This window comes from Pedobacter psychrodurus (assembly GCF_032678585.1).
Classification (GTDB): Bacteria; Bacteroidota; Bacteroidia; order Sphingobacteriales; family Sphingobacteriaceae; genus Pedobacter; species Pedobacter psychrodurus_A.
In genome coordinates, this window is the sequence record NZ_JAVTSN010000013.1 from 1 (window position 1) to 57671 (window position 57671).

Genomic DNA, 57671 nt, shown 5'->3' on the forward strand with positions numbered 1-57671 from the left:
AAAAGATAAAACACCCCAGGAGCGGACTAAGGCACGGACAGAATTGGCAAAACCGATATGGGATAGCTTTGGAAAGTGGCTTGAGGGAAATGCTGGTCAGTTAAGTGAAAAAAGTGCTATTTACAAAGCTTTTGCTTACACCATGAAACGCTTTAAACGTCTTTCAGTTTATATGGAAGATGAAATGCTCAATATTGACAATAATCCCCTGGAGTCCAGTATCAGACCCATCGCATTAGGGAGGCGCAACTTTCTCTTCAGCGGATCTCATGACGGGGCACAAAGGAGCGCCATGCTATATTCGTTTATGGGAAGCTGTAAGTTGCATGGCATTAATCCTATGATCTGGCTGGAGGATGTGCTAATAAAGTTGTCCAATAACCCGACCCAGCCAATTCAGAAGTATTTACCACATAATTGGAAAAAATCTCAAATAGTGGAAACTGAAAATCAAACAGAGCTTGCTGTAAACATAGCTTAAACGACAAATATCGTAGTACTATAAATCCTAGATGTGCCGTATTGTTAGCTTACGATATAATGCGGAAAAAGTCAATAACCTTTTTGTGGAGGAGTTAAAAAAGTATACTATAGATCCGCTGTTGCATGAGGCGTATGGAATGATTTTGAAACAGGTTTATCAAGCTTTTTCAAGTGAAGATAATAGTGAATTATCCAATGTAAAAAAACAGTTGGAGGAGTTTAATAATAGAATTTCTAAGGCCAGGGACAAAATGCTCAATGATGTAATTCTTGATTTTGAGTACAGGAAAATCAAATCAGACTGTGAAAGAAATATCCTTATGCTTGAAAATAGACTCATCGATTTATCCAGAGGAAAAGAGAATATTGGCGAATTAATCGGAAAAGCGACTGGGTTGCTCAAAAACCTTCATGAAACATATATAGAGGCGGATTCTGAAGGAAAGAGGCGGTTAATTAGTTCGATCTATCCCCAAAAACTCACTTTTGACGGAACACAACATCGAACTGTTCGAATGAATGAGGCGGTACGCGCTCTAGGTACTTTAAAGGCCGTTTTTGAGGGCAAAAAAAAGGGGCAAACCAAACAAAAATTTGATTTGCCCACTATGGTAGGGTCAATCCGCGGAAGTTCGACCTTATTTGAGCATTGTGAAAGTATTGAGAATTTTGAAAAAGTATTAAAAAATAAAATCGAAGGGCAATATCGAAAAAAAAAACTTACATAATGTTTTTCCTAATGGAGCTGTTATCTGACCCCCCTGAACTAATTAATTTTAAAGAAAACTGATATTCAAATTTAAACAAGTATTAATGCATCCAATGGAAACCTAATAAGGCGCCAGCATTTCTAAATTTGTTTTTATCTATAAGATATCTGGAGGTATTTTTTATATTATATTTTTCTCAAATAAATATTTTAAAAATAGGGAACTCGTATGTGCAGCGAATCTTTTTGCAGTGTCATCCTTCGCGCTCATGTTGTCCATAACCGATTTGAAAATTATGGGTATAGTTTTACCGTTGTTAGCAAACTCACATGCCCTAGCAACACCATAACTTTCCATTTCAACGGCTGAAGTATTGCGATCTACAATTTTTATGTTATCCTCAAAGTATCCTCTTTTGTTGATAACCATAGAGCTGCAAGCCATTGGGGCTAGTATAATGTCTATTGATTTTGAAAATGAGCTTAGCTCATTATTGATCAATGCTTTTATTTCCTCTTTTTTACGCCTAATACCATCCTTCACTAAACTATGGATTTCGATTATACTATCATGTTGGACATCAAATTTTTCTACCGATATCCCAATTTGCCTTCCATTTGCATCATACAATTTATCATATTCGACTAATTTTCCCTCTGCGTCGTAAAGATCAACTGGCTTTTTATCGCCCTTTTCATCTTTCAACAAAATGTCCGACACCTTTCCTTTTTGAAACGTAAAAATTGTTTCAGCGACAACAATAGTTCCAAATGACAGGTCGCTTTTTCCTCCGCATACACCCGACATAAGCAAATATTTAGGCTTGAAAAACTCCAGCATCTGCGTAGCTATTATGGCGGAATCTACCATCCCGGTCGCTGATGGAATGGCCACAACGACTTTTTTAGATGGATTGCTTTTGAGATGACCTATGTGATATTCTTTTTTATCAGTTCTAATGATGTCTTTTTCGTCAAATTCGAATACCTTTTGGACTTCTTCAAACTCATCTTCATACAATGCGGTAATAATTCCGTAATCAATTTGTGGATAGTGCTGGCTCGGCCTGTCAATATGTACAGATTCAAGTTTTTTTCCACTTGAATCAAGATTAAGAAGTTCTGCCTTAGTTATCGTTTTAATTTCATCCAGCTTAATTTCTTTAATGAGCTCATTATATAATATAACTTTCTTAGAAATTTTGTATATATCATGAAGGCTTTTCATAATAGTTCCGCTTTCCCCCGAGGAAAGATAAATGGCTTCCGAAATATTATACTTTTCTATAATTCCTGAGTTTTTAAAGTCGAAGAATGTACTGAAGTCTGAGTATTTAACATGGCAGCAAACTACAATATTTACATCATCATCCAATGATTTTAATATCTTTTCAAACTCTTCCTCTGTATTAAATTGGATAACATTTTTGTAAAGCTTTCCATTTCCGAATTGTCTTTGTGTTTCTGGTAGATTATAGTTTAATGGATCGTCCCATATTAAAATCGTTACCTTGCTAATTTCCATGATTATATTTTCTTAAGTCGGATTTCCTGCACGAAGTGCAAGGATTTAGTTTTTTGATTGTTTTTATATTTGATTCTTTCCCCTGGAAACTCTTTGACACTATATAGAAGCACGAGGCCATTGCCTCCACCATGTTTAATATCGTTGTTGATTCTATTAGAAAAATTTAAAAATAAGTATTCGGGTGTTTCTGTGTAGGTTATATTTATTTTACTGGACTTATCTCTATGCCTTAAATTAATTATGATTTCGTTTAATACAATGTTTATCAAGATGAAAGGAGGCACATCGACATTGGTTTCTTTGACATTATTGTAGACAAACTCTACCTCATCAATTAAGTCCCTTGATATAAAAAGTTCGTTTATAACTTTCATAATATCGGAGGTGGATATTCTATTAAATGTCTGGAACATTTCAGATTCTGTCTCAAGAAACTTTCTCTTGAAACGCTCTAGTAGAAAGTTGATCGTTTTAAAGTCTGAATCCTGATTAGCGTAATTAATCAATTCGTTAAGTTGACCATGTATTTTTCTTAGCGAATGCCCCGTCTCACCCTCTATTTGATCTAACCTATCCATGTAAAACCCAGGGAATGTTTTTGCAAAAGAAAGTATCGGCGCAATAAAATTAGACAGCTTTAACCAGGTTTCAACAAAGTCATCCTTTACGGACTTATCAAAAGAATTACTTAGAACCTCAATGTCAACCATCATGATGTCATATTGCACTGTAATGGAGAATTTATGCATTATCGCATCTGTAAGTTTTCTGTAATTTTCATTGATAACTGCCAAAGAGGAACTATATCCAGTTGCAGCGGGCAGGGTCGAAAGGAATGAGCGAAAGATTTTGACCTCTTTTTCAAATTGTTCAGGAAATAACTTTTCCTGCAGTGAGATGTCAAGAAGATGAAGTATATCTCCAGTACTTTCATAAACAGGGCTGTTTTTAGTAACCGGAAAATAGGCAAGTAACTTATATAGAATATAATTGATACCGAAATCAACGTCAGAAATGAATGCTATGATTTGGCTAAACTTTTCGGTAACATTTAATTTTTCAATTAGCTGTTCACCTTTGAAGACAATGAAAAATAAGTGTAATATATCCTTTTTATCCCATTCATAAGTTAAATCTTTCTGAATATTAATTTTCTTCCCGTCCCTTTTAGGGTTGCCAAATATTAATGCATCAATAAACTCCTCGATTTTATCAACGATATCAGGCATGATCTGTTTCACCTTTGTGTATAGATATGGCTCATAAAGAAAAACACAGCACAATAACTCAATTTCTTTGTTTCTCTCTTCTTTTGAGCTACTCTCGTACTTCCTAATTATTTCATCAAAAAAAGAAAAACTTTCCTTGTAAAAACGATAGCCTATCACCTTGCCAATTTCTTCGCGAGCCTTTATAATTTCCTTCTTAGCAATTCGTCCCGGATTTTTCCTGATTTTGGGCAGGTATTTATAGTTCTTGAAAGAACTCTTATCCTGAGCGGTTATTGCTTTTGAAATTGTTTTTGCAATCGTCCTGATAGATTCCGGAGTATTCTGTAAATCAATCATCTCCTCAAGCCATTTTAATTCCAGAGAGGTTGGGTTGTCATCGATATAATATGTAGGTATATGCCAGTGACTTCCAAAATAAATAGATATTTTAACCCTTCTATCTGATTTTAACCTAACATGGGTCATACGGGAGAAAAATTCCCGTTTTTGATCATTGACCCTTCCAATAAGGCATAAAAGTACAATTTCCTTTATGTTGAATAAAGTCAACTCATCTACCATTTGGATAAGGGAGTCTCCTGAACAGCTACCGTCATCAAGGATTAATACGGTTTTATTTTCAGTTAAAGTACTGAAATGGTCAGTTGTATGTGGAAATCGCCAACCTTCCGGAGTGTTAAACCTCTCCAGTTCAAATACCTCAATGGAGTGATCCATCAATACTTGGTTTTTAAACATTTCAAGGTTGAGGCTGTTCATACCCGATTTCTTTGGGTAAAATACTTTCAGGTCCTTCGAGTTAATCTCGATTTTGTCAAAAAGCTTTTTAAATAGCTCAGGCTTTGCGCTTTCAATTATTGATTTAGTATCGAAAAAATATGGATGTATTACATTGTTAAATTTATAGTAGCCAATTTTAATCTGGTCATCAGTGATGTACCTTAAGAATTGTTCATTACTCATTAAAACCCTGTCGCTACTTGTATCGCGGATGCTGAGGGTCACCGGAAGGTTTGTAAAAGGATTAATTCTTGTTACCTTTTTCGAATGTAAGTAAGGTTGAATTTCTTTATGAGAGCGTCGATATTTTTGGATCCGCTTCGTATAAAGAGAAATGATCTTCATGCTTTTATCTGAGAGTATATCGCCTGTATTTTCAAAATCTTTATCAATTGTATCCACAATTACGGCGACACCCTTTAGTACAGCTCTCTTTTTTACCAATTCCTTTCGTACTTTATTTGTCAGAAAACCTGTAGCTATCGCATCGCAGACCAAAATAAACTCTTGACCGTCAGCTATAGTCTCAAAATTTTCATCATATGCGAAAGCATGATAATTGTCAAAAAATAAAACCCTTTGTTCGTTTATAAGTTTTTGGTTGATGAGTGACTGTAGTATTTTATGGCTGCTTGAGGTAATGCCGATATAATAAAATCCTTCCAAATCAATAAATTCCTGCGCCATTCTGCGAAATAGAATTTCTGAAATGAGATTGCAATCATTTTCCTTATTTAAAAGATTTATTAAATCAATAAATTCAAATTGATAGTAGTTGCCATTGCAAAGATATATGGAATCTTTGGTGGACTTCTCGAGGCATAAATTGTCCTCTAACAATTCTTTTACCGCATCTTGCTCTGATATTTCGTATTCATTACTAAAATAACTAATAAGCTCGTTTCGGTTAGGGAATATTGATTTTAGATTTCCAAACTTATCAAAGTAATTTAGGTGGCCAACAACATTATCCGGCTCGCTAAAATCCACATGGGCTAAACTAAAGTCCTCAAATAACAAATCATTAAGTTTTAGCCTGTCGGATTCCTCATATACTCCAAGCCATTGCAATTCCAGATTATCTTCATCGGGCTGGTAATAAATAAATGGCAAAGGATGTATAATATATTTTTTTATAACGCCTGACAGAGTCAATACCTCATTATTGATTTCTTCAAAGATTTCTCTGCTTGGTGGATTAATTACTATTACGTTGTTGTTCAGATTAATATCGTAATCAGTCAATAAATAAAAGATCACTTTCCTAGCTATTCTTTTATCAGTCTCGTACCCTTTGAAACTAAAATAAATAGTTCTGCTAACCCCATCATTAGCCATCTTCTTCATTAAAACTGACAAAAGTGTTTTATAAAGATCTTTTTTCGAACTTCTGATCCTGTTGATTATATGATAAATATGGAGATATGATTTTTTCTTTGCAGTATAGGAGTCAAATATTATCTCTGGCTTGATAACTGATATGTCCGGCTTCTTGGAAAGCGGTATAGCCGGTAAATAGATGCTGATGAGGGTGCCCGGGAAAAAAAGATTGCTCTTTCCAAAATGAGAGAACGCTGTTTCGAAGCTTTGGCCATTTGTAAAATCATAAAATATTTTTCCGTAATTACTCCTTGCAACTAATAATCCTTCATACCTGTGGACTATACTCAAAATATCGAATAGGCCTCTGGGAATAAGGCTGTTAATCTTATTCGTTTTAGTAGTTATAGGCTGTCTGGATGAATCGTGTTTGAAAGCATATTTAAGAACTGCAGACGATTTTTCAGTAGTAAATTGTTGATTTTCCCGTAATTCAAATTCGGATTTTAATGTTTCAACTATTCCATCTCCAAAATCAAGAAATGAATATTGAATATACGATAGGTTCTTAAACTCATTTTTAGTTTCATCGAAAAAGAAGTTTTTGAATTCCGGTATTGATTCATCCCTGAAGTTACTTTCAAGGATGTTTTGTATTTTTTGATGGGAATTTCTCTTAGGGTTTACCTTGGCTTTTAACGATAGACTCATAAAAGCCCAGTTGTCCCGAGCATTCAAAAAAGATGTGGTAAAATGATCTAGAAAATTTTCATAAAGCTCTTTACTTACAATTGCGCTTAGGGTATCATTTACAAATGGATGTTCGCAATTATGTTGGTAGATAATTTCGCTCGTTGCAGATGTAAGCTTGTAAAGTGATTTTAGTACATCTTCAATGTCTCTGTCACCATAGTTTTTAATTTTTTCTAAACTGATGAAAGGAGTGATGCCATACCGGTTGTAGATTTTGTCTGTAGGATTATTAATTTTGTGAATATTTTTCAATCGATCGATTGTTCCTCCGTCAAAGCCAAATATTTTGTAAAGTTTTTCTTGTGGCACGACATCCCAAATATGCCAGACATCCCAAATTTCCACCAACTGCTCAACAATTCTCTTGTCTATTTCCGTGATAGGAATTCCTTTTTTAAAGAAATGGATTTCAAGATTTATTGCTTTTTCGCTGAGGTACTTTATTAACGCCGTGAAAACCAACAGTTCTTGGTTTGAGATCCATTGAAGCTCTGTTAGGTCAAAAATATAAGAATCTGAATTTTTGTTTAGAACATCTTTATAAATTTTATCAATAAAAAAATCTAGGTCTTTCTCGGTGAATTTTTTGTCAAATTTATGGTGCATTAAGAGAGTTAGTTAGCCTCCTAATATAGCAATCTTTTAGAAATCTGTTACCTCATATTGGTAACATGTTTTTTTACGTAAATTGATCCTTGGCTTTTTACAATATAATTGTTGTATAGTGTGGTCTTAATTGCCATTAATGACAGATTAATCCTGAGAAAGAAAGAAAAGTGAATTCGGATGGCGTGCTGGAGATCAAAACAACCAATGAGCAAGTCAAATGGTTAAGATGCCATCTCAATGGGTTTTGGGTCGCTCGATGTTGGTTATGGGTTAGGCGCAATGCCAATTGCCTTTAACGGCTCGTATCTCTTAGCTCAGCAGAACTTTAGCCCTAATTTCAGTTGATTTTATTTCGATGCTGGAAGGAAGTTATTGTTTATTACTTATTTTCTAATGTACATCTATTTCAATACTTTAGTAATCTAAATATGTCCGCTCACAATGAACACAACCCAAAAGGGCGATCTGCTGGAGAATGAAGCCGCCATTTTAATAAGTAAACTGCTTAAAAGTGGGGATTTCTTCCTGCCAGGTAAACACAGTAAGCTCTACACGAAAAAAAAATATTTTTCCCAAACCCGGCAGGCGGATATCATCTTTGATATCTCCATCGAAACCACTATGCCTGGCGCTGATGATTATTCGCTTTTAACTTTAATCGAATGCAAGAATTATAGCAAAAAAGTTGGCGTAGAGCAGGTTGAAGCCTTTGAGTCTAAGGTAAGAAGTATTGGTGAACATAATACCAAAGCAATTTTTATATCCAATATGCCTCTACAGCCAGCAGCCTTGCAGACCGTTACCGCTAAACGCATAGGACTTATGCTGCTCAAACCAGGTCTGAGCTTTGAATGGATAAGATACCGGCGCAAGGGAATATTTGCGAATGAAGAAAATCTTGCCCAAAGTCTTTTTTGTGATGTCGCTGAACAGGACGTGCCCTTTTGTGCCATGTTAAAGGGAAACATCTTTTATACCCTTCCCGAGCTGCTCATTGAGGCCGGGGTAATGGACCGATACCACCATAGTGACCGCTTCATCGATGTCCCCTTTATTCAGGAAACCCGAATCACCGCTATCATCGACAGGTTATATAAGTATGAGATTACCAATGGCATGATGGTGGACTTTGATAAATTATGTAGTTTTTTAAGCGGATGGTATGGATTCAGTTTTGATTTTGATACACTCTTTTTAGACGGTAGCTTGGGAAAGATCCTTTTCGATCAAAAGACCATCCAGATTTCATCCGAATTGAAAGGGAATGTTTTTAAATGGCGCTTCACACTAGCCCACGAGATCGGCCACTTGATACTCCACCAAAAAATTCTTGAAGGGGTGCCGGTACAGTCAGAATCAGAGCAAACCGTTTCTGTTGGTGAAGAGTTCACTGTCGGACAGAATAAGAGGATAGAGTTCCAGGCCAATCTTTTTGCAGGGCGATTGCTCATGCCTGATGTGTTCTTGGAAAGAATCATCCTTAAATATTTCTTTGCCAACCAAATCCATCGGGCATATCTCCTGCAAGATCGACAGCCGGTCAATCAAAAACTCGTCGCAGGACTCATCAATCAGGTTAGCGAAACCTTTGGTGTATCGTTTGGCGTGGCGCGAATCCGCCTTTTACAAATGGATGTGATCAGGACAACATCGGATATCTCCATCCGTGGAATAGTAAAAAGAAATAATTTTTAATCCATTATAATCGCTTTGCTTTCAACTCATGAATAATTACATGAAGAAATGCTCCCTCTCGCTATTGTTCCTATCGCTGCTGCTGTTTTTTCGATTACCTGCTTCAAACTTACTGGCATTATCGTTACATCTAGTGCAGAGTTCCTCAAATTTTTTCACAACCCGCAATGCCTATTTCAATTGCTCAACAAGGCATCGATAGTTTTTGACTTTTTTAGGTTATTAATTCTTTTGCTGGCATCTAAAATTATGGATGTTAAATTGCATAACCTAAATGCTTGCACCTTAGCTAGTTTTAATCAAAAAAGATACGAGTAAAATAGTGACAGCCTTACAATAGTATTAATTTAAATTGAGCTTGACCACTAGGGTCATTCCAATTTTACCAACACTTTTTTCAATCATTTAATGCTCGCCTTTTCCAAATCCCAACCGATAAATAGGTATGGGGTATTTTAGATCAGTAAAGTTTTGCTATCTTTCGTACTGATGACCAAAAGTTAACTTTAAGATATGGCGTACGATGACCTGCCCCAAGTAGATCCGCCCTCGGAGCATGATGATGAGGCAAAAAACCGATTTACTGCTGTCTTCAGCCAAAAGTCAGGGTTTATACCCAGAGAACAATCTCCAGACAAAGGGAATGATTATCTGGTTGAACTTATAGAAGAGCGCTCGGCTAAAAACAATCATTTCTGCGTGCAGCTAAAAAGTGTTGAAAGCCCTTCAATAATAAAGGAGGGAACGATCATTTCTTTCCAATGGTTAACCTCGAGATTGGGTTATGTGATGAGAAATGTTCCTATTTACGGCATTCTCGTTATTTACGATGTATCTTCAGAAAAACTATACTATGAATACATAGATAAAATTTATGAAAAGCTCCTCGAGAGGGAAACGGATAAATGAAAGGAAAAAATCCATGTTAATGTGCATGTCCCAATAGCCAATATATTAGATAGAAAAGCGGCAACTGATATTCATTCTAATTATTTAAAGCGTTTTACAAACCTGGGTAAAATGGCTTCAGAACATGGTGTAAACTATGATTTGCCTGCGGTCAAAATGGGCTTGGTGAGTGAATTTAACTTGAACAATACTGCTGATATAGTCAATATATTGGAAAGGTTAGGACTAAATGTCATAGAAGTAAATGATATTCCGCTTATACATGACCTTATTACCAAGCTGCCAAACAGTGAGATAGTGAAACACAAATCACTTTGTATTTTAGCAGGTATCGCATTTAACGAGGTAGGAAAAATAGCTGATTCAGCGTTTTATGTACAAAGGGTACAAAAACGCTTCGAGTTAAATGCCAGTGAGCAACATACCTTAAAATTCATTAAACTTAAAAATGATTATAGCTTGGGTGTTGTTGGGCATGCAGAGTTTATTTCAGAATCAAGGGATTTGCTCAGTCAGACTGACGACAAATTTAATCAAATCACGTTAAGGCTTAATATCTTAAACTTCGAGCTGATGCAGATTAAGCCCTTTATGGATGTTCCTGAAAAGTTGGCTTCCGAGATTGGTAATCTTGCTGAGCTAATTCAGAAGTTGGAAGAAAACTCAAAAAAATACCACTTAAAGCTTTGGAACCTCGAAAACCTTGCTTTATTCATGAGCACAGTTAGGGTGAATAGCTTTAATGAAATGACCATCCTGGAACGATTTGGAAGAAGTTTGACTTTACCTGAACGCCTTGTTATGGCGCAGCGGTTAGCTGCGATGCAAAGCCTGTTTACCAAAGAGCTGCATTCGGTGGATGAATTTGCTAAATCCAATGATAACAAACTGCTACAGGCCTATGCAATTCTTGCTCATGCCAGGCATAAGCTTAGTTTCGAAATTGATCTAATATCCTTTTCAAAAGATCCGGGAGATCTTGAGGAGAGAGAAAAGTTGCTGGCATTTGATATGAATCTTACCCAGCATGGTGTTGCCGTATTTATTGATAATAATTTGCTTAGTTCAGCATACACACTCATGTGTTTGGCTTCCGAAATTCATGTTATCACTACAGAGTGGTTTGGCTTAAAAAGTCCTATCTTGACAGATCATCTGAAGGAAGGCTTAAGGTATCTGGAAGGAGAGCTTGAATTATCTCCATTCATTTCAAGAGCTGAGAGGCTTATAAAGAAAAAACTAGCGGAATGTGATGTAAAGGAAGACCTTTATGGGTGTCACGGGATGAGAGCCCTTTCCAAACTCGATCGACAGCAGATGGAAAATGTAATCAGAATAGTATTGTTTTCGGGAAAATTTCCAAACGGAAAGAAGGAGCACATGTTAAATGAAATGGAAAGTTTCAAGCTGTTTTACCAAAGGTGCACCGATCCTGATATTTATCCGTTGGTTAGTCAGCTTCCCATTAATCTTATCTACGCTGTTGAATCAAGATACCAATTGCGCAATATGAGAACGGGTATTCAATCTCTAAACAGCAACGACATGGACGCTCTTTTGAATACATGGCGTTTCTGATGCCTAGCTGTCAACTTCAATCTATTGTAATTGCTAAAGATCCTCGTTAAGTAGTAATTATCGAAAGTTTCATCATTCATTAGATAGTAAATGAAGCAATTCCACCAAAAAGATAAATGTTTACTTTTTGCCTTGATATCAATTTAGTAAACTGAAACGTTACACTGCCTGCTGTAGCTGGGCCTTTAGAATGTCTTAAGCTTTTCATTTCGCTGCGGAATTCATTGGTTGGTGGCACCGAAATCTCTAGTCAGGTCACCTAATTAATACTTGTAGATCCATAAAGAGTGAAAAAGGAAATTTTTAGCCCGAATAGATACGAATTGGATGCATATGCTGAAAACAATGATCACAATGTTCTCGATAAGCGCGGGTTCTTTTTTGGTCTTCCACGCTAAGCTAACTATTGCAAATAATCTGTATTTTTGTTTGAATAGCTAAAAAGATGAGAGAAAGGATACTGGTTGAAAACTTCGGCCCAATAAAACATATTGATCTTGAGATCAAACAAATCAATATTTTTATTGGAAAAACTTCTAGCGGGAAAAGTACGGTCGCCAAACTCTTGGCCATATTCCAAAGTAGCGCGTTACAATATCTGGCTAACTGGAACCCCAAAGCTAGTGAAGAACCCAATAATTCCCTTAAAGAATTCAGGAAAATGCTGAATTTCTATAATATTGATTTCAAAGTCAACTCTAATACCTACATCAGGTATGAGCGTGGTGAATTATATTGTGAGTTTAGGGCGAATATATTTGAAAGTACCTTTAGCCCATATTCAATTATTCCCGTAATTAACCCGGTATACATTCCAGCTGAGCGTTCTTTTTTTTCGGCACTTTCCCAATCAATCTTTAGCTTAATAACCAATGATATCGCCTTGCCAAAAGCCTTAACTGAATTTGGAAGTAAATTTGAAATTGCCAGGCGCGACAGCAAATCCCTCTCAGTTAATTTTCTAGACATTACCTACAGATTTATAGATGGAAATGATGTAATAGAAATGAACAATGGTGAATCAATCAAACTTAGCCAGGCATCCAGCGGTATTCAATCTACCATACCATTGATGCAAGTCTTAGAGTCGTATACAGAAGACACCGATAATGTAAACAAAGAATCCGGTTATGATCTGTTTGTGATTGAAGAACCCGAGATCAACCTTTATCCCTCTGCTCAGAAGTCTTTACTGGAATATATTATACAGCGAATTGCACGCTCGAAAGATAGGCTTATTATTACCACCCACAGTCCTTATATTTTGACATCGCTGGACAATCTCGTTCAGGCCAATAATGTTGCCAAAGAGTTGAAAAACTCAACCGAATTGTCCACTATTGTAAATGAAGAATTGTGGACCGATTTCAATGAGGTCACCTGCAATTTTTTTGAAAGCGGTTCCGCCCGGTCTACTCTGGATGAAGAGTTGCGCTCATTAGGCCCCTCTAACATCGATAACGTATCGGAGGAGCTAGGCACGACGTTCGAGCAATTACTCAATATGAGATACGAAAGGAAATAGATGAGCTGCGAATCAATAAAACAAGCCCTTGATCCGTTAGGGGTCCATGATAATTGCTTTAGCAATTCCACTGTGGCAGAGGAAAACAAGCGGAAATTTGTGATTCACAAGCCAGCTAATATTCCCATCTGTAAAGTTCAAGTGGACGGCTGCTTGATCACTACACAACTTATTAGAAAATGTGATTATCTCTTTGAGGTTGCTACCGATCCGAAAGAATACTTATTGGTGGAACTAAAAGGCAGCGATCTCAATGGCGCAGTTGAACAATTAATCTCTACCTACGAACAACTGGCGCCAAAACTAAATGCCCAAGCAGAACAATTCAAGGCATTTGTCGTGTCCAGTGTCGTGCCGAAATCGAACAATGCATTTAGATCCCATCAGCAGCGCTTGATGAAAAATAAGAAAATACACCTCCAACGGGCAAGTATCCAGCACCATCTAACCTATAAATAAATCTGACAAACCAGACTATCAATATTAAGCGTTGGGGAGTTTCTGAAAAAAAACGGCAATTTTCAATTGGAAAATTGCCGTTTTTTCAAAATTTGAAGTTGTGATTTATTCAATGCACCAGTTTAGCTCGTGACCAAAGCCGCCTCGGGTGCAACCAGTTCTGCCAGCTTCGCTGCAATCTCGACCATCGTCTCCTCCGCGGTGCTCAAACCGCTTCTAGAGCCTAGTAATGGACTCACTTCACGGAGCGCCTCATAATCAGTATTGTGCACAATAGGCACTAGTAAATCCCTGGCTAGTAGTGCAGAAAGCTCCTTGTCCGCTATACCCTCGTTAGCAAGCCTTTTCAATAAGGCGGGGGTAACCAGCACGATCCCAACCCTTGACTTTACTAATCCCTTATCAATCTCACGGAGCAAAGGCGAACCTAACAGTACGTCCTTTTCACTAAACCATACCGAGACTCCTTTTGACTCCAATAAGTCATGCAACTCCTTCGCGGCGCCCTGACGGTCGTCCCAGGCATGACAAAGAAACACATCCCTTAAATCGGGCAAAGCCGACCGCCTTTCGATATTTTCTCTTACAGGTATGAGTGATCGAACCTCGGCAGGCGTGTAATATACAGGAGAGCTCGCCTTGGACCATCGCGGTTTCGTGTTTTTCCCACCTGTGCCACCGCTACTGCGCCCCGAGGAGGGAGATGAATACGAAGAATAGCTCGGCGAATAAGATGAAAAAGCACTATAACTGCTGTAGCGTCCCCTTCCGCCGCAGGCTGGGCAGGCATCCGCACCACTAGAAGTACGGTGCCCATGTACTGGTGCTGTGCATCTTGCCATTACTTATGCTCCTTTCTAACGCCCTTGAAAGGCGTTCCATCTTGTTTAACATCCATGAAACGTCCAGTTTCACTATCTCTCTTTACCCACTGCTCCGTAGTGGGATTTAAGGTTTGTGAGCGGTCTCTTACCGCTCCATGCCGGCGACTGTCGCCGGACTTTCCATTTGTAGCCATCCGTTTATTTTTTTTTCTTGGTGCTTTTAAACCACCATTTACACGCTATTACCTGCATAAGCCGAACTATAGCATGCTCGCTGAAAATCAGCAAATGTTTATTAAAACGCATTTTTTTTATACAGAACCGCAGGTGCGAGAAACCTTCAGTGACACCGGGAAGAGAAGTATTTTACGGTTTCCCGTAATATTTTTTTGATTAAGAAATAAATTGCTTTATTTCGCGTTCAAATTATAGATTCACTTCGTTCTATCTTCCAGGTTCAAACGATAAAATTTCAGGCGCTAGGTGTTGACCGCACCTAGCGCTTAGTTTTCGATCGTTTTCATTTGTTATCTTAACACATCATACTTTTACTAAATATATTATAAAATTTACTATTTTGGTTAGTTGGTCTTTTTGCTATTTACAGACAATTGACCAAATTTAAATACTACAATCATCCCCCCCTCAATGCGCCCGCACTGTTTTTGTTGGTGAGACGGTGACTGATTAGTTTTATAAAGCCCACTTTTATTAATTTATTCCTTAACTATTTGACTACAAATTTTCTGAGTCGTGTGTAATCTACGTACCTACCTCTTGTGCTGCCAAAGACCAATCACGCTCTTTTGGTTAGAGTTGTTTTGCTTAAAATGTGAGTCAGGCTTCCCTTATATCTTTATGAAAAGCATGTGCATAATAGTTCCACTGGGAAATAGATGCCAACTATTTCTATCAAGGAAAAGTTAGCATTTTATGCTTTGGGAAAATGAACTGTGTTAATTGCGTAAAATTAATTGGAGCAATCCATTTCCCTCCGTCCATTGGTTGTCAGTGGGATCCTAGTCCCGGCTGTTGATTCTTCTATCTCTCTCTCTTTTTATTTCATTAATAAATTCGAAATATTCCTTATTGTTAACAGTAGCTTGGTTAAATTCTTCCATTGTAAAAACATTAATTTTGAAAAGTTTTGCTAAAGACCTCACCATGGTTTCATCATCGTTTACCACTATGGTAGTCGAATGACTTATGCACATATGAATCATTTCTAAAAATGAATTCCCAAGTGCACGGTAAGTTCGCCTGTGCTCCAAGACAAATTCGAATCCTATATCACTGGTTTCTTTAATGCTTACTAGCCCTTTATCATGTAAACTCCGTACTTGGGCGATAACCTGTCCATTATGCCGCTTCAATTTAGCGTTACACACCAATATCGGGACTTCAATATTGGAAAGTATACTGACCTTTTGGAGAAGGAGCAAGTCATTTGTGTCATAAAATGTAAACATATCAATCTCCTTATTTTAGTATAAACTGAACCTATTGTAGCCAAATCTCCTATCTATCTCCTCCATGGTTATATTCAACATTTCCGATACCTTTTCTTTTGAAATTCTTTTCTCCATATAGCCTCTAGATATCAGCCGAGTGAAACGCTGCGGTTCCTCACGGCCTTTAATGTAATTGCCGAAATCGAGACCCTGACTTAACCATTCTTCATAAAGCTTGCTCCATGCCTTGCATGTTTCGTCTGTAATTAATCCATTACTATTAGCACTATAGATAATGCCTTGTATGGAAATTCCGTACATTTCCTTAAGAATTTTTAATTCTTCCAAAGAAATCGTGGTCCTGTTTTTTCCTATAAAGTCTATCAGTGCTTCGCCTGGAAGCAAAAGCGCAGATGCAAATCTATTGCATAGCCTTTCTTCTAATTCCTTAGTGACTCCCTCGCCAAATTTCAAAATCAGATGGGCACTTTCATGAACGATAGTGAATCGTTTCCGAGTAATCTCCCTTATATGATCATGATTGATATTAAGGAGGATAAAAGGGATTTCTCTAACACCACTTTTCATGAAACCACATAATCCAGGAGATTCAGTTTTACGGTCAAAACTGATAATTTTTATTCCTTTGCTCTCCAATAACACAGATATATCATCGATTGGGCCATCATAAAGTTTCCACTTTTTTCTAACTCTTGATGCAGCTTTTTCAACATCCTTATAATTATTTATGATTAAGTCTACTACTGGATTCTCAAATACAATTTGTTCATCCATAATACTTTCCAGCTCAAGGTAGTTTTCTGAATAATCTACAACAAGATTGTAGATTTCTTTGCGCTCGACATCCGAATCTTCGAGTTTTTCTCCAAGTCTGAAGTCGGCCAGCTCTAAACTAGTTTCTTCGATATGAAACAAACTCCATACATCAACACTTAATGCGTTAGCTACTGAAATCAATGCTTTATTGCTTGGCCTAATGGTTCCTTCCTCATATTGCTGAATAGCCGCTTTTGAAAGATTGGAAAGATCCGCTAGTTGTTGTAATGAAAACTTGCGGTTAAGTCTATATTGTTTTATTTTTTCGCCAATTGTCATATGCATAATTCGTATAGTCAAATATATAAAATTAAAATTCACTATACGACCATAAGTTTTCCACAATTAATGTGGATAATGCATTTATATTAAAACTTAGATGTGGTGTCTTGTCGACTTTTTCAGCTAGATATGATTCTAATTTAAATGCTCGCATCTTTCAATTAAAATCCGTAATTTCATTTTTGTAATAAACTGGATTATAAACTCTTAATTTTTTAAAATGGCAAAATGGGCTGACTATCTCATATCTGGGATTTGGCAAACGACAACAAATAATTCAACTTACATTTCTTATGTGTTCCTACATTTAGATACAGAAAAAAATTTTCAAGGTGGGGTTAAAACTAGCAAAGCTGATGTAATAAAATTAATTAAAGCAGGTAAAACGGTAAAAACCATAGTATGGAATTACACTACTGGTAAATGGAATCTTGGTGCGGATGTAAGTTATATTACGGTAAGCGGTACTGAATATTTAAGAAGTCATCAGGACAGGACTGTCAATGATAATCTAGACAATATGATTCCAATGAATCATTTTATTTAGCTGCTATGTGTAGAGAACTAAAGTATTAACCACTTCTGTATTAGATAACTGGCCTTAATTAAAAGTTAGTTCTTTTTCCATTTTTAAGAATTTCAATCCATGTTAATGTTTAACAACTAGAGCAATATTCCGACACCCTGTAAGCCTACTTATTCTGCAGGTCATTATTTTGAAAGGAAAAATAGTATTAATCAATCCGCTGGATGGATAAACCAGGGTCGAACTCATCTTAAATAAAATTGTTTTAAGGTTTTGCTTGCCTGTCTAGTGCACAAACCAAATTATTTGACCCCTTTGCAGCAATTTTTAATTATTTATAAGTGTCTTTAAAATAGTGTGTTAGAGTATATTTGTCATTGGCGAGACGGAGTCAATTTACTTCAGCTTATCCAATCCTGCAGCATCCCAGATCAATCGCAGGAGTTTTTTAATAGTATGGCGGAAAATGTCATTCTCTTTTGGATCATTGATATCGATTCCACAGACCTACTTTTATTTGTTTCAGCATGTCAAACATTATAACAAATGCCACCAAGTATGATGGCAAAACATGCACTTAGGGAAATATCCGAATCTTTTGTATTCTTATTGGTGCTCGAGAAAGAGGGAGGCTTTTCTCTTCTGCTGTTCTGACACTTCGCGCATCGTAACGTTTGATACTGAGACTTGCCAAGGGATGAATTTTTGCATCTCCAGATTGCTAGAGAAATGATCAAACTGGCTTTGGTAAATCTCAGTAATGAAATTACATAGATCAGCGACCGTTAGCATCTCCCTTCTTCCATTTTTCAAACACTGGTGCTCAGAAGTCTGTGCTATGGATATATTCTCTAACCAGGTTATTAAAGTCAACGAAATAATTGTAAATATTCTTTGGATCTAAATTAGCTGTTTCTGCTAACCGAAAGTCCTGTATGCCCCTCTATTCTCATAATATCTCCAACTGCCTGAAGTATGGCTGTTATGGTCTCCTCGGAGTTTCTTTTCTTAAATATATTCTTTCTCTTCATCTATTAGCAGCAAGCTTAATATTTGCTTCTTTTACTGGAAGCGGGTGCCCATTTTTAGTTCTTTAGCGATATCTTCAAAGGCATTGAGTACCTTATCCAAATGTAATCTCGTATGGGTAGCCATTACGCTCATGCGGATCCTAGAATCTTTTTTAGATACCGCTGGATACATAATTGGATAGCATACTTGCAGAAATATGCAGTTTTAGCTTACCATTCCTAACTTTCACAGACAAATATTCTTGGGATTTGATCGTTAAATATAAGTACTTAAATCTTGAGCGTTATGAAATCTGCTTATCTATATGTTCGTGTTAGCACCGATGAACAAAAAAGAAAAGGTTATTCATTGCCTGAACAGGAGGATCGGTTGATCAAGTACTGTGAGTCTAACAAATTGGAGATACGGGGAGTTTACCGAGAAGACTTTTCCGCAAAAACATTCAATAGACCAGAATGGAAAAAATTGCTGTCTATATTGAAAAAAGACAAAACTAAGGGAGAAAAGAATGTTCTTTGCATTAAGTGGGACAGGTTCAGCCGTAATACGCAACTTGCCTACGAAATGATAGAGATATTAAGGAAGTGTAATACAAAAGTAATGGCAATCGACCAACCTGTCGATCTTGAAGTCCCAGAAAGTACTGTTATGCTTGCTGTTTATTTATCGGTGCCTGAGGCTGAGAATGCAAGAAGAGCATTGAATACCTCCAACGGTATGCGCAGAGCTAAGGTAATGGGAAGATACCCTTGCAGGGCTCCAATAGGTTTTGTTAACCTTACAACAATTGAGGGTAAGAAATACATTGCACCCCAATATCCTGAAGCAGCAATCATAAAATGGATATTTCGTGAGTTAGCAAAAAATAAATACAGAATGTCGGTTGTTAGGAGAATGGCAATTGATAAAGGATTTTTCTGCACATCTTCCTATTTCTCCACCGTGGTGCGTAATCCAGTTTATTGTGGCTTAATCAAGGTTGTCCAGAATGATGGTGAAATCGAAATGATTAAAGGCAATCATGAGGCCTTGGTTTCTGTGTCCACATTTTATGAAGTGCAGGATATTATTAACACAAAGAGAAAAGTTTTGCCAAGGAAGGATGATTTGAAGAAAGCATTTTTTCTTACAGGGCTGCTAATCTGTCCCCGCTGTGGCCGAAAACTCTGCGGAAGCTTTTCTCGAGGTTCTCGAAGCCTTTATCCTTATTATCATTGTCGGGGGAGATGTAAAACTAGAATTAGTTCGGTAGTATTAAACTTGAGCTATGAAAAGCAAATAGAACAGTTAGTTTTATCTAAAGATGCAAGTGAGCTTTTTGTTAGAATTATGGATGATTCAGATTTGGAAAATACTAAAGGTGAGTTCCTTAATGAAAGAGCAGAAATTAGGAGACAGATTTTAAGAAAAGACATCGCAATGTCTAAAGCTCGAAATCTTTTTGTGGAAGGGAAATTGACATTTCAGGATTTCCGTGAGCTAAGAAAAGAATACTTGGCAAGGAAGATTTGTTTAAAGAATGAACTAGAACAAAATGCCAAAAAATTGGAGCACATAGATCAACAAGCAAAGCTTAATTATGGAAGTGTAATTGAAATTTTTAAGATTTATAAAACATTGGACACAGCAGACAAGAAACACTTTGTCAAATTTTTTCCACCGGTAAATATCGATTATTCAAGAGGCGACCTCACTATCAAGCTGCCATATGGACTGTCAAAAATACTCAGATTCAAATCTTAAATCGCTAATAATATGAATTTTATCGAAAGAAAAATATCTGTCAATAAAGCTATTTCACTTTTGGCAAAGAATAATGTAAAAGTTAACGAAAAGGAAGCCGACATTATATTGGATTTCCTTTACCTAATAGCTAAGAATAATCTCAGAGAGCCAAAACCAGAAAATCCTTTAAACCTTAAGAGGAAGTCGAACAAGCCAAAATCCACTTAGAGGTATTTGAGATGCAGCTTTTTAGACCACTTTGGATAAAAGTTTAGGGAGTTTTTTTATGATTGTCGAACACCACTTGGCCAAGTTGTAAAGATTTGGGCCACAGAATTTTATTGGCATAAAAAAAGGAAACAACAAAAACATGTTGCTTCCTTAAGTAGGTCAATCCGCGGAAGTTCGAACTTTTATGAGCATTGCGAAGCGATAGTTGATTTTGAGAATTTGTTAAACAATAAGGTGGAAAGGCAGTATCGTAAAAAGAAATTATTATAAGTTTTACCAAGGAATTTATCATTTTGAAATCTATTCCAATAGCCTCTTCAATGAATTGTTTCGCCCATTTTTGTATTATCAAGAAACGACCGTTTTTTGATAATTGGAAGAAGAGAAATAATGATCGCAATATTTCTCTTGCTCTGCCGTGTATTAGAACCCCTAGCTGAACTATCATAGATAGCTTAAACCTTGGTCTTGCAGCTTTGAATTGGTGCTTGCTCTAAAAAACTGTTAAATAGCAAATTAAATTGTTCAGAGAAATCCAAAAGGCGTACCAGTTAATGCAATAACGTGATCGTAAATTTGAGGTATTCCCTTTTATAAGTCCAGCAACTTCTAAGGCTTTAAGATGCTTTGCAACTGAAGATTCTTCAATTGGCAGATCGTTTATTACTCCTTCAGTACAACTTTCTTTCCTTGCAAGCCGGATCATTATAGCCATCCGGGCTGGGTGTGCCAAGACCCGCATGAACTTTGCAAGCTGCTTTTCTATTGGCGCATAGTCTCTGGTGTTGACCTCCATTTGGTTAGTGTTATTTGGCTAGTCGCAATGCATCTGCAAATTCACTTTGCAACAAACTATTTTCAATAGCTCTTGCTGAGGCTTCTACGTCATATTCAAACCTTATAAACTCTACCTGTATGCTGTTTTTATCTGATAGGGAGCTGTCTGCAGCAATGGTAAGTATCACATAGCAGCCCCTGGGATCTCCGTCTTTAGGCTTTCCTACCGACCCGAGGTTAACTACGTGCTTAAACTTATTATCATTATCCTCTAAAATACGATGGTAAGGCTTGTGAGAATGACCAACAAAGAGCATGTCTGCACCTGCTTCCTGCATCATATCTAAAACATACTTTTCATCCGTATCTATTAAAATATATTCATCTATACTTCTGGTGCTGCCGTGGGCAAAAACAAGATTGAGTGTTTCGGATTGTAGTTTGTATTCCAATTTAATGTGCGCAGGCAGTGTCTTCAGGTAATCTCTATTATCCTGGCTGATTAAATGATACGCATAATTCTTCCCTGGCTCCTGGAGACTATTCGGGGTTGTAATTAATTTTTCAACCTTCTGGTCATGATTACCTTTCAAAGTTCCGATTCCACGCTTACGGATCTCCTGGATAATTTCGTTTGGATAGATGTGGTATCCCACCAGATCACCGAGACAATAAACGGCATCGGGTTTTTGGTCATCCATATCGTCTAACATTGATTTAAATGCAGGTAGATTGGCATGAATATCTGAAAATAGTGCTATTCTCATACCTTATCCTCTACGCAACATGTCTGCATATTCATTCGGAAGAGGACTATCCTCTACGGCTTTAGCTGCCTTTTCTATATCATACTCAAAGCGAATAAATTCGACTTTAACACTGTCCTTATTGTTTACTGTACTATCAGGGTTGATGGTTAAAATAACATAACCACCCCTTGGGTCGCTGTCTTTTGGTTTACCTACTGAGCCAATATTAATGGCATGCCTGAAATGATCCGCACCTTCATTCCCTGAGTTTAAAATTCTATGATAAGGCTTGTGGGTATGGCCAAAACACATAATATCTGCATCTGCCTGTTCCATGATCCGAAGCATGCTTTTTTCATCACGGTCTTCAAAAAGGTATTCATTGACCTTACGGGGGCTACCATGTACAAACAGAATATTGCGTTTATCGTGGTTCAACTGGTATTCTAGTCTAATGTGAGCAGGAAGGGTTCTTAGATAAGCACGCTGTTCGTCCCTTACCACTTCGTTTGTGTAGGAGATAGAAACCTTACCTAATGCTTTTTCTTCTTCTGTTTTATAGGCACAACCGCAATCATCACTAGACCTGCCAATGCCCCAGTCATAATTTCCTGCGATAGTTGGTATGCCTCGTTTGCGAATTTCATCTATTACTTCGTTTGGCCAGATGTTATATCCAACTAAATCTCCAAGGCAATAAATTGCATCAGTGTTTCTGGTTTCAACGTGTTTAAAAAAGGCTTCCAGGGCAGGAAGATTAGCATGGATATCTGAAAAAAGTGCAATTCTCATTAATGTATGGTGTTTAATTTTTTTGACGGATAGTATTTCTTGCGGAAGTAAAAAGCAAGGTTGACCAGGGCAATCAGTGCCGGGACTTCAACCAAAGGGCCAATAACGCCCGCAAATGCTTGTCCCGAATTGATTCCAAAAACACCAATAGCAACTGCTATGGCCAGTTCGAAATTATTTCCTGTGGCCGTAAAAGCAATTGATGTACTTCTTGAATAGTCTGCACCGAAGTAACGGCCAGCAAAAAAGCTGATCACAAACATGATAGAAAAATAAATAACAAGGGGTATAGCAATTCTCACTACATCCATTGGAATTTGTACAATCAGTTCGCCCTTCAGGCTAAACATAATTACGATAGTAAAAAGTAGCGCTATCAAAGTAATTGGGGAAATCAGCGGGATAAACTTGTTTTGAAACCAGTCTTCACCTTTCAGTTTAATAAGGCCGTACCGACTGATTATACCCATTGCAAAGGGAAGCCCCAGGTAGATTCCTACGCTTTTAGCAATCTCGGAAATGGTGATGTTTACTTCAAGGCTCTCCAGACCAAAAAAAGGTGGCAAAACGGTAATAAAGATATAAGCAAACACACTGTAGAGCAATACCTGAAAAATGCTGTTCAGTGCAATCAAGCCTGCTGCATATTCCCTGTTACCCTCTGCAAGCTCGTTCCAGACCACCACCATAGCAATACACCTTGCCAGGCCAATAAGGATCAGCCCAACCATATATTCCGGATAATCTCTTAAAAAAGTGATTGCTAAAAAAAACATTAGAAGTGGACCAATTACCCAATTCAGAACCAGGGATACGCTTAAGACTTTAGTGTCTTTAAAAACTTCTCCCATCTTTTCATATTTCACCTTAGCAAGTGGCGGATACATCATTAAGATCAGTCCGATAGCTAATGGGATGTTTGTGGTTCCACTGGAAAACGAGTTTATAAATCCGGAGGAAGATGGTAGAAAATAGCCGGTAGCTACACCGATACCCATCGCTAGAAAAATCCATAGTGTAAGGTACCGGTCTAAAAAGCTTAATTTTCTTCTTTCGGCAGCAGGTGCACAGTTGTTTGCAGACATAGTTTATGATTGATTATTTAGCAGCAACCGCCACCTGGTGTACACGCTGATCCTGAAGCAGCAAGATTCTGAAATTGTACTTTTTGTTTTACTTCAGGAACACCACATAGTTCCGGAGCAAGGCACGCTGTTGTCTTAGCAATAAGCAGGAAGTTTTTACCATCGTAACCAAGGTCGTATTTACCAATAGTTTGAGCCTGGTATTCTACCTCAATTTCCAGATCTTCCATCGCCAATACTTCTTCAGAAAGAGATATGATGTTTAGCAACTTGCCTGCTTTCAAACGATGCTCAAAATCGTTGGCATCCCAAAGTTGGAAGTTGGCTACTTTTTCATGACGTACCGTACCGCCACAATCAATAAAATCTTTAGTAACAACACCAACTTCGGTCACATGGAAATGTTCAGGAACTGGTGTACCGTTTTCTAATTGAAAGTTTACGCTTTCAGCCTGCGCCAAGTGGGCTTTTATTTCTGATAGTTTCATAATTAAAGATTTAAGTATTTTTATATTGCAATTAAACGATTGATTTGATTAAAAAAAGCTAGCAGCAGCTAGCTTCTAGCTTATATGATCCAAGGAAGGCACCGATTTGGGCTTCCAGTAATTTCCATGTTTCAGGGTTTATGCAATAGCAAACGCTAACCCCTTCGATGGTACCCTGGATAATCCCGACAGACTTTAATTCCCTTAAATGCTGGGAGATTGTAGCTTGGGCAAGACCCAGCTCCTCTACAAGATCTCCACAAATACAAGTATTGAAAACTAGTATTCTTTGCAGAATAGCAATACGTGCAGGGTGAGCCATTGCTTTTAATAGCTGAGCAAGCTGGTTCTGCTCGGAGGTAAACATTTCGGTTTTTGTAAGTCCCATATAATATTGCAATATTACGATTTATTAATGAAACAACAAATTTATCAGAATATTAATTTTAATTCTTCTGATCTCTCTTTTTGCTGCTAAGGTTTAAAATCAAATAACCTAATAGTCCTGATATTACGGAGCCGACAAGAATTGAAAACTTTGCTTCCTGAACAAGCAGCGGGTCAGCGAAGGATAAGATTGATATAAATATGGACATGGTAAACCCGATACCTGCAAGTAGGCCAACACCAAGGATATGAACCCATTTTGCATTTTCAGGTAGCTCACTTAGCTTAAGCTTTACGCTGAGCCATGATATAAATAATATACCCAAAGGTTTACCAATAACCAGACCTAGCACAATGCCCATTCCCAGACCTGTAAAAAGCCCTTCTACCATGCCGTTTTCAAAACGGATGTTGGTGTTGGCCAGTGCAAATATTGGAATGATCAGAAAATTAACGGGTTTAGTAAGTGCATGCTCTAGTTTTTCCAGTGGAGACTCTTTATGATCTGCTGTTGTGGGTAGTGTAAGCGCTATCAAAACTCCTGCAATAGTTGCATGAATGCCTGAGTGATGAACAAAGTACCAGATAAAAATACCTGGAATTAGGTAAAAGGCAAGGTTCTTTAACCCGAAGCGATTAAAGAGGAACAGTAGTATCAATATAGCCCCGGAATAAACCATATTCATATAGTGGAGATCCGAAGAGTAAAATACCGCGATTACTAATATTGCAAGCAGATCATCAACAATAGCCAGGGCAGCTAGAAAGATCTTTAGGGAAAGTGGAACCTTTACTCAGGAGCGATAGAATGGCTAGTGCAAAAGCAATGTCTGTAGCCATTGGTATACCCCATCCGCTAGCAGTTGGCGTATCACGGTTAAATATGGTATAGATTATTGCCGGCACAATGGCACCACCAATCGCACATATAATCGGAAGTATTGCCTTTTTAGGTGAGGAAAGTTCACCTTCCACAATTTCCCTTTTAATTTCAAGTCCCACCAAAAGAAAGAAAATGGCCATCAGGCCATCATTGATCCATAGCGCAACAGAATACTTTAAATGTAAACTGGTGGTTTCATATCCAATTTGATTCGCTAAAAAGTTATCAAAGCCTTCACCCAGTGGCGAGTTTGCTATTATTAAAGACAAAATTAAACAGGAAAATAAGATAATCCCACTTGATGTTGTAGAGTTGAAAAAGTCTTTAAAAACCTTTTTGTTGATCGACATTGGCATATTTTTCAAATATAACATTTTCATTTTTACGGTCTAAATCTGCCTCCTGTTAATTCAGACACCAGAGCAAAACCATAGGTAATGACAGATTTTAAAAATATTTTTCTATTTTTGCATCAATCGAAATGAGAAAAGTTAAACAAGTTTCATATAACCCTGTGACAAAGCCCTGAATTCTTTCAGTGACTCTTTTCTCCCTTAGCATAATCCCTTGCTAGGGCAATGCCCCTTATTTTATAATTTTTGACCTTTAATTTTATTGGTATGTTCTTACGTACACGTTTTTTTGACTTATCTCAAAAAGTCAACTACAAAACCGAAATTTTGGCTGGCATCACTGTGGCCATGACCATGATGCCTGAATCGCTCTCCTTCGCTATCCTTGCGGGTTTCCCCCCCTTGGTCGGTCTTTATGCAGCTTTTATTATGGGGCTTGTAACCTCAGTTCTGGGCGGTCGTCCAGGTCTGATCTCAGGCGGTGCAGGAGCAGTCGTAGTTGTGCTGATTGCTTTGATGCAGGCGCATGGAATTGAATATGTATTCGCCGCTGTAGCCCTCGCCGGCGCCTTTCAGATCCTGGTAGGTCTTTTCAAGCTTGGGAAATTTATCAGACTTGTTCCCCAACCGGTAATGTATGGCTTTGTTAATGGACTGGCAGTTATTATATTCATGGCCCAGATTGAACAGTTCAAAACCATCATCAATGGAAAAGAGGCCTGGTTGACCGGTAGCCCACTTTTAATCATGGCCGGGTTGGTTGCGCTTACCATTGCTATCGTACTATTCTTTCCAAAGATAACAAAGGCGGTACCACCATCCCTGGTTGCTATTATTGTTGTTTTTCTTGTCGTCCTCGGGTTCGGTATCGATACTAAAACAGTAAGCGATATTGCCTCTGTCAGCGGAGGGTTTCCACCATTTCACATTCCTCAGATTCCATTGACATTTGAAACCTTTCAAATTATATTGCCCTATGCCGCGATCATGGCAGGAGTTGGGCTTACCGAGGGGCTGTTAACACTTAACCTAGTAGACGAAATTACTGCAACCAGGGGGAATGGTAACCGTGAATCAATAGCTCAGGGTATTGCCAATATTCTGAATGGCTTTTTCTATGGTATGGGAGGATGTCCAATGATTGCTCAGACTTTGGTAAATCTTTCAGCAGGGGCGAGAGCCCGCCTGTCGGGCATAGTGGCAGCACTCACTATTTTGCTTATCATTCTGTTTGGCGCACCGATAATTGGTTTAGTTCCAATGGCTGCCCTTACAGGCGTGATGATCATGGTGGCCGTAGGAACCTTTGAGTGGATCAGTTTACGGATCATCAATAAAATGCCAAAACAAGATATATTTATTGGCATACTGGTGGCTGCGATCACCATTTGGCTTCATAACCTCGCCCTTGCAGTTTTAATTGGTGTAATTATATCGGCACTTGTTTTTGCCTGGGAGAGTGCAAAAAGGATTCGTGCAAGAAAATTCGTGGATGGAAGTGGCACCAAGCACTACGAAATTTATGGGCCATTGTTTTTTGGTTCAGTTACAGCGTTCACTGAAAAGTTCGATGTTAATGAAGACCCATCTGAAGTAATTGTTGATTTTAAGGACAGTCGAGTGTCGGATATGTCTGCTATTGAAGCATTAAACAAGTTAACAGAACGATACCATCTCGCGGGTAAAAAACTTCATTTAAAACATTTAAGCGAAGATTGTAGGCTACTACTTAAAAACGCTGAAAGTGTTATTGATGTTAATATATATGAAGATCCGACATATCGTGTCGCTATTGACAAATCTTAAGTATAAATTAGAAATTTGGATGGAGCTTTTTATATAGCTCCTCCAGTATTTCCGTTATCATTATTCCCTCGTTTTTTGAAAGATGACTGCTAGTCCTATCACTATTCCACCGTTTTTTGATAGAAATTGAGATGAGTATTTGATAAACAGTTATAGAACTATTGTGTCTTTTCTAGCAGGCCAGCGATGAAGTAAAGTCTACAGTTGTTTCCTTTCAACCATCAAGAAAAAGGAAGAATACAAGTTATCCTATGAGAGATTTTTGGCTATATTGTAATCACCTACATTTATTGAAATGAAAAACGACAAAACATCACAAAACTACACGTTAAACAGACGTAATTTTGTTACTGGAATTATCCCGGTGATAGCTGGCGCAACAATACCATCCTGGGCTTCGGCGAAGGAGATTCAACAAACCAGAGAAGACAATGACTTTCCAGGACTTATTACGCGAGAGAAAAAGCCATTAAATATGGAGTTTCCATTTCCTACGTTAAAAAACAGGATTACTCCAAATAACCAGTTCTTCATCAGGAGTCATTTTAATATTCCCAATATTGATGCTACAAATTGGGAATTAGAGATTGGCGGCAACACCAATCATGTCATAAAGATCAATCTGAGCGAACTTAAAAAGCTTCCTGCAAAAAAGGTAATGGCTACTATAGAATGTGCCGGAAACGGACGTGCTAACCTCGCCCCAAAAGTGAAGGGTTTAGGATGGGAACAAGGTGGGATCAGCAATGCTGAATGGACAGGAGTACCTTTATCCGTATTGTTAAAGAAGGCTGGCATAAAGGTGGGTACGGTAGACATTATTTTGGAAGGGAATGATGAGGGGATGATTACAGAAGAGCCGAAATCACCAGGAAAAATCAAATTCGCCCGAAGCATTCCGTTAAATATAGCAATGCAGGATCACATCATCATCGCCTATGAAATGAATGGAAAACCATTGAGTGCTGAACATGGTTTCCCGGCAAGGGCAATTATTCCAGGATGGTATGGTATGGCATCTGTGAAATGGCTGATGAAAATTACTGCATCTGAAAAGCCGTTTGATGGCTATTGGCAGACGATTGAATATGCTTACTGGAAGCGTGTTGAAGGACTACCTACCTTGACGCCCGTAACCACTACATTGGTTAAGTCTGAAATATCAAGGCCGGTATTGTTTGAAGCGGTGCCGGCTGGAAAACCTTATCAAGTAAGGGGTGCAGGATGGTCAGGTGATAGTAACCTATCGAAAGTAGAAATAAGCACGGATAAAGGAAATTCATGGCAACCAGCAAAATTAATTGGTCCTGCTATCCCTTTCGCCTGGCAGCTATTTGAATTTGAATGGGTGGTTCCTGCTAAGACTGGAAGATATAGTTTAATGGCTAGAGCGACAGATCAAAATGGCAAAACGCAACCCATGGAGCATGATTTAGACAGAAGAACTTACATGGTTAATTTTATCTCGCCAATTGATGTAGATGTAATATAGCTCAATAAGAACAAATTTCAGGATCTTGCGGTTATCGCATAAGGCTTGTTTGGCATAAACAGTTTATCACAATTAATATTCTACATCAAACCATGATCAGATTCACGTCTATACTTCTACTATTTGCTAGTTTCTCTGCACGAGCACAACATGAACACATGCAAATGGCAACTAAAAAAAATGTCTTCCTTGGGCAAATGGCTCATATGATGATGAAGATGGATGAAATATCAGCTACCACATCTGCAGACAGAGATTTCATACAAATGATGATCCCACATCACCAGGGTGCTATTGATATGGCAGAAGAAGAGATTAAGACCGGAAAAAATAAAGAAATGATTCAGCTAGCTAAAAGTATCAAAGCTGAGCAACAAACCCAGATTCAGCAAATGCGACTCCTGCTCAGCCATCCTGAAGGATTTATCGCTACAGGCAACCAACATCAAAACGCCAACCAGAAGATGATGAAAGTGATGATGGAACAAATGCCTGAAGAAAAACAATTGTCTGATACTGATCTGTCCTTTGCAAGGATAATGCTTCCTCACCATCAGGCTGCCATCGACATGGCTAAAGTTGAGTTGCGGTATGGAAAAAATAAAAATGTAAAAAGACTGGCCGAGAATATTATCTCAGATGAACAGATAGAAATCCAACAAATGAAGACATTTACAAACTCCCATTAACATATGAAAAAGATATCCTTGTTTACGCTATTAATATTCAGTTTTGCCCTACAATCAAAAGCACAATCAATCTATGCCCAAGACAGGGTTTATACAGGCAATCAGATATCTAATACGGTTTCTGTCTTAGATCCCTCAACACAAACGCTATTAGGAAATATTGTTCTTGGTAAACCCCAACCTGATATCTTAAGTCCTCTATATAAGGGACAGGCCCTGGTTCATGGCCTGGGTTATTCCCCTAAAAGGCAATTACTAGCAGCGGTTTCCATTGGATCAAATTCAGTAACCTTTATTTCAACAGCAAAAAATAAAGTTTTAAAAACTGTTTATATCGGACGTTCACCGCATGAGGCAACCTTTAACCCTTCAGGATCACAGGCATGGATATCGGTAAGAGGAGAATCGTATATCAGCGTAATTGATGCAAATAAACTGATTGAAATCAAGCAAATTCCAGTAGCCGACGGCCCGGGAATGGTTGCTTTTACTCCAGATGGAAAATGGGCTTATATTTGTTCCAGCTTTACTGCAGAAGTGGATGTAGTGAATGCAACTTCTTATGCTATTGTAAAGCGTATTCCAGTAGTTAGTCCATTTTCTCCAAATATATTCTGTAGTCCTGATGGGAAATGGATTGCATTGACACATAAGGATGTAGGGAAGATCACTGTCATCAGCACGGAGACAAATACGATACATACAGTACTAAATACAGGTCCAATTACCAACCATGTCACTTTTACTTTAGTTAATGATTCACCTGTGATGCTGGCAACCATTGGCGGAGAAAACAGCTTAAAAGTATTTAGTGTTTCACAAGATTTCAAGCTTACTGATAGCGTTGCGACAGGATCATTGCCACATGGCGTCTGGACTTCGGCAGATGGTAAATTTGCATATGTCGGATTAGAAAATGATGACCAGGTACAAGTGGTTGATCTGGTAAAAATGGCCGTTGTAAAAACCATTGCTATTGGACAATGTCCGCAAGCATTGTTGTACGCCGCTAATGCCAGCCCTGCAAATGCCTCAAAAGAAAATTTAACCCCGCTTAATCTTGCAGACAAAAGTCAGGTGATTAAATTGATGAATAAGGATAATTCAATGTCATCAGGCATGCTAAACGTAAGAAGCGTAGGCTTGACTGATCTTGTCCAACAGGACTTTAAAAAACTCGAGCCAAATACTTCGTATACTTTAGCGTTAACCAACTCCTCAAATGATACGTTTAACGCAGATTATGTCATCAATTCTTTTAAGACCGATGAAAAAGGAGCTTTTAGCGGTCAATCCTCGGGGATAATTAAGAGTGTAGGAACAGGTGGCGCCGATTATAAACATGTGGTTCTTATTGATGATCTTTCAAAAAAGCTGGTGATGATCAGTAACTAATGTATTTTAAACCAAAGATATAACTGCCCATAATGCAGCACTTGAAATTACTATCCATAAAATTACGCCTTGTAACAGTGGCATTATCCCCACTGCTTTCAAGATAGTAAATGAGAGTCCGCTTCCTATCAGGAACAAGGTTAAAGTTAAGCCTGCTTTTGCTAATGCTACAAAGTAGGGCGCAAAAGGCTTAATAAAAGGTAAGTAGGTGTTGGCGATCATTGCCAGGATAAATAGCCCTATAAAATAGGGTATACTAACTTTGCTATTGTTGCTTTTGAACAGGAAAGATGTACCAAACGCTACGGGAACAATCCATAGTGCTCTGGCTAACTTAACAGTTGTGGCTATCTGTAGTGCTTGTTCACCATATTTACTGGCTGCCCCAACAACAGAACTGGTATCGTGAATAGCAATGGCACACCACATACCAAATTGTGACTGTGACAAGTTAAGCGCATGTCCGATAGCGGGGAAAAGAAATAAGGCCACCGAGTTGAGTATAAAAACAGTACCCATTGCAACGGAGATCTGTTTTTCTTCTGCGTTCATTACAGGCGACAATGCAGCAATAGCACTTCCACCACAGATCGCCGTTCCAGCTGATATCAAAAAAGATGTTTTACGTTCTATTTTAAATACTTTTCCCAGGATAAAACCAATGATAAGCACTCCGAAAATAGAAACTACGGTAAACAGTACGCCTTCTTTTCCTGCTTTCATTGCACTGAATACATTCATTCCAAATCCTAGCCCGACAACAGAAATTTTTAGCAGCAGGTTTGTGGCCTTGTGATTTAAATGCAGATAGGGATGTTCCATTAGTTGCGCCAATACTAATCCTAGCAATAAGGCTAAAGGAGGCGACATAAATGGAAAGAGGCACAGCAAAACTGCCAGGATGAAGATAATTTTACGGGTGTTTAAATTTAAGTTTAGCAGGTTACCCGCCTTTATTTTAGAAGAATTTGAATTGTCTTTGATTTGTGTCATAATTTTGATTGTCTTTATTTTCTAATTCAAAGATCCATAACTAATAAACCCCGATCAAATCATTAAAACTTATCTTCCATAACTTCATGTTATAGAAGATAAGTTTTTAGACATTATTTATTCCCAACCCCATTTTTTGAAAATGAGATGTCCTTTATCGGATTGCATAAACTTGATAAAATCCTCAGTTTCCGACTTATGCGTACCAGTGCTACCCCTCACTACAGGTGTACCTCTATAGACTGTTTGTGTAACAGGAATCCTAACCATTGAGGTGAGGTCTGGTAAACGGTTATGCCAGGAGCCAAATGTTATCCAGGCATCATATTGAGGATCATTTTTCCATGCAGCAATACCCAATGCCGAATTTGCAAATGTACCTGCTATACGCTGCTGTATGTTTGCAATCAGATCTTGTCGACCTGCCAAATCTTCCCAAAGCCCCATTTGCCCAGCCCCATTCACATCAAGAATTTTCACACCTGGTTTACAGAGATCGCCCAGATTTTTGATGTTTTTAGGATTGCCGGGCCGTACCAGGATCGCTGCCGCACGTTTATATAACTCTGTCCGAGAGTTCGCCACTATCATGTTTGGGTGGTCAGACATGAATTTTGAAAGCATGTATTCTGCTCCTCCAAAGAACAGATCTGCATGTTTCATTGCATCCGGCATCCATTCATTATCTGGCCCGGCAGTGACTTTAATTACGATATCATGCTGCTTTCCAAAAACCTTCGCACATTCATTGATCGGTCCGAGCGGCCCACCGGGACCATAGACATATAAAGTATCGTTTGGGATTTGTGCATTCCCAATGGTCACTACAGCAACGACTGACAATATGGTTAAAAATATATTTTTCATTGTGTTTATGTTTAAGGTAAATCAAAACCAAACTTTTTGTAGATGGCAGCAGCCTGCGGACTGATCAAAAAATCCATAAAATCTTTTGCAGCGGCCGGATGTGGCGCATCTTTTAACTGTCCCGCTATATATTGCGCATGGATATTCTCTTTTTCAGGAATTTCAATGAGCTCAACAGGATGGCCAATCATTTTCTGATAGTAGGCCTCAGTATACCATACTGGAGCGGCGTCACTTTCGTTGTATAGGATCCTCATTGGTGATTGGCGATGATGGATCATGGTAAGATAAGTAGTCTTATCTTTAACTTTATCTTCCATGATGGTAGATTTTAATGTTTCCCCTCCAGCTTTCACATAGGCTTCTTCAATACGTTTACCGATCCCTTCATTCTCTGGATTGGGCATACTGATCCTCAGCTCTTTATTTGCTAAATCTTTGAGTGACTTCAATGCCTTCGGATTTCCCTTTTGGACCATGATTGCCAACCTGTTTCTAGCATATAAAGTCGTTTTGCTAAACCATTCAGGGGTCATGTCTATCCGGTTCTTACCAGCTGTATAAACATCCGGCTTTAAGGTAATTCTCATGTTGCCCACCACAATGCTACCGGTTTTTATTTGTTGGGCTAAAATGCCTGGGGGAAGCGTTTCGGCAAATACCCGCTGATAATGTGGATATGACTTTTTAAAGGCTGCAATTAATTCGTCAATGCACATAAACTGGTTACCGGCAAAGAAAACCACCAGTTGGGGATCATTAATGTCTCCAAAAAGATCAGGCACATTGTCTACTCCAGGTACTGTGAACTGAACTTTACTTTCAGGTGGAGTATTCCAGGGCGGATCAAAGCGATGATCCTGGGCCTTAACATTTCCACAAAGCAATAAAAATGCAACTGTGGCTAAAAAGGTGTGATTTATATATTTCATGATTTTCTAATTATTTGGTTTAAGGATGTACAACTGCCCATCCCTGATATTGACGGATGATGATTTCACCATTGCCGCTGGGTACATAACTGATAAAATCAAATAAGGTATTTTTTTCGATTTTCCTTTCTCTGACGGTATTTTCACATTGTGCAAGAATTACTCCTCTGGATTGCAGTTCTAACAATGTTTTTTCAAAAGATCCGTTCTTCTGGTAAACAGCTACGCCATCTCCAAAGGCAATAAGTTCTGCATTGATTTTCCCTTTTAACCTGGGATCGTCGAGTGCATTTTTTAGGTTTCGAAGTGTTCCTGCAATCTTTTTCTCATCACCGTTATTGATTACATACAGTGCCTTATAATTTTTCAGGGTGGCTTTTGCCCCTGTAAAATTAGCAGGTGTAGCTTGGGCAAAAGTGGCCGAGGTTGCTGCGATCAGCAAAAATAATGTACAGATTAAGGTTATTTTTTTCATGATTTTAGATTTTGATGATTTATTTAGTTGTTAGTTTTACTTGTTTTTCGGAGGTTACAATTGGTGCAAATGGACCATACTTATGTTGATTTTCAGAAAATTTGTCGGCATATGGTCCGTATGGCGCATCAAAAGGTTTTTTTAACAAATCAGGGTAATCTTTTCCCTGATCTTTATGTGGTCTTGGCTGTGAGTTCACAAAAGCAGCGAGATCCCAGGCCTCCTCATCACTTAACTGCGCATCTCCATATCTGGCACCATATGGCATATTGTTCTTTACGAACCCCGCAAAGTTACTGAGTCTATACATCCCTGCGCCATCATTGTAGCTGTGTTTGCCCCATAATGGCGGATAAACATAAGTTAGTTTGTCTTCATCGAGTATTCCCTCACCATTTGCACCATGACAACTTTGACATTTACTGGTATATAAAATCGCTCCATGTTTGACATTCGCTGCCCTATCCAGGAATTTTAATTTTTCGGTTCCCGTTCCAAACACTTTCTCCCCTTTTTTTACACCTGTTCCAAGCCATTTCATATAAGCCAGCATTGCCTGTATCTCTTTACTAGATTCGTCTGGTACTTTGCCTGCAAGACTTCGATTGAAGCACTCTGCAATACGTGCCGATGCAGGTTCAACCTTTCCTGATCTGCCACTCATTTTAGGAAAACTGGAAATAAAACCAGCATAATTATTTCCGAACAGTTTGGTTCCACCCTCGAGGTGACAATTCTGACAATTCATACCATTTGTAATACGGGCTATGGATCCATTTGGCCCAAAATATTTGCTCGTATGTGCTATTAATTCTTTGCCATACCTGATCATCTGGCCGTACTTGGTGTCCGCCGGAATCGTATTTTCATCAGGCGCTTTCCAGGCATCAGCAGGTACAACCTGGCTTTTGACGTTAACAGCAGCTATACCGGTTTCCACATCCTGTTTGGTTTTTGCTGTCACTACATCTGGCTGCCCATTAAAAAATAAAGTGCAGATGAAAATGGTTCCACAAGCAACAAATAGAAACGCAATGATAGCCGTTGTCCTGGCTGTATATATAAGTGCTTGTCTGATTTCTTTTTCTGTTGATTCCTTATTCATAACCAATATTTTTCTGTTACAAATGTGCATTTATTCTACTCATCAGAAAAAGCATAAAAAGTTATTGATGATAACGTAAGGTTATGATGTCAGTACCCGTTGAAACAAATTGTTTGTATCTTAGGTTATCTACTAAAACCGTGTATGATAGATTTCCGTTTGCAAGTATTTTATGCTGTCGCTAAAAGGCTGAATTTTACAAAGGCCTCGGCAGAGTTATTTATCAGTCAGCCTGCTGTAACCAAACACATTAAAGAATTAGAGCAGGAGTTCAAAATGTCATTATTTGAACGCAGTGGAAACAAAAAAATCAGCCTCACCCCAGCCGGCGAATTATTGTTGCATTACGCAGAACAGATTTTTGGAACTTACCGGGAACTGGAATATGATATGAATCTACTTACTAAACAGCATAAAGGAATATTGAGGATTGGTGCCAGCAGTACTGTGGCACAATATATCATTCCACCTGTATTGGCACAGTTTCACAATAAGTTTAAGGATATACAAATTCAACTGGTTACCGGAAACACAGAAGATGTAGAGCAGCGTTTGATTGCTAAGGAAATAGATTTTGGAATCATTGAAGGCATCTCCCGGAACCCACAGATTAAATACGAACAATATCTAAAAGACGAGCTGGTGCTGGTGTGTTCTGGTCACAATTATGCCATGAAAAAGGAAATGATCAAACCGAATGAGTTGAAGGATTATGATTTATTACTTCGTGAACCTGGTTCTGGTACACTAGATGTTATTGCATATGCTTTAAAAGCACACCAGATAAAGGTGGGGGACTTAAATATAGAAATGCAGTTAGGTAGTACCGAAAGCATTAAATCCTATTTGATTCACAGCAAATGCCTGGCTTTTTTATCTATCCACTCCATATTGAAAGAGCTCAAGAATAATGAATGCCGCATCATAGATATCAAGGATATGGTTATCGAAAGGCCGTTTCATTTCATTCAGCTTCATGGTCAGCAGGACGCTCTGGCGGAACTATTTATGCGCTTCGCTAAAAGCTACAACTATAATGTATAGTGTTACCGAAATTTCGAGGCAATATCAGCCAGCTAAAGTGCTGCTGCTCTTTGTTTCTGAAGCTCCTGGAGGTGACGATAAACATTTTTACCTGGGAAATACTAATCTGTTTCGAACAATTTATCTTGCATTTAGTGAGGTATTTGGCGATTTTAAATCTGTAGAAGATTTTTTGCAGTTCTTTAAAGGCACGGGATGCTTTTTGGAACATCTAACTTGTACACCTATTGATAAATCGTCAGTTAAAATCAGAAAAAACCAGAGGCAGGGGGGAATAGAGCAATTAGCTCATAAAATCAGAACATATCAACCCCGATTAATCATGATCCTAATGAAAAGCATTGAACAAGAGGTTAAAGAATCTATTGACCTATCAGGCTTATCGTTTATCGAAGAAATTGCAGTTACCTGCTATCCTGCCGGCACTGAATCAAACAGGCTTACTTGCATCCGGGATACCAGGGTTATCATCTCCAAACTGGCATCGATATTGACATAACATGCAAATATATTGCTGTAATATACCGATACAGAACAAGATGAAAATTCAAGATCAGGAAAACACCAAACAGCATGCAGGAGACCATTTGGCTAATGAAAGAACATTTTTGGCCTGGATCAGAACCAGTATTGGTATCATGGGATTTGGCTTCGTGGTGATGAAATTCTCGCTATTTATCAAGCAGATCAGTGCCGCACTGGGGAGTAAAGTGCCCCTGCACCAAACCGGAGATTCCCGCATTATCGGGATTTTTCTAGTTGCCCTGGGAGCAATTACTATCATTTGTTCTTACTTAAGATATAATTCAACGAAAGAACAATTGAATCAGGGGGTGTATTACCATTCAACACTTTTTGTTAAAGTTTTAACCGCTTTAGTTTTCATAGCTAGTATACTTTTACTGCTCTACCTTATTAAAACAACATAGGCAGTTAAATCATCTGTACTTGATGCTTTAGAAAAGAGAGGAAGGAAAGCGGTCGATATAGCGTTGTTTTTTGATATAAATTGCTGATTGCATTGGTCAAGGATCTTATAAAAATTTCACCTCTTTATGATAATCCACAGGAACAGGATAAGTCAATATTTTATGTTCCCGTAAATATTTTGGGTACCGCAATACGCTGTGAAGAATATATACCTGAATGGCCACTGAAAAAATAGGCTGTAAAACAGGCTACCGCAAAAAACATGGTGTATTCACTACCAAAAAGTTCTATACCCATAATCGTACAGGCAAGGGGTGTATTCGTTGCACCAGCAAAAACAGCAATAAATCCAAGGGCAGCAAACAAACTAACTGGAGCATTTAATAAGGTCGAAAGTGCATTGCCTAATGTTGCGCCAATATAAAACAAAGGCGTTACCTCACCACCTTTAAATCCAGTTCCTAATGTTAAAGTTGTGTAAATGGTCTTCCATAACCAGCTCCAAGTATCTGCTCCACCAGGCTGAAAAGCAGAGGGAATTGTAACGGCTCCTTGGTATTCGCTATCCACGCCCAAACTTAAGTAATCCGGTTTCCCGATGGCGTAAGTCAAGCCTATAATAATCAGACCACCGATAACAGGAATAAGCCACTGGATCTTACATACTTTAGAAAAAAAGGCCTTGATCTCATGCACCATTACAGCAAACAGGTAGCTGGCCAGACCAAACAATGTGGATGCTAGAATAACCTTACTAAGCAGGAGTAGGTTTACCGGCAGGTATTCAGATAGAAAGTAGGCACTTTTCTCTATGAGATCGATGTGATAAGCGGTATGATGGATGCCCCAGGCAGAGACAGTAAGATCACCAAGCACGCTGGCAATTAATGCGGGAAGTAAAGCCTTGTACTCTATTCTTCCAATGGCCAGAACTTCCATTGCAAATATGGCACCGGTGAGCGGTGTTCCGAACACCGCCCCAAACCCGGCTGCAATTCCCGCGGTAAGGAGCATCTTGGTGTCTACCTCATTTAGCTTAAACCAGCGGCTAAACATTCCTGCGATGCTTCCTCCGATTTGTACCGCGGTTCCCTCTCTTCCAGCCGATCCGCCAAACAAATGGGTAATCACTGTAGTTATTAAGATTACTGGCGCCATCTGCCTGGGCACTCCACCACCCGGCCTATGGATTTCATCCATGATCAGGTTATTTCCTTTTTCTGAGGACCTACCAACTGACTGATAAATCAGGTGGATCACAATACCTGCTAAAGGTAGCAGAAAAATGAGACAGGTATGCTGAAAGCGAAAGTGAATGGCCCAGCCTAGCAGCCAAAGGAACAAGGCAACCATACTTCCTATTGCAATGGCAACAGGAAGTATAAGCAGCGTCCATCGAACCGCATATTTAAAAACCGAAAGGTGTTCAAATAAAAATTTATTATGTTTCATTGTAGGTTAGCGGCTGATTTATAATTTTTTATAAAAAGTATTGATTCCTGCAAATGATGCCCTATCACCAAGTTCTTCTTCTATCCGAAGCAACTGGTTAAATTTAGATACCCTTTCAGAGCGGCAGCCACTTCCTGTTTTGATGTGCCCCGCACCGGTAGCGACAACCAGATCCGCAATTGTCGTGTCTTCAGTTTCACCACTGCGGTGAGAAATAAAGCAATTGTAACCGTTTTTTTGGGCTAGTTCTACGGCCTTTAGCGTTTCGGAAACTGTACCGATCTGGTTCAATTTAATCAGTACGCTGTTTGCAATGCCCTGGTCGATTCCCTGCTGGATAATACTCGGGTTGGTGCAGAATATATCATCTCCAACCAATTCCACTTTGTCTCCCAAAAGGCTGGTCAGCTTTTTCCATCCCTCCCAATCGTTTTCGCCCAACCCGTCTTCCAACAGGATAATTGGGTACTCTTTTAACCATCCTTCCCAAAAGCCAATCATTTCATCTGTTGTGATCCGTTCTTTAGAACTTTTATAAAATTCATATTTTCCATTATTCCACATTTCGCTGGTCGCTGGGTCAAGACAAAGGGAAATATCCTTGCCTGGAGCAAAACCGGCAATATGTATCGCTTCCATGATGATTTGGACGGCTTCCTCATTAGAACTCAGATTTGGCGCAAACCCACCTTCGTCACCAACTCCGGTATAATAGCCTTTCGCTTTTAGCAGACTTCTCAGGGAATGAAAAACAGCTTCGCCCATACGGATACTTTCCTTAAACGAGGGGGCGTTATGAGGGGCAATCATAAATTCCTGAAAATCGATGTTGTTATCAGAATGCCTTCCCCCATTAATGACATTCATGCACGGTACGGGCATTACGTAACCTTCCCTTTCCACTAGCTGCCTATACAAGGGAATCCCTTTTGCAACGGCCGAAGCCCGGGCGAAGGCGATTGAGGCCGCAAGCATCGCATTTGCGCCGAGCCTTGATTTATTCTCGGTTCCATCCAGACCAATTATATGATCATCGAAGGCCTGCTGACCCTCAAAGGATAAGCCGGTGACTGATTTGCCGACTTCGACGTTAATCCCTTTTACTGCTTTTTCCACGCCTTTACCATTATAGCGCTCTGGATCACCATCTCTAAGCTCTACGGCTTCTTTTTCACCCGTACTTGCCCCGGATGGAGAAATACCCCTTGCTGTTGTTCCGTTAAGAGTGACTTCTACTTCTACTGTCGGATTGCCCCTGGAATCCAAAATTTCACGGGCATGAATTTTAGTTAATTTCATAGTTTTTTGTTTTATATTGATTTTTAGTATTTCGGTTGCTTACAAATAATTGAGTTTCTCAAAAGATCAAAACCAGTGTTCCCCCAATGATCAGCAGGGCACCAAAGAATACTTTCAGGGTAAGAGCTTCTTTCAGGAACACCATTGCAAGTATAATAGTTAGGGCAACACTCAACTTATCAACAGGGGCGACCTGGGACACTTTCCCGATCTGCAAAGCCTTGTAGTAGAATATCCAGGACAAGCCGGTGGCAAGGCCAGATAAAAAAAGAAATAGCAGGTTATGCTTTGACAGTTCCGTAATTCCTTTAAGTTCGCCTCTGGCCATTACGATCCCCCAGGCTACAATCAGTATTACCACCGTTCGTATGGCAGTAGCCAAATCAGAATTGACATTGGTTACGCCGACTTTTGCAAAGATGGCCGTAAGGGAAGCAAAGAAAGCTGATAATAGCGCGTAGATCCACCACATAGTTTTATGTTAATTTTCCGTTATTGAATAATTCCAAAGTAAATGAGTACAAGAACCGTTGCTCCGGCAATGATCCGGTAAATGCCGAACCAGCGGAAAGAATGCTTTTGAAGATAGGTGATGAAAGAGCGGATGGCCATCCATACATCCCACCCGCACCTGCTTTACTTAAATGAATGATCGTAGTTAGATTCGGTTCATGGGAAGGGCGTAGACGCTTAACGGTGTTTTTAATCAGTCCTAAAGCAATCTGATCTGCACTAGCAACTAGTAGCGCAATGGTAATAAGAACCTGCCAAATTTTTTTGCAGAAATTCTGGAAGAGGCAATAAATAATGAAGGCATAAAAAGGAAGCCAAAAACGCTTATCACTGGCCCAGTACATGATCGTATCCCAGAATGCATTATGGTGCTGATTTATCCACAAGAACCATTCAGTTTCAACCGGCAGGACCATTGCTAACACTGATCTCACTTTGGCAGACAGACAAAGTAAGACAAGCGCAATTAAGATAGCTGCCAGCAATAAGAGTTGAGAATTTATTTTTAATTTTTTCACCTACAATACTTTGACCGGCAGATTTTATTACCTGCTGGAATTTCTATTGTAGGCGCCATCAGCTTTTGAAAAAAGCGGTTGAATCGGAAGGACACCATTTCCGTATTGCAAATATAATACTAATAAAATGATGTGCAAAATCTTAAAGTAGGTGTTGAGAATTTAATTTATCACTATTCCTCCTTATTTGAATACGAGAACCAGTTTCTTATTCTTCTACCGTTTAAACAAGCATCATATCACGGGATTAAAGCTTTTCTTAAACAAAATGAAACCGCCTGGAAATAACCATGTTATCTATATAGGAATTTTTTTTATAACCCTAAAAAATTAAAGTTATGGGATACCATGAATGGAAAAACTGTATTGATGCATGCTTAAAGTGTGCTTCAATTTGCAATCATTGTGCAAGTTCATGCACTCAGGAAGAAGACGTGAAAATGATGGCGCGGTGTATTGAGCTTGATATGCAATGTGCAGCCATCTGCTACTCTGCCGCTCAATTGATGAGTATGGGTAGCTCTTTTGCTCAAGACATTTGCCGTATTTGCGCAGATATTTGCCAGCAATGCGGAGATGAGTGTAGTAATCATCATACCCAGCATTGTCAGGAATGTGCAGATGCTTGTAAGGCTTGTGCGGAAGAATGCAGAAGAATGACAGGAGTAGCTGCTTAAGATGCCAATCACCGTGAGCATTAATTGATTAAGGGCAGCATTCTAGTTGCCCTTTCATTTTTATAAATAGGCAAATTTATTCCATTCATTTTATTTTCATTATTCCCTCATTATTTGATATTTACCAAGGTTTGAGGTTGTTCTTGGTATGTCCTTTCTCTAGCCTTAAAAAAATGGGTTTTTTAGGATATGATTCTCATAAACTCATTCCATTATTCAAATAAGAATTTCAGTTTTTGATGATGAGTACTTGATAATTCGAATTCTATGAAAATGAAGGCTAGATGCGAGTTGAGGAATGCATTAAATAATGCATGAACTTTCAATTCCCGCTTCATCAAATTATTTCAAAAAACAAAAAATACAAATTTCATTTCAATGGCGGTGTTAAAACAATCACGTTGTTAAACCGAGGGTATGTACCTTCTAAATTAAATGCAAGCTACATGGCATTTGCGCATAATTGTAAAAAAATTTAGACCAAACGGATTTCCCCCCGTTTATCCTATAATTGAATAATATTCAAGCTGATCGATGTTCGCAATTGAAACTAATCCACATGCTTATTTGGCTAATTAGATAGCAGTTTATGGAGTTCAACACTGATGTCTAGACAATTGGTGTTTTATAAATAGTTGCGGTATATCTTAATTTTAGGGAAAATTCTAAAAAGTTCGAACCGAAAAATTCAATTTAATCTATTGTAAGTGACTTATTTTCAAGTTCTTAATGTTTAAAAAATAAGAGGCATACTTTTTAGATGCCTCATATTGCCACTTAGTAGGGTCAACCCGCGGAAGTTCGACCCTTTTTGAGCATTGTGAAGCTGTGGTTAATTTTGATAAAGTTTTGAACAACAAGATGGAGGGACAGTATAGGAAAAAGAAATTATTCGATGACAATCGAAAGTAGGGTGAGAAATATCGTAACCTAATATTTGTTGATATTTTGTAACGGTTTTGTTGCGGTTTATCCTCTCATCTTTTTAGATTAATGCAGATTTTAGCGCCTATATATTTAGGTTGTTAAATTTGAAGGGTTTGAAAGTTAAGCAGGTACCAAATTGCTCTATAATTGGAGTCGTCTTGCTGTACCTGATTATCTCTTTGGGCAATATCTTTTTTTTATCCAACCTCTCCCTTTTAGAGTCCGCCCGGGGAATAAAATCAGCTGCGCAGTACAAAGGTAGCTTTTCTCCGCTTGGAAAGGATTCAAAAATTACCAGACAATTTAAGTGTATCCTTGATGAACGCAAGAAAACCGTGCTTCCTGTTTTGGAAGCTTTTCTTATCGGCGTCATCTTATTTTTGGGGCTTTCGCTTTTAGCCTCTAACCTAAACAGGTATTTTCTTGAGATCAGATACAGGATTGCCGGATCAGTCCCAATTTATATTTCCAACCAGGTCTTTCGGATCTGAGATTTATCTCAATTTTCTTTTATTGACAGGTCCTTCAAATGATGAAGTGACGACGGCCGGTTAATCACCGTGTTTCCTGTCCAAGACGTCCGTCAAATCTTTTTCCTTAAATTTTAATTTAAAGACATGATCCGTATTAAACAGATTTTCTGTTTGTTCCCACTTTTATATATGGGGCTGGAAAGCCATGCCCAAACCTCCCCAAAGCCCATCGGGATCGTTGATCTGATCGATCACGTGACCGCTTTTTCACCTTCACTGGCCGCTGATTCAGCAACAGTTGATATACGTGCCGCCCAGTTAAGAGAGACCGCGGCGAATGCCCTTCCAAATCTGAAGCTTAATTATCAGGCAGATCTGGGCTCAAACAATAACGTGGCAGGACCTTATATGGCCTTTGGTATAGTTCCCTCCAATTCCAGAGGTGTTAGGACTGAAAGCACTACCAAGGCTACACTTACTAATCTTGGTATTGTCTCCCTTGATTGGGAGGTCTATAATTTTGGTGCCTATAAAGCTCAGAATGCAGTCGCCAAATCAGAACTTGTCGTTGAACGATCCAAGTTTGCCCAGCGCCGATACCAGACAAGGGCCATCGCTATTGATGATTACCTGAGTCTACTAAAGCTTCAGGACATGCTATCCATTCAAGCAAGCAATATCAGTCGCAATGAGCAGATCAACCGTTCGATTTTATCCCTTGCCAGAAGCGGTGTGCGTCCGGGTGTGGATACCAGTATCGCAGGGGCCGAACTCTCCAAATCAAGATTGAACTATATTGAAATGGACAATACCTACAGACAGGTTCAGCTCGACATTGCAGCAATCAGCGGGCTAAATCCGGAAAGTATTGTCGCTGACAGTACGATCCTGGATCGGCTAAAATCGCTTGAGGTAAACCTATCGGTAAAGTTGACCGACAGTTCAAGCCATCCGCTGCTTGATTTCTACAAAAGCAATTATCTAAGCAGCGTTGAGAAGGAAAACCTGGTCAAAAAAGCCTATAATCCAAAGGTAAGCCTGCAAGCTGCTGCCTGGTCAAGGGGATCAAGCATTGATGCCAATGATAATTTCAACAGTCTCTCGAATGGCTTGGAATGGCAACGGGAAAATTACCTCGTGGGCGTAGGGATCAGTTATAACTTATTTGATCTGCGCAGGCGTCAGTTGAAGCTTAGGACCCAAAAGGCCAGTAGCAATTTTTACTTAAAGGAACTACAGCAGGAAAGGTTAATGTTATCAAATGCCGCCCTTCAAGCAGGACTTGAGATCAGTACCGCGCATAAAAGACTCGATGAAATACCAAACCAGCTAAAGGCAGCGGCCGCAGGGTATCGCCAGAAGCTCTCGCTTTATAAGAACGGGCTGACCGACATCATTGAGCTCAATGCAGCCCTGACCATCCTTTACCGTGCAGAAACCGATTTTGTCAACGCAAAATATCTGTACATCCGGGCGCTTTTTCAAAAGGCTATCGCCACCAACCAAGTAGATTCACTGTTAAACACATTAAAATAATAAAGATATGTCAATGGTTACCTCGGCCCTGAAAAAGCCGATTACAACAGTGGTGATCACCGCGAGTTTACTGCTCTTTGCAGTTCTCAGTGCGCTGAAGATCCCAATAGATATTTTCCCCCAGCTTAATTCGCCGACAATATATGTTATTGAATCCTACGGAGGTATGTCTCCACAACAGATGGAGGGCTTCTTCTCCACTCGTCTACAGGATCAGTTTCTTTATGTTAATGGCGTTAAGAATATTACCGCCAAAAACATTCAGGGTTTGACGATGCTAAAGCTGAGTTTTTATGAAAGCACCAATATGGCAGAGGCTTCTGCCCAAGTTGCCTTGCAGGTTAACCGGGCCATGAAGTTCTTCCCTCCAGGCGCTTTGCCTCCGCAGGTGGTCCGCTTTGATGCCTCTTCACTGCCAGTAGGCCAGCTTGTACTCTCGGCCAAATCCCGCAGTCTGAAAGAAATCTATGATATGGCGGCAACGCGTATCAGGCCCATGTTTTCCTCTGTCGCAGGGCTTTCAGCGCCACCGCCATTCGGTGCCAATTCCCGCTCGATTACCATTAGTGTAGATCCGAGCAAATTAAGGAGTTATAATCTGACTCCGGACGAGGTGGTAGGGGCTTTATCCAAGTTCAATGTCATGTCTCCTTCGGGAAATCTAAGGTTGGACAATACCATGATGGTGACCTCTATGAACTCCCTGGTTAAAACGGTCGATGAATTCAACAACATTCCAATAGCTACAAAAAACGGCGTTTCAATATTGGTAAGGGATGTGGCAAGGGTTGCCGATGCAGCGGATGTTACCGTGGATTATGCATTGATCAACGGGAAACGGTCTGTGTATATTCCTGTGGTCAAAACAGCAGACGCCTCGACTTGGTCAGTGGTAAAGTCCTTAAAGGCCAAAATCCCCGAAATGCAGAGCCTCTTGCCGGACGATGTCCACATCTCTTATGAATTTGACCAGTCTGTTGCCGTTATCAACTCGGTAAAAAGCCTGATCACTGAAGGTGGTCTTGGTGCACTATTAACGGGCCTAATGGTGTTGCTATTCCTGCGTGATCTGCGAAGCAGTCTTATCGTGGTGATCACCATTCCGGTATCGATTTTAATTGGGGTGCTTTTACTAGGCATGTTCGGTCAGACCATAAATATCATGACCTTGAGCGGTCTGGCACTTGCAATAGGGATCCTGGTCGATCAGGCAACGGTGACGATCGAAAATATCCATCAGCACCTGGAAATGGGCAAGCCCAAACGCGAAGCCATTTACGATGCCTGTGAAGAAATCGCATTCCCGCTGCTGCTCATCCTGCTGTGTATTCTGGCCGTATTTGCACCATCTTTTATGATGAACGGTATACCAAAGGCGATGTTTTTGCCACTATCCCTTTCGATTGGCTTCACCATGGTTGTCTCTTTCATCGTGGCCCAGACCTTAGTTCCCATTCTATCCAACTGGATGATAAACGAAGAACGTTACCAGCACTATGACCATGGTAAGATCCATGCTCATGCAGGAGAGGCCCTGGACGAGAGGCAAGGAGAGCAGGTAGAAAAGCATCTGCAAAATGAAAAGGATGAACCGGAAAAAAATGATTTCTTTGAAAGGGTGAAGGTGCGGTTTATGGCAATCATCCAGCGGTGGATGCCGATGAAAAAAGGTATTGTCGGGATTTATTTAGTTCTGGTCATTTCTCTTGCAGGACTGGGATTTGTTTTTATTGGAAAGGATATGATGCCAAAGCTCAACAACGGACAGTTCCAGATACGCATCAAAGCGCCGGACGGTACCAGATTAGAGCGCACCGAGGAGAAATTTAAGCAGGTACTTTCCATTATCAATCAGACAGTAGATAACCATATCGCAGTTAGTTCGGGATACGTTGGGCTTATTCCGAGTAGTTACGGAACAAGTAACTTATATATCTTCAATACCGGTACCCATGAGGCTGTGCTTCAGGTGAACCTTGATGAAGATTATAAGGTAAATATGGATGAGCTGAAAGATGCGCTGAGAAAGAACATCGCTTATAAACTTCCTGACCTACGTATCACCTTTGAGCCGATTGACATGACCGAAAAGATTATGAGCCAAGGCGCTGCAACTCCTATTGAGATCAGAGTAGCAGGAAAAGATATGGACCAGATCGAGTCTTACGCTAATAAGGTGCTCTCTAAACTTAAAAAAATAGATTACCTCCGTGATATCCAGATTGCTCAACCCCTGCACATTCCCGTGGTTTCTATTACCCTTGATAGATTAAAGGCGGCGCAGTTTGGGCTGAACGTGGTTGATATCGCAAGGTCAGTTACTGCAAGTACCTCATCCAGCCGATTTACTGAGAAGAACCAATGGCTCGATGAAAAAACCGCCTATACCTACCAGGTACAGGTACAGGTTCCAGAGTATGTCATGAATACAATGGATGAGCTCAAAGAAATTCCTTTGGTTAAAGGGCAGAGCAGTCCGGTACTGGGCGACATCGCTACTTTCAATACCAGTTACCTTCCAGGAGAATATGACCGCTCCGGGCCAAGACGCTTTCTGACCGTGAGCGCAAACATTTATAAAAAGGATCTTGGAACGGCAACTGCTGATGTAGAAAAGGCACTAAAGTCCGTAGGCACGCCTCCTAAGGGACTAACTGCTGAAGTGAAAGGTATGTCGAGCCTGTTGACTGAAACACTATCTTCTCTTCAGGGCGGACTTGCTTTTGCGATATTGGTGATCTTCCTGCTGCTTGCGGCCAATTACCAGTCTTTCAAGCTTTCGCTGACGGTTCTTTCGACCGTTCCTGCTGTAATCCTTGGGTCGCTTACCGCATTATTGCTTACAGGTTCTACGCTTAACCTGCAGAGCTACATGGGGATGATCATGTCCACCGGGGTGTCAGTGGCCAATGCGATACTTATCGTGACCAACGCCGAAAAACTCAGGCTGGATTACAAGGATTCTACCCGGGCGGCAGTGGTGAGTGCCGGGATTCGTTTAAGGCCGATCCTGATGACCAGTTTTGCGATGATAGCCGGGATGATCCCGATGGCCTCTGGGTTGGGCGAATCCGGTGAACAGACCGCGCCGCTCGGCAGGGCTGTTATTGGTGGGCTATTCTTTTCAACCCTTGCCGCGCTCTTCATCCTTCCGCAGGTTTTCGCTTGGGTACAGAAAAAAAGCAGCTTAAAAGAACCAAACCTAATGCCTAGAAAAACAAGAATTTAAAAGATAAACAACATGAAAACCAGATTCATTCCCATCATAATAATTATAAGTACTCTGGCCGCGTGTGGCGGAAACCAGAAGCCCGTGAACATCAGTCCCGAAAAAAACGGCAAGGAAGCCAAATATGAAACCACAAAGGTCGAAGAAGAGGCCCTTTCCAGTTTTACCCGCATTCCCGGGGTGCTCAAGCCTTTCAACCAGGTGAACATTTTTCCCAAGGCCAATGGTTTTGTGAAAGCAATACTGGTCGATTTGGGTTCTAAGGTGACCAAAGGCCAGCTGCTGATGACCCTGGAAGCACCGGAACTCGAATCACAATTGCAATCGGCAAATTCCCGTTACCTGCAGGCACGGGAGACCGCATCGGCGAGCAGTGAGAAATACAGACGTCTGAAAGAAGCAGCAAAAGAGGAAGGTTCGGTATCTCCGCTAGAACTTGATAATGCGCTTTCCAGGATGAAAGGAGATAAGGCCATAGCTGAGGCTGAGCGGTCAAATGTATCCTCCGTACGTACCATGCAGGACTACTTGAAAGTATATGCGCCTTTTGACGGGGTGATCGTTGACAGGAATGTATCACCGGGAGCACTGGTGTCGGCGGGCAAATCTTCGGACCTACCCATGCTGGTATTGCAGGACCTGACCCACATGAGGCTTGAAGTTTCTATACCTGAGGATTATGTAGACAAAGTGGACCTAAGCCAGATGGTCAAGTTCCGCTTCAATGCGCTGCCGGGGGAACAGCGCCAGGCCAAGATCAGCCGGTCTGCAAATTCACTGGGCAACATGCGCCAGGAAATCGTCGAGGTTGACGTGGCCAATAAAGATAACAGGTTGAAGGCCGGCATGTATGCCGAGGTTGAAATCCCGCTTAAATCCGGTGCGACTTCGCTTCTTGTGCCTAATTCTGCTATCGTGCGTTCTACAGAACGGAAGTACGTAGTGGAAATTGCAAATGGTAAAGCCAAGCTCGTTGACATTAAGGAAGGGATGAAGGGAACAGAGATGACCGAGATTTTTGGTTCCATCAAAGCCGGGACAGAGATTATTTCGCCCGCGAACGATGAGATCAAAAGCGGTCAGACGCTATAAAACATTGCCGGGCGGATATTAGCCGCCCGGCAAATCTTTTTATTAGTCAGATAAGAAAAAAGGAAAATATGAAAGATTTAGAATTTAACCATGAGTTTGAAATCGGGGGAAAACACATTTGCATAGATGTCCCAAAGAAAAGATGCAACCAGGTCTACATCGAGGGAGAGCTGGTTGGGACGGTTTGGGAATGTAAAAAACAAGGGGTAATATCCTTTGTATCAAGAGATTTTAAGCTTGCCCCTTACCTGGAAAGCATTGCGGCCGAGTTAAACATTTTTTACAGGACCTCCCTATGAGTGCCTATGCCGGATGGACATTTCAACCTTTTCTGATCTGTTTCCTGTTATTAATGACTGTAAAGGTAAAGGCGCAAGATCAAACTGCCGTCCCCAAGATATCGGTAGGCTTTGTCATGGGCTTTCCGACCGGTAAGACGGCTAAAACTTATGTCAACGGATATGGGGCATCAACAAAGGTGGAATTCAAGGTTTCGGAGCACCTCAACCTAACCGGATCTGCGGGCTATATGACTTTCCGCTACAGGGATGAGGTAAAAAAACGTCTCGATTATTTAGGAGAGCCAACAAGCATGAATGGTGTTGTTCCAATTAAAGTCGGAGCAAAATATTACTTTGAAGGTATCTATTACGCTGCCCTTGAGCTTGGTGCAGCAAATACTCTTGGATACCGGCTGAATACCTCTTTTGCCTACGGACCGACTTTGGGTGCCAGCATTCCAATTTCGAAGCATTATAGTGCAGATCTCGGCCTTCGTTATGAGGGTTGGAAAAGCAGCGGAGGGCAGGTTTCCTTTTTTGGACTTCGTTTGGCTCTGGCAATTTCAGGAACTAAAAAATAATAGGCAAAATATTTAACCTAAAATTTAAATTATGACAGAGAAAAATATTTCACAACCATTTGAAACTTTTGACCATAATAAATCCTCAGCAAAGGGTGGAGATAACGCATATCACCCCGCAAACCAAGATAGAGAGGTTTTATTGCGTTACCTGCTGGAGCGGTTGAACCTGGAAACCGGCCATCTCAATGAGAAGCGAAAATTGAGGAAGTAGGGGCCTTTTTAGACCTTTAAAAAACATTCGTAGGAATGGCAAATCAGATTTATTATAACCAGGGGCAACCCACAATATGCATGACAAATGGAAAAGATGATATATCTTTTGGAAAATGATGAGGGTATAACCGAAGTATTACAGCTTCTTTTTAACAGTGAGGGGTACGGGGTTTCCGCGTTTTCTTCGGTAAGCTCGTTTATGGCAGGGCTAAGTGATCATGTTGCAGATCTTTTTCTGCTGGATGTTATGCTCCCCGATGGAAACGGCATTGAAGTCTGCAGTTACCTGAAGTCCTTAGAGAAAACCCGGAATGTTCCGATTATCATGATGAGTGCTCATGCGGACCGTTATGACATTAGAAGGGGCTGCGCTGCAGAGAATTTTATTAAAAAGCCTTTCGATATTCACGACCTGCTGCGTTTGGTAGCGAAACATATTTGACCGGTGATAAAGTACGGGTTCTCTCAAGTTTGGTATTCGTGCTCACAATCAGTGTTTCCATGTCAGAGATCCGCTAAGTCGTTCTTACAAGATATATCAACAAAAGCATGCTTGAAATGAAAATAACCACGGTAAGGACTTTGATGAGTGTAGAGGAATGGTAATAACTGCCTTGATTAATAAGTGTATGAGTTTTTTGATAGCGCATAAATGCCAGGATGATGGTCAGTGCGCCTACCCCGACAAGAAGTATTCCTATCCTCTGTGAGTTGCCGGTTTGGTGTACGACGGCTTTGGCCCCAAGAGCGAGAGTGATCTGCTTGATAAAAAGTGAAAACTTTACCACCACAAAACCAAAGCCCATAATTCCTATGCTAGTTCTTATCCAGGCAAGAAAAGTCCGTTCGTTGGCCAGATGGTCACCAGTGTTTGATTTAGGAATGGCTTGTTCTTCTTTTTCCATTATTGATAATATTGGTTGACGGATCACCGCATGCCTGATTAACAAAATTTTATCAATGCTGTTTGGGCGAGTACTGTTTTAATTATGTAGCTTTTCGATAAATTCCCTAGCATTTTTAAATGCGTTACTCCGCACAGCACATACGATGATAGACAATTTTGTCGAACCTTTTGAATTTTAGTGTTGCCGGCATAAGCCATTGATATTTAAACATGACAATAATTTTCGGCGTTTGCGGCCCCGGGTGAAATGGATCCGGCACAACTGATCCTAATCTTTGCATCGTATCGAAATACCAATTTGCACCTTTTAAAGATTCACTGCCGTTTTGGTTTTTACATTAGGGATGAACGATTACCCATCCTTCCGCCGAACGGATGATGATCTCTCCGTTGCCGCTTGGCACATAGCTGATGAAATCGAAGAGATCTGACTTATCGATTTTCCGCTCGCGAACGGTATTCTCGCACTGCGCAAGAATTACGCCCTTTGACTTTAGCAAATTAAGCTGCTCAAGGAACTTTCCATCCTTGCGATAAACCGCCACGCCATCCCCGAAGGCGATAAGCTCAACCTCCAGTTTTCCCTTCAATCTTGGATCCTCCAAAGCATTGTTGATGTTCCTGAGTGTTCCCGAAATATGTTTTTCCTCGGCACTGTTAAGTACATATAGCGCTTTATATGATTTCTTTTTTGCAACAGCACCCGTAAACGGTTTTTTTGTCTCCTGTGCAGATACATTGGTGGTGATGACCATCATGATGACAAGCTGGAGTAAGATCAGTAATTTTTTCATGTTTCTATTTTTTCTGTTTTATAGGTGCGTGCTGTTCAGCCATGTCAATAAAGGGACCATATTTATGCTGCTTTTCGCTAAAGTGATCTGCATATGGCCCGAAGGGATAATCTATTGGCTTTGTGTACAGGTTTTTATAGTCGTTTTTGGAATCCAGGTGCGGTCTGGGCTGCGCATTCACAAATGCAGCTACGTCCCAGGCTTCCGCATCCGTTAAGTTCGGATCTTTGTAGGTGGCGCCATAAGGCATGTTGTTTTTGACAAATCCTGCAAAATTTCCAAGCCTGAACATTCCTGCACCATCGTTATAGCTGTCCCTGCCCCAAAGGGGAGGGTACATATATCCTTTTCCATCAGGTGAGGCAACGCCTTTGCCCGTTTCTCCATGACAGCTGCTGCATTTGGAGGCATATACCATTTTCCCCTTCAGGGGATCTGCAGGCACATCCAGATATGGGATTTTTTTTACCGAATTATCCGCAATGGAATGTGCGGCATCCTGTTTTTTTCCAACCCATTTTAAATAGGCCAACATGGCGACCATTTCCCTGGAATTTCTTCCCGGAGCTTTGCCGTTCATGCTTCGCTCGAAGCACTCATTAATCCGTTCAAAGGCTTCTTCCTTTCTACCGCTTCTTGCGCTCATTTTTGGAAAACCTGCATAAAAGATGGAGAAATTATTCGCAAAGGGCCTGGTTCCTGCATCCAAGTGGCAGTTCTGACAATTCATACCATTAGTCAGCTTTCCTACGATACCCTGCGGCCCTAAATAGTATGCCGTACGGACAATCAAATCCCGGCCATACCTGATCAGATCCGCATCAGCTTTGCCCTGAAGCTGCATCGTATCAGGCGCCTTCCAATATTCGGGTTTAGCAACACGGCGCTCTAAAGGTTTTATTTGATTCTTTTGAATGGATGGATTAGGCTTATCCGCATAGAAACTTTTTGGAAGATGAAATCCGCTGAGTGCTAAAACAAGAGAAAACATGATCACAACGAATAGAAATGACGTCCATACGAGATATTTTCCAAACCGGGCAAATACCTGCAGTTTATCCTCGTTGTTTCTTTCTGTTTTCACACTTTTAAAATATTAATTCTGAAAATCCTTAATGGCCTCACCAATATCAAGCACCTTTTGCTTGCCATCAATAACGGATGCAATCAGTGAGCTTGCAGCCGCACTTCTGTATCCACCGGCGCAGTGTACTGCTACGGGTTGCTCCAGCGGAATTTCGTTTACCCTTTCCCTTAAATTTCCCAGTGGAATATTTATGCTGTTCTCAAAAATACTGTTTTCCATACGCTCTGTCTTGTTCCTCACATCCACAATGGTATATCCATTTTGGTTCTCTTTAAAATTTTGGATATCGATAATCTCATCCGGGACAGTTTCTACTGCGTTTATAAAACCGCCGGCAAGCTGCGTTTCATACCCGATGGATGCGGTCCTCGCGATAAGACTATGCAATGTAGCAAGATTTTCTGCCATAAGATAATAAGGCTCTTCAGGCTTCACAATGCTGCCCAGCCAGGTTTCAAATTTGTTTCCATCCATGATATTTACAGCGCCTTCTATATGTCCCTTCTTAAAAACATCTTCCCTTCGCGTATCGATAATTAGGGCATTTGGTTTTAAGTTTTCACCGGATTCCATGATCTGAACCGCACTTACCGAATCTTCAAACGGTGCTGCGCCTTTCTTGTTCAAGGCCACATCAAAAGGGAAGTAAAATGGAATGAATGGCTGGTTTTCATTTAATGCGCTCACAAAATCGGCCTCAGTCATTTCCTGCAGTGACCAGTTACTTCTTTTTTCAGCACCAATGGTACTGCTATTGGCCTCGCTCAACGCTTTTCCGCAGAGCGTACCTGCCCCGTGTGCCGGATACAGAATCACTTCATCTGAGAGTTTCATCAGTTTGTCCCTTAATGAATGGTACATTTGGGCGGCAAGGAAATTGCGTTCCGCCATTGAATCACCTCCGCTTTCCCTTAAATCCGGCCTTCCGCAGTCACCGATAAAAAGGGTATCTCCGGAAAATAGCGCTTTTTGTTTCCCATCGTGTTCGAGCAAAATACTGATACTATCCGGAGAGTGCCCCGGGGTGTTGATTGCCCTTAAGGTGATCTTTCCCAGGGTTATCGTCTGGTCTTCATCAAATGGGGAAAACAGGTAGGACGGCGTATTGAGTTTGCTGCAATATATTGTTGCGCCGGTCTTATGATGGATTTCAAGATGAGCACTCACAAAATCCGCATGCGGGTGCGTCTCGATAACACCAACTATTTTGGCCTGGTGTTTTTCGGCAAAATGGTAATATGCAGACGGATCCCTGGAGGGATCGATCAATATGATTTCATTCCGGCATTCGCTCAGTACCGCATAGCTGTAATGGGAGAGGTGCTTGTCTTCAAATTGTTCTATTTTCATGTGTTTTTATTTTTGATTAATGTGTTTAACGGTATGATTCCTGCCTTTGCCAGGTTTACATCAAATTTACCCTTTAGCGGTTCTTCGCACTGTAACTTTTGTCACAGCGCCCCAAAATCTTCTCAGCAGTTTCTGCCTGCACTTTCATCATATTTGATCGGAGAGAGGACATGGAGCAAAAGGGTTCTGGCATAGCGGTAGTTGAAGGTGAACAGTAGGATGACCGGCGAAATAGTGGTTGCGATGATTGCCCACTGCTCTTCTTCGCCAAAGATCATGAATGCCGGAATGCCCGCATTGACAAGTTCTGCGACAATGAAAACATAGCTCACATACATCGCTCCGATAAAGAAGCCCGGCTCTATCTCATAGTTCAGGTTGCAGCAGGCAAATTTTTTATTCATCTGATCATATTTCCAATGGAACATGGAATGGGTATATAATTTTCCCTTTCGGCACCTGGGACATCTATGGTCTATTATAGCCCTTAGTTTGCTCATCAGATTCTATTTTATTAATGAGGGAGCTTGCTTTTCATCGCTCCGTATAGATAGGTGCCCAGGAGCGCACCAAGGATGACCACCGCCATACCGGCATATCCGCTCCCAAGGTTGACGAACATGGGGCCGGGACAGGCGCCGGTGAGTGCCCAGCCCAGGCCGAAAATGGTGCCGCCTAGTAGGTATTTTATATAGGCCTTGTCCTTATCGTGGAAGACAATCGGATTTCCGGCCAGATCCTTGGCTTTGAATTTTTTGATCAGCCATACTGCAATTACGCCAAGTACAACGGCCGTACCAATAATTCCATACATATGGAAAGACTGGAAACGGAACATTTCCTGGATCCTGTACCAGGAAACAGCCTCAGACTTGGTCATGATGATTCCGAAAAGTGTTCCTGCAAGAATATATTTTATGAATTTCATTTTTTTTAGATTTAAAAGATAAAAGGCATGATGAGGAAAGTCATGATCAGGCCACCAACAAAGAAACCGATTACGGCTACTAGTGATGGTACTTGCAGATTCGAAAGCCCGGATATGGCGTGACCAGAAGTACAACCGCCTGCATAACGAGATCCAAAACCGACTAATAAACCACCGATGAGTAAAATAGCCAGCGTTTTTAAATCTTTCATTGCTTCCAGTGAAAACAGGCCGGTTGGATTTAACCCACCATCGAACTTAATGCCCAATTGATTTAAATCGGAGATTGTGGCGGATGATAATTTTACGGGAGATGGACTGCTAAGGTAATTTGTAGCAACAAATCCACCTATTACCGAGCCGATAAGGAACATGAGGTTCCAGGTCTGGTCTTTCCATTTAAAATCAAAAAATTTTACTTTCCTGCCTGCTCCGGCTATGCTGCACATCGTTCGCAGGTTTGATGAAAAGCCAAAGGACTTTCCGAAAAAAAGTAGGATGAGCATAATGAGTACGATCATGCTGCCCGAGAAATACCAAGGCCAGGGTTGTTTAATAAAATCAATCATGTTTTTTTAAATGAAATGTTAATATGGGTGTTTTTGTTGTTGTTAAAAGGTAATGCCTGTGGCGGTTTGAGCAAGTAAGTGCTGAATCATTTTAGCAAACTGCCATCCCGAAGAAATCCGGCCGGCAGCGTTGAATAGATCAATATTTCTTGAATATATTTCTTCATTTTGGCCAGGTACCGATACCTCCAACCAGGTTGAATGCTTCCACCCCAAGTTTTCTCATCTCCGATACCGCTGAGGAGGAACGCTTTCCACTTCTGCAATAGAGGAAATACCGCTTGGCCTTATCCAGCTTTGCAAGTTCTAAAGAAAAGGCAGAACCCAGGAAATCGATATATATGGCTGAAGGAAGCGCGCCTGGGGCATATTCAGGCTTTGTCCTTACATCTAAGAGGACTGCGTCACTGCTTTTTGTAAATTCGTTTTTGAAGTGGTAGCCATCGAGGTTGTACGCACCTTTTGAAAAAAAACTGCTGATCATTTGAAGTAGTTTATTCATTGTATTTATTCGTTTCTTATTGCTCTGTATTTTTTTTAAAGCTGCAGAACAGAAAATCCTGCGTGCTTTGCATTGGGGTAGTGTGCTCTTGCGGCCTGCACTCTATTTCGGTAAACCCTTCTCTAAATATCTCGCGCAGCGTTCTTTCACTGTATCTTGAAACGGGCAGGCCACTGCATTTTTCTGGTCCGGTGAGCGAAAAAGTCGCCATGACCAAGTATTCTCCGGTAAACTGACCTGCCGTGTTTGCATAACTATGGATTTCCTCTGATGAATGAAGGAAATGAAAAGTGGCCCGGTCATGCCAGACTGCATAACTTCTTTGCGGCACAAAATCCCTGATGTCTGTCTCGATCCAGTGTATCCTGCCAGACAGTTCTCCAAGCCTTGCCTTTGCCTTTTCCAATGCCCGGGAAGATATATCCACTACGGTAATATCGCTGTAGCCTTCCTGAAGCAAAAAATCCACAAGCAGACTGTCTCCCCCGCCAATATCGATTATCGGAGCAGATTTATCCAGATTGAACCCCGTTATCATCTCCATTGAAACTGTGGGGTAGACCTGCGTCCAGCTGACCTGGTCAGGACTTTTTTCTAAATACACCTTTTCCCAGTGCGATTTTTTCTCATTTTTCATATCCCTTTTATATTAAGGTACTTGGACATACAAATGCTGTAGTCGGAATACATCCGTTTTCCTGTATGGCCTTAAAACCACCAGCCACATCGATGAGGTTGTGGTACCCGCGTGAGCGCATGATGGAATTGAAAATAACAGAACGGTAACCACCTGCACAGTGAACAAAGTAGGTCTTGGTTTTATCGACGGTGCCGAGGTTTTCGTTGATATAATCCAGTGGAAGGTTGACAGCACCCTCGACATGCTCGCTTAAGTATTCCTTTGTTTTTCTGACGTCCAGAATATTTACCTCCGCTTTTTTGCCGATTTCGGCCAGCCGGGCTACACAAACCGATTTTATCTCGTCGGTTTCCTGACCAGCTTTTTTCCA

Annotated in this window: 56 protein-coding genes, 1 pseudogene and 1 riboswitch (1 of these 58 running past the window's edge); of the genes and pseudogenes, 25 read left to right on the forward strand and 32 right to left on the reverse strand. The window is 40.1% G+C overall.

From position 1 onward, the window contains the following. Nucleotides 1–481, forward strand: a 481-nt coding sequence (locus tag R2S57_RS10365) for an IS66 family transposase (protein WP_316844977.1), incomplete at its 5' end; no start/stop codon positions are given. A 31-nt stretch (nucleotides 482–512) separates the two neighbouring features. Continuing rightward, nucleotides 513–1211 (forward strand): hypothetical protein, encoded by a 699-nt coding sequence (locus tag R2S57_RS10370; protein ID WP_316844978.1) that lies wholly within the window; start codon nucleotides 513–515, stop codon nucleotides 1209–1211. A gap of 162 nt (nucleotides 1212–1373) precedes the next feature. On the opposite strand, the gene R2S57_RS10375 is transcribed toward R2S57_RS10370, so the two are convergent. Together R2S57_RS10375 and R2S57_RS10380 are read right to left on the reverse strand one after the other, a co-directional pair. Continuing rightward, nucleotides 1374–2717, reverse strand: coding sequence for a hypothetical protein (locus R2S57_RS10375; RefSeq protein WP_316844979.1), 1344 nt, complete (start codon nucleotides 2715–2717; stop codon nucleotides 1374–1376). A gap of 2 nt (nucleotides 2718–2719) precedes the next feature. Then, nucleotides 2720–7411 (reverse strand): hypothetical protein, encoded by a 4692-nt coding sequence (locus R2S57_RS10380; RefSeq protein ID WP_316844980.1) that lies wholly within the window; start codon nucleotides 7409–7411, stop codon nucleotides 2720–2722. 444 nt (nucleotides 7412–7855) lie between these two features. Here R2S57_RS10380 and R2S57_RS10385 point away from each other — a divergent pair, with 444 nt between their 5' ends. The 5 genes from R2S57_RS10385 to R2S57_RS10405 all read left to right on the forward strand — a co-directional run bounded on the left by R2S57_RS10385 (nucleotide 7856) and on the right by R2S57_RS10405 (nucleotide 13580). Continuing rightward, nucleotides 7856–9109 (forward strand): ImmA/IrrE family metallo-endopeptidase, encoded by a 1254-nt coding sequence (locus R2S57_RS10385; protein WP_316844981.1) that lies wholly within the window; start codon nucleotides 7856–7858, stop codon nucleotides 9107–9109. Nucleotides 9110–9622: 513 nt separating this feature from the next. After that, nucleotides 9623–10018, forward strand: a complete 396-nt coding sequence (locus tag R2S57_RS10390; RefSeq protein ID WP_316844982.1) for a DUF4365 domain-containing protein — start codon at nucleotides 9623–9625, stop codon at nucleotides 10016–10018. 111 nt (nucleotides 10019–10129) lie between these two features. Continuing rightward, on the forward strand, nucleotides 10130–11596 hold the full coding sequence (locus tag R2S57_RS10395) for a hypothetical protein (RefSeq protein WP_316844983.1): 1467 nt from the start codon (nucleotides 10130–10132) through the stop codon (nucleotides 11594–11596). A gap of 445 nt (nucleotides 11597–12041) precedes the next feature. Next, nucleotides 12042–13121, forward strand: a complete 1080-nt coding sequence (locus R2S57_RS10400) for an AAA family ATPase (protein WP_316844984.1) — start codon at nucleotides 12042–12044, stop codon at nucleotides 13119–13121. 72 nt (nucleotides 13122–13193) lie between these two features. Then, entirely contained in the window at nucleotides 13194–13580 is a 387-nt protein-coding gene (locus R2S57_RS10405; protein ID WP_316844985.1) for a hypothetical protein, read from the forward strand. 122 nt (nucleotides 13581–13702) lie between these two features. Here the strand turns inward: R2S57_RS10405 and R2S57_RS10410 are convergent, their stop codons facing one another. From R2S57_RS10410 to R2S57_RS10425, 4 genes are all read right to left on the reverse strand, one after another. After that, a complete protein-coding gene (locus tag R2S57_RS10410) occupies nucleotides 13703–14422 on the reverse strand; it encodes a toll/interleukin-1 receptor domain-containing protein (RefSeq protein ID WP_316844986.1) in 720 nt (239 codons plus the stop codon). Beyond that, nucleotides 14422–14598: a hypothetical protein gene (locus tag R2S57_RS10415; protein ID WP_316844987.1), complete on the reverse strand. Its 177-nt coding sequence runs from the start codon at nucleotides 14596–14598 to the stop codon at nucleotides 14422–14424. Before R2S57_RS10415 ends, R2S57_RS10410 begins: the two co-directional genes overlap by 1 nt. A gap of 825 nt (nucleotides 14599–15423) precedes the next feature. Next, nucleotides 15424–15873 (reverse strand): hypothetical protein, encoded by a 450-nt coding sequence (locus R2S57_RS10420; RefSeq protein ID WP_316844988.1) that lies wholly within the window; start codon nucleotides 15871–15873, stop codon nucleotides 15424–15426. A 15-nt stretch (nucleotides 15874–15888) separates the two neighbouring features. Then, nucleotides 15889–16971, reverse strand: a complete 1083-nt coding sequence (locus R2S57_RS10425) for an XRE family transcriptional regulator (RefSeq protein WP_316844989.1) — start codon at nucleotides 16969–16971, stop codon at nucleotides 15889–15891. A gap of 223 nt (nucleotides 16972–17194) precedes the next feature. Between R2S57_RS10425 and R2S57_RS10430 the strand changes: the two genes are divergently transcribed. From R2S57_RS10430 to R2S57_RS10440, 3 genes are all read left to right on the forward strand, one after another. Next, nucleotides 17195–17521, forward strand: a complete 327-nt coding sequence (locus R2S57_RS10430) for a DUF3892 domain-containing protein (RefSeq protein WP_316844990.1) — start codon at nucleotides 17195–17197, stop codon at nucleotides 17519–17521. A gap of 1296 nt (nucleotides 17522–18817) precedes the next feature. Further along, nucleotides 18818–20275, forward strand: coding sequence for a recombinase family protein (locus R2S57_RS10435; RefSeq protein WP_316844991.1), 1458 nt, complete (start codon nucleotides 18818–18820; stop codon nucleotides 20273–20275). 12 nt (nucleotides 20276–20287) lie between these two features. Next, entirely contained in the window at nucleotides 20288–20485 is a 198-nt protein-coding gene (locus R2S57_RS10440; protein ID WP_316844992.1) for a hypothetical protein, read from the forward strand. Between the two features lie 496 nt (nucleotides 20486–20981). On the opposite strand, the gene R2S57_RS30510 is transcribed toward R2S57_RS10440, so the two are convergent. From R2S57_RS30510 to nhaA, 7 genes and pseudogenes are all read right to left on the reverse strand, one after another. Then, a complete protein-coding gene (locus R2S57_RS30510) occupies nucleotides 20982–21284 on the reverse strand; it encodes an ArsR/SmtB family transcription factor (protein ID WP_088300346.1) in 303 nt (100 codons plus the stop codon). Nucleotides 21285–21294: 10 nt separating this feature from the next. Further along, nucleotides 21295–22032 carry a metallophosphoesterase family protein gene (locus R2S57_RS10445; RefSeq protein WP_088300345.1) on the reverse strand — a complete coding sequence of 246 codons (738 nt, stop codon included), beginning with the start codon at nucleotides 22030–22032 and terminating at the stop codon, nucleotides 21295–21297. A 3-nt stretch (nucleotides 22033–22035) separates the two neighbouring features. Then, the gene (locus R2S57_RS10450; RefSeq protein ID WP_088300344.1) at nucleotides 22036–22806 is read right to left on the reverse strand and encodes a metallophosphoesterase family protein; all 771 of its coding nucleotides are present in this window, start codon (nucleotides 22804–22806) and stop codon (nucleotides 22036–22038) included. Then, entirely contained in the window at nucleotides 22806–23891 is a 1086-nt protein-coding gene (gene arsB, locus R2S57_RS10455; protein WP_088300343.1) for an ACR3 family arsenite efflux transporter, read from the reverse strand. The genes R2S57_RS10450 and arsB overlap by 1 nt, the downstream gene beginning before the upstream one ends. A 17-nt stretch (nucleotides 23892–23908) precedes the next feature. Then, nucleotides 23909–24379, reverse strand: coding sequence for a DUF6428 family protein (locus tag R2S57_RS10460; RefSeq protein WP_088300342.1), 471 nt, complete (start codon nucleotides 24377–24379; stop codon nucleotides 23909–23911). A 58-nt stretch (nucleotides 24380–24437) separates the two neighbouring features. After that, a complete protein-coding gene (locus R2S57_RS10465) occupies nucleotides 24438–24767 on the reverse strand; it encodes an ArsR/SmtB family transcription factor (RefSeq protein ID WP_088300341.1) in 330 nt (109 codons plus the stop codon). 58 nt (nucleotides 24768–24825) lie between these two features. After that, nucleotides 24826–26005 (reverse strand): annotated as a pseudogene (gene nhaA / locus R2S57_RS30515) (Na+/H+ antiporter NhaA). 264 nt (nucleotides 26006–26269) lie between these two features. Here nhaA and R2S57_RS10480 point away from each other — a divergent pair. The 4 genes from R2S57_RS10480 to R2S57_RS10495 all read left to right on the forward strand — a co-directional run bounded on the left by R2S57_RS10480 (nucleotide 26270) and on the right by R2S57_RS10495 (nucleotide 31384). Continuing rightward, nucleotides 26270–27808 carry a SulP family inorganic anion transporter gene (locus R2S57_RS10480; RefSeq protein WP_088300340.1) on the forward strand — a complete coding sequence of 513 codons (1539 nt, stop codon included), beginning with the start codon at nucleotides 26270–26272 and terminating at the stop codon, nucleotides 27806–27808. A 295-nt stretch (nucleotides 27809–28103) separates the two neighbouring features. Then, nucleotides 28104–29300, forward strand: a complete 1197-nt coding sequence (locus R2S57_RS10485) for a sulfite oxidase (RefSeq protein WP_008245487.1) — start codon at nucleotides 28104–28106, stop codon at nucleotides 29298–29300. Between the two features lie 158 nt (nucleotides 29301–29458). Further along, nucleotides 29459–29989, forward strand: coding sequence for a DUF305 domain-containing protein (locus R2S57_RS10490; protein WP_056095405.1), 531 nt, complete (start codon nucleotides 29459–29461; stop codon nucleotides 29987–29989). A 3-nt stretch (nucleotides 29990–29992) separates the two neighbouring features. Then, entirely contained in the window at nucleotides 29993–31384 is a 1392-nt protein-coding gene (locus tag R2S57_RS10495; protein ID WP_056095402.1) for a beta-propeller fold lactonase family protein, read from the forward strand. 6 nt (nucleotides 31385–31390) lie between these two features. Here R2S57_RS10495 and R2S57_RS10500 read toward each other — a convergent pair whose 3' ends face one another. The 5 genes from R2S57_RS10500 to R2S57_RS10520 form a co-directional block, all read right to left on the reverse strand. Then, nucleotides 31391–32377, reverse strand: coding sequence for a YeiH family protein (locus R2S57_RS10500; protein WP_008245480.1), 987 nt, complete (start codon nucleotides 32375–32377; stop codon nucleotides 31391–31393). A 117-nt stretch (nucleotides 32378–32494) separates the two neighbouring features. Further along, nucleotides 32495–33244: a substrate-binding domain-containing protein gene (locus tag R2S57_RS10505; RefSeq protein WP_008245473.1), complete on the reverse strand. Its 750-nt coding sequence runs from the start codon at nucleotides 33242–33244 to the stop codon at nucleotides 32495–32497. A gap of 11 nt (nucleotides 33245–33255) precedes the next feature. Then, nucleotides 33256–34176, reverse strand: coding sequence for a molybdate ABC transporter substrate-binding protein (locus tag R2S57_RS10510; RefSeq protein WP_056870676.1), 921 nt, complete (start codon nucleotides 34174–34176; stop codon nucleotides 33256–33258). 19 nt (nucleotides 34177–34195) lie between these two features. Further along, nucleotides 34196–34651: a DsrE family protein gene (locus R2S57_RS10515; RefSeq protein WP_008245470.1), complete on the reverse strand. Its 456-nt coding sequence runs from the start codon at nucleotides 34649–34651 to the stop codon at nucleotides 34196–34198. 19 nt (nucleotides 34652–34670) lie between these two features. Further along, nucleotides 34671–35756, reverse strand: coding sequence for a c-type cytochrome (locus R2S57_RS10520; protein ID WP_082491480.1), 1086 nt, complete (start codon nucleotides 35754–35756; stop codon nucleotides 34671–34673). A gap of 144 nt (nucleotides 35757–35900) precedes the next feature. Between R2S57_RS10520 and R2S57_RS10525 the strand changes: the two genes are divergently transcribed. The 3 genes from R2S57_RS10525 to R2S57_RS10535 all read left to right on the forward strand — a co-directional run bounded on the left by R2S57_RS10525 (nucleotide 35901) and on the right by R2S57_RS10535 (nucleotide 37729). Beyond that, entirely contained in the window at nucleotides 35901–36800 is a 900-nt protein-coding gene (locus tag R2S57_RS10525) for a LysR family transcriptional regulator (RefSeq protein WP_056095397.1), read from the forward strand. Nucleotides 36801–37131: 331 nt separating this feature from the next. Further along, nucleotides 37132–37299: a hypothetical protein gene (locus tag R2S57_RS10530; RefSeq protein WP_246101505.1), complete on the forward strand. Its 168-nt coding sequence runs from the start codon at nucleotides 37132–37134 to the stop codon at nucleotides 37297–37299. Between the two features lie 40 nt (nucleotides 37300–37339). Continuing rightward, a complete protein-coding gene (locus R2S57_RS10535; protein WP_008245456.1) occupies nucleotides 37340–37729 on the forward strand; it encodes a YidH family protein in 390 nt (129 codons plus the stop codon). A 160-nt stretch (nucleotides 37730–37889) separates the two neighbouring features. Here R2S57_RS10535 and R2S57_RS10540 read toward each other — a convergent pair whose 3' ends face one another. The 4 genes from R2S57_RS10540 to R2S57_RS10555 are packed head-to-tail and all read right to left on the reverse strand — an operon-like array spanning nucleotide 37890 to nucleotide 41512. Further along, nucleotides 37890–39182: a voltage-gated chloride channel family protein gene (locus tag R2S57_RS10540; protein ID WP_008245455.1), complete on the reverse strand. Its 1293-nt coding sequence runs from the start codon at nucleotides 39180–39182 to the stop codon at nucleotides 37890–37892. 18 nt (nucleotides 39183–39200) lie between these two features. Continuing rightward, complete coding sequence (gene eno, locus R2S57_RS10545) at nucleotides 39201–40481, reverse strand: phosphopyruvate hydratase (RefSeq protein ID WP_008245454.1); 1281 nt, start codon at nucleotides 40479–40481, stop codon at nucleotides 39201–39203. Nucleotides 40482–40539: 58 nt separating this feature from the next. Then, on the reverse strand, nucleotides 40540–40953 hold the full coding sequence (locus R2S57_RS10550; RefSeq protein ID WP_008245453.1) for an EamA family transporter: 414 nt from the start codon (nucleotides 40951–40953) through the stop codon (nucleotides 40540–40542). 4 nt (nucleotides 40954–40957) lie between these two features. Then, nucleotides 40958–41512, reverse strand: a complete 555-nt coding sequence (locus R2S57_RS10555) for a hypothetical protein (protein ID WP_316844994.1) — start codon at nucleotides 41510–41512, stop codon at nucleotides 40958–40960. 42 nt (nucleotides 41513–41554) lie between these two features. After that, a riboswitch (Fluoride riboswitch) is annotated at nucleotides 41555–41623 on the reverse strand. A 401-nt stretch (nucleotides 41624–42024) separates the two neighbouring features. Between R2S57_RS10555 and R2S57_RS10560 the strand changes: the two genes are divergently transcribed. The 8 genes from R2S57_RS10560 to R2S57_RS10595 all read left to right on the forward strand — a co-directional run bounded on the left by R2S57_RS10560 (nucleotide 42025) and on the right by R2S57_RS10595 (nucleotide 50966). Continuing rightward, nucleotides 42025–42189, forward strand: a complete 165-nt coding sequence (locus tag R2S57_RS10560) for a four-helix bundle copper-binding protein (protein ID WP_235526111.1) — start codon at nucleotides 42025–42027, stop codon at nucleotides 42187–42189. A gap of 1544 nt (nucleotides 42190–43733) precedes the next feature. Then, nucleotides 43734–45125 (forward strand): TolC family protein, encoded by a 1392-nt coding sequence (locus R2S57_RS10565; RefSeq protein WP_056095310.1) that lies wholly within the window; start codon nucleotides 43734–43736, stop codon nucleotides 45123–45125. Between the two features lie 7 nt (nucleotides 45126–45132). Next, nucleotides 45133–48354 (forward strand): efflux RND transporter permease subunit, encoded by a 3222-nt coding sequence (locus tag R2S57_RS10570; protein WP_056095306.1) that lies wholly within the window; start codon nucleotides 45133–45135, stop codon nucleotides 48352–48354. 12 nt (nucleotides 48355–48366) lie between these two features. Beyond that, the gene (locus R2S57_RS10575; protein WP_056095304.1) at nucleotides 48367–49446 is read left to right on the forward strand and encodes an efflux RND transporter periplasmic adaptor subunit; all 1080 of its coding nucleotides are present in this window, start codon (nucleotides 48367–48369) and stop codon (nucleotides 49444–49446) included. A 68-nt stretch (nucleotides 49447–49514) separates the two neighbouring features. Then, complete coding sequence (locus R2S57_RS10580) at nucleotides 49515–49745, forward strand: hypothetical protein (RefSeq protein ID WP_056095301.1); 231 nt, start codon at nucleotides 49515–49517, stop codon at nucleotides 49743–49745. Beyond that, a complete protein-coding gene (locus R2S57_RS10585) occupies nucleotides 49742–50308 on the forward strand; it encodes a hypothetical protein (protein WP_316844995.1) in 567 nt (188 codons plus the stop codon). Before R2S57_RS10580 ends, R2S57_RS10585 begins: the two co-directional genes overlap by 4 nt. A 31-nt stretch (nucleotides 50309–50339) precedes the next feature. Then, nucleotides 50340–50522 carry a hypothetical protein gene (locus R2S57_RS10590; RefSeq protein WP_056095295.1) on the forward strand — a complete coding sequence of 61 codons (183 nt, stop codon included), beginning with the start codon at nucleotides 50340–50342 and terminating at the stop codon, nucleotides 50520–50522. Between the two features lie 87 nt (nucleotides 50523–50609). Next, complete coding sequence (locus R2S57_RS10595) at nucleotides 50610–50966, forward strand: response regulator (protein WP_056095291.1); 357 nt, start codon at nucleotides 50610–50612, stop codon at nucleotides 50964–50966. 73 nt (nucleotides 50967–51039) lie between these two features. Here the strand turns inward: R2S57_RS10595 and R2S57_RS10600 are convergent, their stop codons facing one another. The 10 genes from R2S57_RS10600 to R2S57_RS10645 all read right to left on the reverse strand — a co-directional run. Beyond that, a complete protein-coding gene (locus tag R2S57_RS10600; RefSeq protein ID WP_056095288.1) occupies nucleotides 51040–51429 on the reverse strand; it encodes a YidH family protein in 390 nt (129 codons plus the stop codon). 340 nt (nucleotides 51430–51769) lie between these two features. Continuing rightward, nucleotides 51770–52225, reverse strand: a complete 456-nt coding sequence (locus R2S57_RS10605; RefSeq protein ID WP_056095285.1) for a DsrE family protein — start codon at nucleotides 52223–52225, stop codon at nucleotides 51770–51772. Between the two features lie 4 nt (nucleotides 52226–52229). Beyond that, nucleotides 52230–53309, reverse strand: a complete 1080-nt coding sequence (locus R2S57_RS10610) for a c-type cytochrome (RefSeq protein WP_199562757.1) — start codon at nucleotides 53307–53309, stop codon at nucleotides 52230–52232. A 12-nt stretch (nucleotides 53310–53321) separates the two neighbouring features. Then, nucleotides 53322–54662 carry an MBL fold metallo-hydrolase gene (locus tag R2S57_RS10615; protein WP_056095282.1) on the reverse strand — a complete coding sequence of 447 codons (1341 nt, stop codon included), beginning with the start codon at nucleotides 54660–54662 and terminating at the stop codon, nucleotides 53322–53324. Nucleotides 54663–54784: 122 nt separating this feature from the next. Further along, a complete protein-coding gene (locus R2S57_RS10620) occupies nucleotides 54785–55066 on the reverse strand; it encodes a hypothetical protein (protein WP_146202964.1) in 282 nt (93 codons plus the stop codon). A 110-nt stretch (nucleotides 55067–55176) separates the two neighbouring features. Next, complete coding sequence (locus tag R2S57_RS10625; RefSeq protein ID WP_056095276.1) at nucleotides 55177–55590, reverse strand: DUF6691 family protein; 414 nt, start codon at nucleotides 55588–55590, stop codon at nucleotides 55177–55179. Nucleotides 55591–55601: 11 nt separating this feature from the next. Next, nucleotides 55602–56159: a YeeE/YedE family protein gene (locus R2S57_RS10630; protein ID WP_056095272.1), complete on the reverse strand. Its 558-nt coding sequence runs from the start codon at nucleotides 56157–56159 to the stop codon at nucleotides 55602–55604. A 163-nt stretch (nucleotides 56160–56322) separates the two neighbouring features. Beyond that, complete coding sequence (locus R2S57_RS10635) at nucleotides 56323–56661, reverse strand: rhodanese-like domain-containing protein (RefSeq protein ID WP_197413310.1); 339 nt, start codon at nucleotides 56659–56661, stop codon at nucleotides 56323–56325. Nucleotides 56662–56677: 16 nt separating this feature from the next. Continuing rightward, nucleotides 56678–57298 carry a class I SAM-dependent methyltransferase gene (locus R2S57_RS10640; protein ID WP_056095270.1) on the reverse strand — a complete coding sequence of 207 codons (621 nt, stop codon included), beginning with the start codon at nucleotides 57296–57298 and terminating at the stop codon, nucleotides 56678–56680. A gap of 7 nt (nucleotides 57299–57305) precedes the next feature. Next, on the reverse strand, nucleotides 57306–57671 hold the 3' portion of the coding sequence (locus tag R2S57_RS10645) for an MBL fold metallo-hydrolase (RefSeq protein ID WP_056095268.1). Its footprint extends 1053 nt past the window's final position; 366 of the gene's 1419 nt are visible here — the last part of the coding sequence; its start codon lies beyond the right edge, outside the window — the gene reads right to left on this strand; it ends in the stop codon at nucleotides 57306–57308.

Coding starts and splice junctions, on each gene's coding strand:
- R2S57_RS10460 (WP_088300342.1), bottom strand. CDS start 24,379: ATGAAACTATCAGAAATAAAAGCCCACTTGGCGCAGGCTGAAAGCGTA.
- R2S57_RS10620 (WP_146202964.1), bottom strand. CDS start 55,066: ATGAATAAAAAATTTGCCTGCTGCAACCTGAACTATGAGATAGAGCCG.
- R2S57_RS10410 (WP_316844986.1), bottom strand. CDS start 14,422: ATGGCAAGATGCACAGCACCAGTACATGGGCACCGTACTTCTAGTGGT.
- R2S57_RS10450 (WP_088300344.1), bottom strand. CDS start 22,806: ATGAGAATTGCACTTTTTTCAGATATCCATGCTAATCTTCCTGCCCTG.
- R2S57_RS10585 (WP_316844995.1), top strand. CDS start 49,742: ATGAGTGCCTATGCCGGATGGACATTTCAACCTTTTCTGATCTGTTTC.
- R2S57_RS10370 (WP_316844978.1), top strand. CDS start 513: ATGTGCCGTATTGTTAGCTTACGATATAATGCGGAAAAAGTCAATAAC.
- R2S57_RS10535 (WP_008245456.1), top strand. CDS start 37,340: ATGAAAATTCAAGATCAGGAAAACACCAAACAGCATGCAGGAGACCAT.
- R2S57_RS10590 (WP_056095295.1), top strand. CDS start 50,340: ATGACAGAGAAAAATATTTCACAACCATTTGAAACTTTTGACCATAAT.
- R2S57_RS10390 (WP_316844982.1), top strand. CDS start 9,623: ATGGCGTACGATGACCTGCCCCAAGTAGATCCGCCCTCGGAGCATGAT.
- R2S57_RS10520 (WP_082491480.1), bottom strand. CDS start 35,756: ATGAATAAGGAATCAACAGAAAAAGAAATCAGACAAGCACTTATATAT.
- R2S57_RS10415 (WP_316844987.1), bottom strand. CDS start 14,598: ATGGCTACAAATGGAAAGTCCGGCGACAGTCGCCGGCATGGAGCGGTA.
- R2S57_RS10615 (WP_056095282.1), bottom strand. CDS start 54,662: ATGAAAATAGAACAATTTGAAGACAAGCACCTCTCCCATTACAGCTAT.
- R2S57_RS10500 (WP_008245480.1), bottom strand. CDS start 32,377: ATGACACAAATCAAAGACAATTCAAATTCTTCTAAAATAAAGGCGGGT.
- R2S57_RS10515 (WP_008245470.1), bottom strand. CDS start 34,651: ATGAAAAAAATAACCTTAATCTGTACATTATTTTTGCTGATCGCAGCA.
- R2S57_RS10600 (WP_056095288.1), bottom strand. CDS start 51,429: ATGGAAAAAGAAGAACAAGCCATTCCTAAATCAAACACTGGTGACCAT.
- R2S57_RS10430 (WP_316844990.1), top strand. CDS start 17,195: ATGGCAAAATGGGCTGACTATCTCATATCTGGGATTTGGCAAACGACA.
- R2S57_RS10440 (WP_316844992.1), top strand. CDS start 20,288: ATGAATTTTATCGAAAGAAAAATATCTGTCAATAAAGCTATTTCACTT.
- R2S57_RS10575 (WP_056095304.1), top strand. CDS start 48,367: ATGAAAACCAGATTCATTCCCATCATAATAATTATAAGTACTCTGGCC.
- R2S57_RS10605 (WP_056095285.1), bottom strand. CDS start 52,225: ATGAAAAAATTACTGATCTTACTCCAGCTTGTCATCATGATGGTCATC.
- R2S57_RS10560 (WP_235526111.1), top strand. CDS start 42,025: ATGGGTAGCTCTTTTGCTCAAGACATTTGCCGTATTTGCGCAGATATT.
- R2S57_RS10485 (WP_008245487.1), top strand. CDS start 28,104: ATGAAAAACGACAAAACATCACAAAACTACACGTTAAACAGACGTAAT.
- R2S57_RS10630 (WP_056095272.1), bottom strand. CDS start 56,159: ATGATTGATTTTATTAAACAACCCTGGCCTTGGTATTTCTCGGGCAGC.
- R2S57_RS10530 (WP_246101505.1), top strand. CDS start 37,132: ATGAAAAGCATTGAACAAGAGGTTAAAGAATCTATTGACCTATCAGGC.
- R2S57_RS10570 (WP_056095306.1), top strand. CDS start 45,133: ATGTCAATGGTTACCTCGGCCCTGAAAAAGCCGATTACAACAGTGGTG.
- R2S57_RS10395 (WP_316844983.1), top strand. CDS start 10,130: ATGGCTTCAGAACATGGTGTAAACTATGATTTGCCTGCGGTCAAAATG.
- R2S57_RS10465 (WP_088300341.1), bottom strand. CDS start 24,767: ATGGGACTTACAAAAACCGAAATGTTTACCTCCGAGCAGAACCAGCTT.
- R2S57_RS10495 (WP_056095402.1), top strand. CDS start 29,993: ATGAAAAAGATATCCTTGTTTACGCTATTAATATTCAGTTTTGCCCTA.
- eno (WP_008245454.1), bottom strand. CDS start 40,481: ATGAAATTAACTAAAATTCATGCCCGTGAAATTTTGGATTCCAGGGGC.
- R2S57_RS10540 (WP_008245455.1), bottom strand. CDS start 39,182: ATGAAACATAATAAATTTTTATTTGAACACCTTTCGGTTTTTAAATAT.
- R2S57_RS10385 (WP_316844981.1), top strand. CDS start 7,856: ATGAACACAACCCAAAAGGGCGATCTGCTGGAGAATGAAGCCGCCATT.
- R2S57_RS10525 (WP_056095397.1), top strand. CDS start 35,901: ATGATAGATTTCCGTTTGCAAGTATTTTATGCTGTCGCTAAAAGGCTG.
- R2S57_RS10490 (WP_056095405.1), top strand. CDS start 29,459: ATGCAAATGGCAACTAAAAAAAATGTCTTCCTTGGGCAAATGGCTCAT.
- R2S57_RS10400 (WP_316844984.1), top strand. CDS start 12,042: ATGAGAGAAAGGATACTGGTTGAAAACTTCGGCCCAATAAAACATATT.
- R2S57_RS10565 (WP_056095310.1), top strand. CDS start 43,734: ATGATCCGTATTAAACAGATTTTCTGTTTGTTCCCACTTTTATATATG.
- R2S57_RS10445 (WP_088300345.1), bottom strand. CDS start 22,032: ATGAGAATAGCACTATTTTCAGATATTCATGCCAATCTACCTGCATTT.
- R2S57_RS10625 (WP_056095276.1), bottom strand. CDS start 55,590: ATGAAATTCATAAAATATATTCTTGCAGGAACACTTTTCGGAATCATC.
- arsB (WP_088300343.1), bottom strand. CDS start 23,891: ATGTCTGCAAACAACTGTGCACCTGCTGCCGAAAGAAGAAAATTAAGC.
- R2S57_RS10480 (WP_088300340.1), top strand. CDS start 26,270: ATGTTCTTACGTACACGTTTTTTTGACTTATCTCAAAAAGTCAACTAC.
- R2S57_RS10380 (WP_316844980.1), bottom strand. CDS start 7,411: ATGCACCATAAATTTGACAAAAAATTCACCGAGAAAGACCTAGATTTT.
- R2S57_RS10580 (WP_056095301.1), top strand. CDS start 49,515: ATGAAAGATTTAGAATTTAACCATGAGTTTGAAATCGGGGGAAAACAC.
- R2S57_RS10420 (WP_316844988.1), bottom strand. CDS start 15,873: ATGTTTACATTTTATGACACAAATGACTTGCTCCTTCTCCAAAAGGTC.
- R2S57_RS10505 (WP_008245473.1), bottom strand. CDS start 33,244: ATGAAAAATATATTTTTAACCATATTGTCAGTCGTTGCTGTAGTGACC.
- R2S57_RS10425 (WP_316844989.1), bottom strand. CDS start 16,971: ATGACAATTGGCGAAAAAATAAAACAATATAGACTTAACCGCAAGTTT.
- R2S57_RS10435 (WP_316844991.1), top strand. CDS start 18,818: ATGAAATCTGCTTATCTATATGTTCGTGTTAGCACCGATGAACAAAAA.
- R2S57_RS10510 (WP_056870676.1), bottom strand. CDS start 34,176: ATGAAATATATAAATCACACCTTTTTAGCCACAGTTGCATTTTTATTG.
- R2S57_RS10635 (WP_197413310.1), bottom strand. CDS start 56,661: ATGAATAAACTACTTCAAATGATCAGCAGTTTTTTTTCAAAAGGTGCG.
- R2S57_RS10595 (WP_056095291.1), top strand. CDS start 50,610: ATGGAAAAGATGATATATCTTTTGGAAAATGATGAGGGTATAACCGAA.
- R2S57_RS10640 (WP_056095270.1), bottom strand. CDS start 57,298: ATGAAAAATGAGAAAAAATCGCACTGGGAAAAGGTGTATTTAGAAAAA.
- R2S57_RS30510 (WP_088300346.1), bottom strand. CDS start 21,284: ATGGAGGTCAACACCAGAGACTATGCGCCAATAGAAAAGCAGCTTGCA.
- R2S57_RS10375 (WP_316844979.1), bottom strand. CDS start 2,717: ATGGAAATTAGCAAGGTAACGATTTTAATATGGGACGATCCATTAAAC.
- R2S57_RS10550 (WP_008245453.1), bottom strand. CDS start 40,953: ATGTGGTGGATCTACGCGCTATTATCAGCTTTCTTTGCTTCCCTTACG.